Source organism: Larkinella ripae (genome assembly GCF_054780775.1).
Genome location: NZ_BAAGVR010000008.1, coordinates 346,029 through 397,538, shown reverse-complemented (window position 1 = coordinate 397,538; position 51,510 = coordinate 346,029). Strand labels below are relative to the sequence as shown.

The following is a 51,510-nucleotide window of genomic DNA, read 5'->3' as shown; positions in this document are numbered from 1 at the left end:
ATGAATAAATGAACGTCCGGTCCTCAAATTAACCACTGTCCGGAATTTGGGCCAAGATCATGAACGTCCGGTCCTCAAATTAACCACTGTCCGGAATTTGGGCCAAGATCAATATAAGCCCGATTCTCCAACTTTGACTGTCCAAGATTTGGGCTAAGGTCAAAGGCCACTAAGGCACTAAATAGTGCTCCTGCTGACAAAGCCCAGCCGCTCTTGTATTTGCTTCGATATAACTGCATAGGACTGTTTCCCAATAGGTTCAGGTTTTGGTTCATATACATTTATTGTATTGAGTAGATCAGACAATTCATTATTTTCCAACTCCTCTGCCAAAACCTTACGCCATTGATCGTTTTCATCTTCAGATTCGTCTAAACAATACACAAATAGCTTATTCTTAATTTTATAAGCAGTATGAAAAGACGTATATAAAGTAAAATCAAATTCAAGATCTAAATCATCTCCTTCTTGATAATAAGCCGCCGTCGCTCCTTCAAAATCGAGCATCTCACCATCTTTTATCTTTGTACTCAGCTTATAGAGTAGCTCTCTTCTCTCAGACTCTGGAGAAGGTGATTGTGTAGGCCCTACCAGTCTAGTGGTTTCCGCGTTTATGTATATGAACTCTTCTTCCTTCCATTTGAGATATGCGGCAAAAAGAGCATCCGCTAAGGAAGACACATATTCAGGGCTTAATCCCTTATAGAGTTGATTTTCAATGAAGTTTGTAAGATATAGTTCTGCAGAATTGATTGACCGCGATCGCTCATTAAGTTTCTGCAAGGCCTCGAGAGTTAGATTCATGAAAGTTTACGTTTGCGCTAAAATCTCAAAACAAATAATAGAGCACAAGTTGAAGCTTTATAAAGTATTAAGCGGCATTCCGATAAAATTTTAATGTAACCTGCATGGCAAATAACTATTTGCCGGTGGAGGTCACAAATCCATCATGGTTCAATTGATCGGTTGTCTCGGTATAGGTCTTGCCCTGGCTCTAAAGCTGGGCTATTACAGCGGAGGTGAGTTGAAATCTATTTCAGTAGACGGATGGTTTTACTCCCCATTTCTGATATTATTTGATAGAAATATATTCCTTGACTCCAGGAGTCTGCCTCAACTCGAATTTTATGGGCTCCTGTTATCTCCGGTTTCTCGCTCACCCATGATTTAAATACTTTACCGCTTATGTCAGTAATTATATGTCTGGTAGTGATGGCAGCAGGAAGATAATACTCTATAGTAATGGCATCAGAAAACGGAAGCGGAAAAGCTTCTACAGTTAATGAATTTACCTTTTCAAATCCCAATAATAGGCTCGGAGCGGCAATTGTAGCTCGAAGATTTGCCCCTTTTCGAGCAGCAAATCCAGGCTTCAATGTGATAGCTTGGCCAGCCTTATAATACGCACTTCCACCTATATAGATCGTATTGGTTGCTATTAAGAAATCATTTACTTGCTTCACACTAGTTTTTCCTTCCAGTATATTTTGTGTGATTTCATGGTATTTGTCATTTTGTTGGGCATGTACTAGATCAGCAAGAAACAAAAGAGTGCCAAAAAGTAGATAACTTTTCATATGAATCTGGCTAGTTACCGTTATGCATTATAGTAGAGGACAACTTTTGAGAAGCGTGTGGTTTTTTATGCCGAACCACTTTCTGATTGATGCCTATCGATTTTGACGGGCGCTGCTGGATGTGGTTAAGAACAACCTGGAGCTTTTTCTCCAGATTTTGTATTTTGAGGTTCTGCTGCTCAATACGCTTTTCCTGCTCTATTGAGTATAATGTTTGAACTTCTATGGTTTCAACTAACTGAGCAGTGATTTGGGCAACATCAAGGCCATGTCTTACCATTTCCTCAGCGGAAGGTAAATTGGGAAGATGTTTATACCTTTGGATGAACTGCTCTACTTCAGACAGCTTTTTAATTGGATAGCCAGAGGCAAAAACATTGTCTCGCCATTCATTGGTGTTTTTAAGGGCAACTACCACCTTCTCGGTCAAAATGCCATCTGAAACGTATAGTTTATATCCTTCAGGTGTTTGGGTGTCTGATCCAATTATTACCCCTCCTTTATTACCATTTATAATATGACTCTCCTTCTGCCTCCAGAAAAAATTATTGCTAGTATCTGCAGCCACTCTGGAGCTGTTATTGATACTAGCCATTACGACATTTCCATTATTATCCACTGCCAAAAATTTCGTTTGACTTTTCAGAGCGGCAGGAGACATGCTAGTGAGATTGCTAAGTCGTAACCCTGATTGGTTAGCAACGCCACTCACTACATGGAGCCTAGCCGCTGGTGCATCCGTCCCAATACCAATATTTGCATTGTTACCTAAAACAACCGCATTACTTACAGAAACGAAGGTATTGGCCCCAATGGCAGTTGCATTTGTTAGATTCGCCTTGTTTACACCTGTTGCATCAGCTTTGTAACCTAGGAAGGTGTTGGAACTTCCAGATACGTTTGCCGCACCCGCTAAACGTCCAACAACAGTATTAAAATTTCCAATAGTGTTTACATTGCCTGCTTGAGTTCCAACATACGTATTTTCAGAACCAGTTGTGTTTGCATAGCCTGCTGCCCGGCCTAAAAAGACATTAGATCCTCCATCTGTATTATAATATCCAGCCATTTCACCTAAATAACTATTGTATTGTCCTGCAGCATTAGTAAATCCGGCCGCATAACCAACAAAAGTGTTAAAACCGGATGCTTTGTTGTTAAATCCGGCAGCTTTACCTAGAAAGACATTAGATCTTCCGCTGGTATTAAGGCCACCTGCTTGAGTGCCAATAAAGGTATTATCAGCGCCTGTATTATTGGCGTATCCAGCAGCATGGCCAATGAAGACATTCGCCATAGCGGTGGTATTACTAACTCCAGCAACATCGCCGACAAACGTATTATGGCTCCCGGTTTGGTTTATTGAGCCAGCCAGCTGTCCAACAAAAGTATTCGCAGTACCAGGTGACCTAAGAAAATTAATATTATTAAGCTTTATAGACCTCCCTGGTGATAGATTCAAATCCCCTTCTACTGTTAAAGGAATACCTGCCGGAAGCTGTATATTTTGCGCGTGGCTATAATAAACTATACATAAGCATATAAAAAACACTAAGATTTTTCTCATTGTAGATAGTTTTATATAATGGGCTTGAGGTTGGGTATCTATAATTTAGTATTCCATTTTGCTAAAAAATCCTACTTAACGAATGCAATAGCATTGCATCAATGGCGCTCCATCACACAGATATGTTCCAGTACCAGTAATAGAGTTATACTCACCAGTAATTGATCGACCAGGAATGTTATTAGATCGCTTACATGTATATCCATCAGGGGTTGCGGCGGGAACCCACCCTTTGTCAGCATCGCAAGAGTAAGAGCATGGGTTACTAAGAAATTGATAGCCTTTGAGATACTGAATTGCAGGTACCCATATTGAGTTCACTTGAACCACAGTTGCCGGCACTAAGATTATATTTCCATTCGCATCAACTGATAAAACTTTGCCATTTGCAGCAGTGGCAGGAGAAGAACTTTTTAATTGTTGAAACTGAAGGCCACTGAAATTAGCGGTCCCACTATTAATACTTACAGGTGTTAATGTCATGACCTGAAAGGTGGCTAGTCTAGCACCACTTCTTAACTCATATACGTTTGATTTTTGAGCCTGATTCTGTATCTGACTGACTATTACACTATCAATTGATGATGGAAGAGGGCTTTCTATCTGACCAAAAGCGAAATTGCCTACCAAATAGAGGATGCAGAATAAATGTGCTTTCATAATATATGAACATGATTGAAAGCACAAAAGGTAGTTTATCTTGTATAAAATAAACAATGGGAAAAACACCCTTTTTTAGATTTTTCTAATCTTAATCTAACTAGATTCATAATTCAAAAGCTGTGGAGCTTATTCCTACAAAAATATTTCTTAAAAAAATGAAGAAGGCTAATTAGTACCTTATTTGTACCTCAACCAAAACAAATCTTCATAAAATATTAAATTTCAGTTACTTATATTTCTTTATTACTTTCTGTATCGGGAAGTAAGCATACTCGATATACTTTTTGCATTTCTTTACTTTCTCGCTGTAAATCTCTATATGAGGGGCTTTTTCATAGAGCCTGTTTCTTAGGCGAAAGTATGGCATATACCGATTTGCTGGCACACTCAGGTAATTGCTGACCCATGAGTTCTAATTGACGGATTAACCAAATTTTGGAGCAGTGTAGCAAGCGTTTAAAGCCTAAAAACCGGGTCCAGAACATGCAGTGACAATTGCGCCAAGCGTTCCCATAAAGCCCGTAAGCGGTCCGAGAAGGTGGAAAGCAGCAATAAGCGGTTGGAGCAAATTAAATCCCAAACCCATTGAAGACCTGAAGGCGCAGGAATATCTGACCATCGACGAAACAGCCCACCAGATTCGCATCAGTCGCCAGACCTAGCACCGGGCGAACGAGCGGGATGAATTGCGCTTTGTCAAACCAGGTCGCCGTACTGTTATTCGTCAGAACGCTTAGCCATTGTATTCATTGGTGTCCGATTCTGAACCGAATCTGTCCATTTCTGGACAATTTCACAATTTTCAGTTTGCAAAAAATGCTCTGCTGAAGCCTCCAGGCTGATTCGAGAATTTTGGCCGGCTATTTGTACGACAAAAGCTATACTAATTGCGGCCTTCTTAGGACCGCTCCATGAATCCTCGCCATGAAACGAGCTTTTTTAGGTGAACTCGAAGAAGTCGTCCTGCTCACAGTTGCCGCGCTGCAGGAGCAGGCTTATTGTGCCTCGATTACCCAAACTATTGACCAGCAAATGGCCCGCAACATCAGCTTTCCCACCGTCCACACCACCCTGCAACGACTCCAGGAGAAGGGTTTTGTTTCTTCCCAGATGGGTGGCGCCACCACCGAGCGGGGAGGACGTCAGAAGCGCCTGTTCACCGTCACAGCAGCGGGTCAGCGGGCGCTAATTGAGTGCCGGCAGGTGCGCAGTCAATTGTGGGAGCAGATTCCAACCCCGGTGCTACAGCTATGGGGCGCTTAGTCAACGATGAGGGCAGACTACCGGGCCCTCCGGATCAGCGGCCGCCCCGGTGGTGGTGCGGCATCCCGAACGACTGGTTACTCAGCCGGTTTAGCCCGCCCGGTCTGGAAGACGAGCTCCAGGGTGATCTGCTGGAGATGTATGCCTACTGGGTGAAAACCGTCGGTGTCAGAAGAGCTCGCTGGCACTATACCCTTTCGGTCCTGCGGTTGATCAGGCCCTTTAGCTGGTCCAGACACCAACAAAAAGAGCAGTATTCTCAACCAGAACGCCGGGTTGAGGCCCGAACCCTTTTTATGTTACATCCGACTATGATTCGCAACTATATTAAAATCGCCTTTCGCAATCTGACTCGAAACAAGGTTTTTTCAGGTATCAACCTGCTGGGATTGTCTACGGGGATCACCGTGTGTCTGATGATCTTTCTGTTCATCATGAATGAGTTTAGCGTCGACAGTTTCCACAAAAAGGGAGAATCCATTTTTCGCGTCATGCGGGGGGTCGGCAATGAGGGCCAGGTCAGAGCCGTCTCGTACCTGTCGGGTCCCTATGCACCGGCATTACTGACCGATTTTAAAGGGCAAATTACCCAGGCGATCCGGGTGAACCCGACCGATGCATTACTCACGGCGGGGGATAAATCGTTTCATGAGCGCAAAATTATCGATGTTGACCCTACTTTTTTCACCTTCTTCTCCTTTCCTCTGCTCAAAGGCGATCCGGCCTCGGTATTGCTTGAACCGGCGAGTATCGTACTCACCGAGTCAACCGCCCGAAAATACTTTGGAAGTAGCGACAGAGCCATGGGAAAAATTGTTGAAGTTGACAAAAACCTGCCGCTAAAAGTTACGGGAATTGCCCAGGACGTACCCGCCAATTCTCATTTGGATTTTGACGTGGTGATCCCGCTGGAAAACTACAAAGACCGGGGATACATGACCGGCTGGATCAACAACGGCATTTACACCTATGTGCAGCTGGCTCCAGGGGTGAGCGAAGAACAGATCGAGCGCAATTTTCCGCGCTTTATGGCGAAGCATATGGGACAAATCATGATAGAATCTGGCTTCGACTTTACCCTATCGCTCACCCCGTTACGGGAGATTTACTTTGAACAGGCCGCCTTTGATAGTGTCAAACATGGCGACAAACAGGTGGTCTACATCTTTCTGTCGATTGCCATTCTGATTCTCCTGGTGGCCTGCATCAATTTCATGAACCTGTCGACGGTTCGGGCCGTCGAGCGATCGAAAGAAATTGGCGTCCGGAAAGTGCTCGGGGCCATCAAAGGGCACCTGGTGTGGCAGTTCATTGGCGAATCTCTGCTGCTGACGGCTTTCTCGTGCCTGCTCTCGGTCGGCTTGCTGGCGCTGGTTTTACCTTTTTACAAACAGCTGCTGGGCTATTCGGTGAATCTGACCGGGTATGCCGGGCCGATCGGTCTGTTTCTGGCCGGCATTGTCCTGATCGCCGGTTTTCTATCGGGGAGCTATCCCGCGTTTGTTCTGGTGGCCTTTTCACCCATTCAGGCCCTGAAAGGCAAATTACGGCTGGGCAAAGGCGGTATTTCCCTGAGGCAGGTCCTGGTGGTGGTGCAGTTCAGCATTTCGATCCTCCTCATGCTGGGCACCGCCATCGGTACCCGGCAAATGAGCTACCTCAAAAACAAACAGCTGGGGTATAATAAAGCACAAACGCTGGTCATTCCCATTGATAATGACGACATCTATACGTTCATCCGACATCACAAAGGGGAACTGCTGGCTCAAAGCGGGGTGGAAGCGGTTTCGATGATGTCGGGCGAGCCGGGCGGTTTTTTCGATGGGCTGATGTTTGACGTCGAAGCGCATCCTCATCGATGGCGAGCCCGAACGGAATTTGCCGATTTCGATTACGTGAAAACGCTGGGTTTGAAACTGGTTGCGGGCCGGAACTTTTCACCCCAGTTTCCCACCGATACTGCCTATGCGGCTCTGATTAACCGAACGGCCGCGGCCCGGCTGGGCTGGACGCCGGACCAGGCTATTGGCAAGTGGCTAAAGAATACCTTACGGGACAGCACCCGGCGGAGCATCATTGGAGTGGTCGAAGATTTTAATTTTCTGTCTCTGAAAGAAGCCATTGAGCCGTTGGTGATTGCGCCCAATGACGACCGGCGGGCCGCTTTGATCAGGCTGAAACCCGGCAATCTGGAGAAAAGCGTTGAAACCATCCGGCAGTTGTACGCCAAAACGCAGCCCGCTTATCCATTTGAGTACCATTTTTTAGATCAGAAGTTCGATCAGATGTACCAGACAGACCTGCGTCAGCAAACGCTGTTGAGTATTTTCGCGGGCTTAGCGATTTTTATCGCTTGCCTGGGTTTGTTTGGCCTGGCCTCTTTTTCGGCCCAGCAGCGCACGAAAGAAATCGGAGTCCGAAAAGTCCTGGGCGCATCCGTCGGTAGTATCGTGGGCCTTCTGTCGGGTGATTTTCTCAAACCGGTCGGCCTTGCCATTCTCATCGCCAGTCCCATTGCCTGGTATGCGATGACGCAATGGTTACAGAATTTCGCCTACCACATTGCCATCGAATGGTGGGTTTTTGCCCTGGCCGGCCTGCTGGCCCTGGGTATTGCCCTGCTCACGGTCAGTTTTCAAAGCATCAAAGCCGCGTTGGTGAATCCCGTCAAAAGCCTGCGCAGCGAATAACCTTATTCCCTTTTCTGAAAAGTTATGAAACTACTACTCGCGTTCTTTGTTCTTACCCGCGCTTTCGCCCAATCCTCTCCTGAGAACGAGGTCGCCCGGGTCCGGCAGGCCTGTTTCAATTACATCGACACCTTTTATCAGGCCGATACATCGCTGGCTTACCAAAGTGTGCACCCAACCCTCCAGAAACGGGGGTTTCTGTTCGATCAAAAAGCGGACGGTTATTCAAAGCAGCTGGAAATGCCGTTTCCGGCTCTGGTGCGCCTGGCAAAAGTATGGAATAAAGAGGGCAAACGCGCCGATGCCAACTCACCCCGGAAGGTGGAGGTGTTTGAAGTGGCCGACAAAACAGCAACGGCCAAGGTAACAGCGGTATGGGGTATCGATTATCTGCATCTAATCAAAGAAAAAGACCGCTGGCTCATCGTCAACGTGCTGTGGCAGTCCCCACCAAAATCGGGGCAGGCCAGAAAATAGCGATCTCTAAAACGGAGTATTTACCACTGGCTGCATCACAGTTGTCCGGGTGTTTACCAGCTCTTTTTTAAGACTAATAAAACTGCCGATCGCGTTGGTGTATACTTCACCTTTATCCAGCGCCACATTGACATTCAACAACGCTTTAAAACGGAATATAGGCACCTGGACCGATGCCAGCATTGAAAACTGGCTCAGCGGGTTGATCGCGGAAAAGCTAACTTTTTAACCCCAAAATTGAACTGCCATGGCAGCCGCTCGAAGATGGCTTACTGATCTGGTTTTAATACGGTAGAATGAAGTAAAGCCAGTTTCCAGTCCCCCTTGTTGTTTTCCAGAACAGCACTTTCGAGCCATCTAACCTGCCGTTGTTTGCCGTTCATGGCGATCGCTGCGGAGTTGTAATAGCTTACCCAGGCAATTGGCCCTTTTATAGTGACCCGAATAAAATGAATCGTATTTATTCGTTTAAGGTCAGTTCCAATTCGTGGTTTCAGGCGTGTCTCTAATGAATCGATATTCCAAACGGCTCCATCTTCCAGTAAACTAAAATCCGCCTGACAATAGCTCCTCAGTTTTGGCAGATTTAAATCAGCAATTGCTTGAAACGTATCAACAATCACCTTTTTAACCTTATCATCTTCCGTTAATGATTGACCCTGTGATGGTACAGCGGCTGCAAAACAAAGTGCCATAACAATGAGCCAAGAGTAAAATTTGGACAAACGGCTATGCAGTAAAAGTCTACTTTTCATTAGAATCCTAGTTGAAACGAGAAACAACTTCCAAAACGATAGCTCAATCCCGCTGCGACACCCCGGGCCGATAATCGCCACCCTACTGAACCTGAACCAACTGGACGCCCAGCACCGGACGACCGTCAGCCGTAACGCCTTGTATTACCACGCGCATGGTCCGGACCATGTCCGATAGCGGAAAACGGAGCTGGCTGTGTCCCTGACCATCGGTTTGCATCAATGGTTTCCAGTATAACACGTCCCGGTAATCGACGGAGCCCGAAACGGTGCCGGGGGCTGCTTCCGCATCATAACGCGGTACGTAGAACTCGCGTTGCACCGACGGGTAACCGATGAATTGAATCGGTGTCATGACCGCTTTGGGTTTCGTACCGCCCTGCATCGAACGGGTGCTTTTGGAATAAAAAGCAATAACGCCGTTCCCGCCCCGGACTCCGTACATACCGGCTTTCCCCGCATTTTTCAGCAATTCGATGCGTTCGATATCCGCCGAATTGAATTGCATCAAAGCGGTTCCGTCAGGGTCCTGAATGGGCACGCCATCCATCAGATACAAGGGCTGCAAACCACTTTTGAAGCTACCCACCCCCCGCACAAATACCTTGTAGCTACGCGCCTGCGCGGCTCCTTCCCGCGTAACTGTCACACCCGCCAGCCGTCCCTGGAGCATTTCGTACAGATTCGCGTAAACGGGCGATTTCGCATCAAACACCAGCACGGCATCAGCCTCATTGTGCAAACTACGCCGTTGAATATCCTCGGGTCTTTCCTCTTTTTTACGCGCTCGAACCGTTACTTCTTCCAATTCCTTCACCGTTTTATCGCGGTAAAAATCCGTGTTTGCTGCCTGTCGAATTCGGGCCGCTTCCAATTGGGCCCGCAGGGCCGGTCCGCTTGGCGCAACGGGTAGTTTACTGGATTCCCATTGCTGGCCGGGCCCTTCCTGAATCAGAAAGGCTTCCTTCGTAGAAAAAATACGTTTCTGCCGATCAGCGAGTTGCGTCATCAACTGAACCGTATCGGCCAGGGCCAGCCCCATCAGCCGAAAGCGCCCCTGTCCGTCAGCCCCCGCCGTTTTTACGAACGACTGCCTGGCGGCTGTTGACGCCACGGTAAGCTGCGCGCCGGGTATGGGTTGATTTTTCGCATTCAAAATACGGCCCCTGAACGACACGCCACCGAGCGAATCCGCAGCGGGCGTGCCCGTGACCCGTCGCCAGCCCTGGGTCAGCAGCAGGTCGTCCAGCGCCTGACGGGTTTCGGCCGAGTGATTCAGGACATAGTGGTTGGGGTTTTCGATCCGTCCCCGAAGCTCTCCCGTGAGCAGCAAATGAGCCGCCAACGTAGCATTGGCGGAATCGTCGGGCACTTTTCCGGCATCGGTGATCGAGGCCGATAAAGCGGCTATCGCCGGTGATCCGTTATCGGTCAGATTGACGCTCAGAACAACCTGCTCGCGGGGCTGGTAGCGGTTTTTGTTGAAACTCATCCGCACGCGGACTGGTGCTTTGGATTCGGGCACAAAAACCAATCGCTCGGCCTGCGGTTTGCCCGTGGCATCGTAAAGGGTGATTTGCGCCAGGCCCGGCAACCAGCTCATCAGGGGCAGGCTTACCTTTGCCACTCCATTTTGCAGGATAATTTTCCGCCCATCCACCACCCGACCGTGTTGTTGAATCAGAACATACGCGGAGTCAATACCGGCCCGGTTGGAACTCAGGAGGGTCAACGCCAGGCGGATGGTGTCGCTGATCGCATCGGCCGAAAGCAACAGCCCTTCCGTTTCGGGTTTGGGCAACGGAACGCGGTGCGGCTGGTTGTTATACGTTACCTCGGCGTAGTAGGTCCGCTGCGTCTTTGGCTCCATCGACACGCGGGTCATTCCCTGCTGATTGGTTTTGAAACGAACGACTTCAGTGCCCAGGTCGTCGATAATGCGTCCCGCGATGGGCAAACCCTGGCCGTTTGGCTGGACAACTTTTACGCCCAGACGCGCTGGCAATCCCGAAATCCAGCGACCTCCTTCCGGAAAAAGCTGAACGTCTGCCTGTTGAAAAACCGAGTCAGTAGGTTGTGATCCCTCGTTCCGAACCAGATTATAAATCGCCACCGAGCGTTCGAAAGCCGGGCGTCGCTGGATATCATCTTCATCGGTATAGGCGCGCAGGCGGTAGGTTCCCGTCGTGAGGGTATCCGACAGGCGGAAATGGCCCTGACCCCGTCCGTCAACGATCCGTACCCACTGGTGTTGCACAAGCTTGCCCGCCGAAGAAAGCAGGTCGACCTGCAGGGCGGTTTCGCCACCGGCTCGCTGGTGACTAGCCGCGTCGAGCAAGTACGTACTCATCCAGAGCCGGTCTCCGGTGGCGTACACGGGTTTATCGATGTGCACAAACACGTTGGGAGCCAGCACCTTGAATCGCTCGTTGAAGGCTGTCGTGATCTGCTCCAGGCCGGCATCGGGTGGCGCAAATTTTCCCGGTGTCGCCAATGCGCTGTTTGCCAGTGCTTCCTTCTCATTACCGTCGGGTTTCCAGTCGGCGGGCAACATCGTCGATAAGCGGTCGTCCGCCATCGAGCCCTTTGCCTCCATCCCTTCCGGCATCGTAATAACCCCATTGACGGTCATTTGCAGCTGACCAGCCGGCAGTCGTATTTCCGTGTAAGCGTAACGGGCATCGGGATAGGGCGAGAAACCCGAAACCGCGTTCGTATAGAATACGATCAGTTTCCGGGGCGAAACCAATCGGCGTTCGGTCGCTAACCGGCCGGGTTGAATCAGGGCAGAAGCCTGAATGGGAAGCAGGCGCTTGTAGTCATTAACCGCAGCCGCAAGGGTAATGGACCGCCGTTCGGTGGAGATCGGCTTCGTGGCGTCTTCCTGATAAACCAGAAAACCCGCCTGCCCGAACGTATTATCAATCAGGCTGGCCAGCAAGTGCCGGATTGAACCCTGGTAAGCCACCAGCCGGTTGCGCCGAAACCGGTTGGCCACCCGTTCGTTCTCGGGTTTTAATTCTTCGAAACGGGCCGTACCCGCCGAAAAAACATTTCCGGACGCAGCCGCATCGAAATGTTGCAACGCATACATCAGCCGGTAGCCCAGCGCCTGATTATCAATAATTAACGGTTCATTCGCCGTTGCATACAGATGACCGTTATCTTCTTTAAAATCGAGAACCTCGCTGTTTACCAGCACACACTGCCCACCAAACGGTTCGCCAAATAGCTGCTTTTTAAACTGACGCAGGTGCCGCTCCCAACTCTTCGGATTGCCCCGTACGGTTACCGCATCCAGCATTTGTTCGCTTTCTTTCAGCCGGAAATCAGCTTTTTGCGGGGCCGGAGTATCAAATCGGATTTTTTGCGAAGCCGGCTGATAACCAACAAATGAAACGGCAATTTCGACCGTACCCAGTGGCACACCGGCCAGGGTATAAAAGCCCTTTTCGTCGGTGATTGCCCCCCGCGTTGATCCATTGATGTAAACGTTGGCCAGGGGCATGGGTTTTCCCGTCGTGGCATCGGTTACGTAGCCGGTCAGTACGGCCGTCGTTTGTCCGTGAGCCAACCGGGCCAATCCCACAAGTAGAACGGCCGTTAACCAGCCAAAGAAAAATGAGCAACGCATAGCAGGTAAGGTATCCGCTTAAAAAGAATCCTGCAACTTAATTATACCGATCGCGGTATCAGGAAAGAGTTCAGGAGAAAGGAATCTCCCTTTCTGACCGAATTTGGAACGAGCGTAGTCGTATTTGGAACAGGCGTTATCGCCCGTTTGGGTTGCTTCACGTAGGTTTGTGACTGATCGTTTACCCTAACTTTTCACTGTCATGAACCTGCATTTTCCGCTCAAAACGTCCGTCGACCCGGTTTTTGCCGGGCTGGCTTTCCAGCCACCGCTTCCGTTCTCCGGCCCGCTTACCGGACGGATGGTATGGGCGTCCGCACGGGCTTAGCAGAATAGTCGCTCAACCCTTTAGCCGAAAGCCTGCCTACGCTGGCAAAGGGCGATCCGCCCCTGCCTGCGTCTGAAAACCGAATTATCCCGTCTCCAATTTTCTCATTTCCTTCTCCGAATAAATCTCTCAACTTCAATGATTTTAGCACTAGAAACCGCCCTCTCACCCGTTGTTCAGAAAAAATTTGAACGGCTCTGGAATTTGGTTGGCAATACGCCCATGCTGGAATTGTTCTATACGCATCACGGGCTGCCCCGTTCGCTGTACGTAAAATGCGAGCAGTATAACCTGACTGGCAGCATGAAAGACCGCATGGCGCTTCATATCCTGCATCAGGCCTATCGACAGGGAACAATCCGACCGGGCGACCGCATCGTTGAAGCCAGCAGCGGCTGTTCGGGCATTGCCTTTGCGGCCATAGGTCGGGCGCTGGGCCATCCCGTTACGATTCTTATGCCCGTCGGTATTAGCCTGGAACGGATCGCGATCATTCGGAGTCTGGGTGCCGATATTGAGCTGTTCACCCCGGAAGAAGGCGGTTTTATGGGGGCCATTCAACGCACGGAAGAATGGGCCGCCTGCGACCCGCGCGTGTTTTTGCCCCGTCAGTTCGCCAACAAACACAACGCTGAAGCCCACCGTCTGACCACGGGCAAGGAAATCTGGCTGCAACTTCAGAGCGTTGATGAAACACCCGATGCCTTTGTGACCGGCGTCGGTACGGGGGGTACGGTGATGGGCGTGGGGCGGTATCTCAAATCCCGTAAACCGGATATTCGGATTCATCCCCTCGAAGCGGCCGAATCCCCAACGCTATCGGTGGGGTATAAAACGGGGACGCACCGGATTCAGGGTTATTTTGATGGGTTTGTCCCCGATATTCTGCATCTGGACGAGTTGGATCAGGTGGTGCCGGTCAGCGACGGGGATTCGATGGTTATCGCCCAGAAACTGGCCCTGCAACTGGGCATCGCGGTGGGCATTTCGTCGGGCGCAAACCTGCTGGGAGCCATCAAAGTCCAACGGGAAATGGGTCCCCACGCCCGCGTGGTAACGGTTTTGTGTGACAGCTATAAAAAATACCTGAGTACGGACCTGGTTCGGAACGAACCGATCAAACCGGGTTACGTGGCCCCCGGTATCGAGTTTACGGATTTTCGCCCGATCAGCCGGTTATCAGCCGGCCTGCCAGGGGTGTTTTGAAGGGATTCCCTAACCTCACTCCTTTCCCTTACTTCCGGTAAAAAACCGGTGCGTTTTTTACCGGAAGAAAGGGTTCCCCATTAAAAACCGCACCGGCAAACTGAAGCCTCAACTGAATGGGCGGGCGCCCGGTTCCGCTTTCTGAACGGTATAACGGGTGATTCACCCGTTCGTTGCTAGGGTTTGAGATCCGTCCGGGCTTCACCACTTTCCAGGTCATACGGATACGATACATGCTGGTGGATCATCTGCCACTGCCCCGCTAGTTTCTGAAAAATCCGGGTCCCGCGTGAATAACCGTCTATTTTCGTACCGTCGGGCTGCTGCACCTGCATGTGATTGAGACCCCAGCTGATGGCGATATCGTCCCGCACAACGATCTGGAGGTCCGGAATATCCCACTGGATGTCACCATCCGACAAATCAAACCCGTGTTGGCAAACCGCCCGAACCGCATCAATGCCTACATACTGCAAGGGGGTGTCGTGTTCGTACGAAACGACATTTTCGGCGATATGGGCCATGACCGCGTCAATGTCTTTGGCGGCCGTGCCTTTGAACCAGCCTGCGTAAATCGCTCGAATTTCCTGTTCTGCGTTCATAATAATTCTGGTTTGGTATTGCGTAGGAAGAAAACGAAGGGCCGCCGATTTAGAACGTTGGCGGTGCGGCTTTGAGGTCTGAATCCAGAAAATCAGTGATCATGGGAATCAGCCAGTCCGTCCGCTGCAGCATGCCGATGTGCGTGGTGCCCGGCAGGATGGCCAGCCGGGATTCGGGCAACCCGTGCAGATCCCCCATTTTCCCACCGCCCAGGGCCCGGAACAAGGCCTGAGCATGTTCGTAGCGCACGCCGTCGGCATCGCCAATCGCCATGAAGAGTGGCGTTTTGATGTTTTTCACCTCCTCCGACCAATCATAAGGCTTCAGGTCTATGCTGATTACCTTCTCGACAAAGGCCGGAAAATGGGCTGGGTCGTTCCCAAGGCTCTCGTATTGCGCCCGGATGGGCGTACCGTTGAACATATCCGGGGTAAACGTCGCATAACTGGCCTCCACGTCGAGCCACCAGCCGTCATGCGTGTAGGGCGCCGACAAGACCACCAGCCGGCGTACCTGCTCCGGATGGCGTACGGCCATCTGAAAGGCGATGCCGCCCCCCATGCTATACCCCAGAACGTCGGCCTGATCAATGTCCAGGTGCCGGAGCAGTCCGGATACATCGTCGGCCATCCCCTCGTAGCTGATTTCGCGGGCAGTGTCTCTGGTGCGGCCGTGGCCCTGCATCTCCGCTACGATCACTTTCCGATCCCGACTCAATAAAGGAATTAGGTGCGACCAGTTCAGGGGTATATTCAGGTAAGAGCCATGCAGCAGGACCAGGGGTTTGCCGCTGCCGTAGACCTCGTAGTAGATATTTAAGCCGTTTACAGCCGCATAGCCGCTTGCGTCCGGTTTTTGATTCTGAGTTTCCATGGGTGCATCGAAAGCGTTCACAACAAATTTCGGCAACAATTCCGGGCCACGGGCAGGGGATATGCGACAATCATCGGGCTAAATGCGACAAGAGGTGACGAACACCTTTGGGGCGAAAACGTTGCCAGGCAATCTAAAGCTTGTCAACCTGCCCGGCCCGAAAAAACCGTCGCATGTATTCAGTGCGGTTTTTTAAGTGCATAGGCCTCGGCAAAAAGAAACCGCTTTTCGACCGGATCATAGACGTAATCACCGGCGGGCTCCGATAGCCCCTGCTGGTCAAGATAGTCGATGATGGCAAAGTGGTTGTCGAAGGTCAAGGGCGGTTTTTCATCCGTATGCAGGTAAAAAACCGACTGCTCTATATCGAAGGTGACTGAATATTTCATGGCGTCTAAAATTGATTGGTGTAGTCCGGCCATCCTGCGTGAGACGACCACTACTTAAACCCACGCGGCCGGTGATGGTTTTTGAAAGGGTTCGATAAACCTGATTTCAATTCAGTCACGACGACTTCCACCGCGTCTTTATCCAATTTTTGGCCCGGTTATTTTTTTATAACCGCTCGCTATGAAGCTATAAAAGCCGGTTATCAGCCCGTGTCCCAAAATCCCCCACCTTTGTATCAGTCAAACGGCACTCCTGTGCTTGACCAGCGGAAGCCGAAAAGCTATAATCGAGTAGGCGTTTATTCACATCTAATTAACAACGTTATGAAAACGATGAATCTGACAGACCTCCACGTTGAGGAACTGACCCAAACAGAAATGACTCAGCATGTAGGCGGTGGGTATGGCAATGGCTTTAGCTACGAAAGCAACGACAGTAAAACCTCATTCGGCACCGGCCTGAGTCTGGATTTCGGATTATTTTATGAAAAAGAATCCAGCTCGAAAAGCTTCGATTCCGGCCGCAGCAACCGCGGTGGTCTGCTGGGTATTTTGTAAGCAACGCTGCTGAAGCACGCTTCAGATCCATACGCAGGGAGCAAACCGGCTCAGGGGACATAGTCTCACTGATCGGTTTGCTCCCTTTTTTTAGGCCATAGCCCTAAAAACCGCCTTTTACAATCCGGTTTTTCTTTTCATGTAAAGCGTCTGGGTGAATTTTAGCTTCTGAAAAAACCAGGCTGCCCGGCAGCCTGGGATTACCTACCGATTCGTTACAATCCTGGTCGTTTGCTGGTGGCTGGGGGTGCTGACCTGTAAAAGCAGCAAACCGGGGTGCCGACTGCCCAAATCAAACCGGTGCAGTTCGACGGCTTCGGCTTTTTCCAGCGACCGCAGACTCACGGTTCGACCCTGCACATCCGTCAGTTGCAGCCGCAACGGCTGGCCTTCCGCGCCCCGGATTTCCACGGCCAGTTCGGGCCCCGAAACCGGGTTGCCCAACACCATCACCTGCAAGCCCGGGGCGGTTTCGGCCGACAGCCGGGCGCTGGCGCACTGATAGGTTTTTGGTGAGCCTTTCAGCTCAAAATTGCTGCCCAGCACCCGCGCCCGGATTTTGGTGCCGCTTACCAGTCCCGACGGTGAAAAATTATAGGCGTGGGCGCCGTTGCCTTTGTTGGCGTCTTTCAAATCCTGCCGGTAAATATTGGCCAGCGTGCTGCCTAAAACCGTGTAGTTGCCCGGACTGGTTTCGGCGGAAAACTCCACGGTCAGGGGGGTGTTGGGTTTCTTCCGGTCCCAGACCCAGCCCCGGATTCCGCCACAGTCCAGCTTGTCGAGGTATCCGTCAAAATCGCCCGTCACGCCCGAGGTGGCCGCCGGATTCACCGTCAGGTTGAAACTTACGCTGTTCGTCGAACCGGGCACGTCGGTGGCGGAGTAGGTCAGTAAAAACGGCCCCACTTCGGTCGGCGTGCCACTGATGACCCGCGTCGAGGCATCCAGACTCAAGCCCGCCGGAAGTCCGGTCAGGGCGTACGTCAGCGGGGTGCCTTCCGGATCGGTGAAAGCCACCAGCGTACCGGAAAACGGCACATTCTCCTGCGCCACCAGCGGAGCAATCAAAACCGTCGGACTGGGCGCCACCGGCGCTTTATTCCCCACCGGAGGTTCAGGGCTGTTCTGGCAAACGAGCGCCTTAGGTGAATTTTTCAGGGTAAAACCGCTATCCTTTACCCGGGCCGAAAGGCTGTGGGGGGCGCCGTCCTTCAGGGAAGCGGGAAGCGGGTAGTGAAAGGCGTGGTGTCCGTTGCCCTTGCCGTTGTCGAGCAGATCCTGCCGGAAATCGCCCGCCGGAAGCGTGGTGAGAACGGTCGATCCGTCGAGAATTTCGACCGAAACAACCGCATTGGGTTTGTTGCGATTCCAGGCCCAGCCCCGAAAAGATCCGCAATCGGCGCCGTACACAAACCCGTCGAAGCTGCCCGAAACCGGCGCTCCTACCACCGTCACCGTCGCCGAACCCGGTGCACTGGCGCAACCGCCCACCGTACAGGTTGCCGAATAAACCACCGTCCCTACGGCGGAAGTCTGCGCATGGATGGTCGGTTCGTCCCCGCTGGTCGAGTTGGTCCCCTGCCAGCTGATCGTGCCCCCCGAACAGCCCGTGATGGTCAGCGTAAGCGCCGACCCCTGCGCGACGGTCAGGCTGGTTTCTCCGCCGGACGATATGACCGGAGGAGTTGGCGTTTCGCCCTGAAACTCAAAAGCGCCCATATCGATCCGGCCGCCATTATAAAACCGGGGGTTGCCCGCCAGGTCGGTGGAGCCGCTGATGACCACCGTACTGGCCGGATCGCCCGCATTGATGGCCGGTGAACAGGGCGTGAGTTGCAGATCGGTATCGCTCACAAAAGGCAGCGTGGATGTCGTCAGGTTCCCGTTTCCGGAATAATTGGCAACCGACGCTTCAAACAAACTGTAGTTGGCGGTAGTGGTTGCGGTGCCCGCATTGAAGAGGGTCTGATTGCCGCCATTGTTCCAGAAAATACAGTTTCTAAATGTGGTGGAGCCTGAAATCTGTGACGATACGCCCCCGCTTTCGCTGGCCGTGTTTCCCAGAAAACTACAGTTCGTAAACGTCTGAACGGTGTAATTAAACGCCACGCCCCCTTTGGTCGCCGAATTGCCCACAAAACTGCAATTGGTAACTTTCGGGCTCCCGCCTTCGTTGGCGATCACGCCACTGTTGGCGGTTGCCGAATTGGCGGTGAACTCACAGCGGTTGACCACCGGACTACAGACCCCTCCGGCCTGGATGATGTTGTACAACACGCCCCCGGTTTCGGCGGTATTCTGGCTGAAGCTACAGTGGGTCAGGATCGGGCTACAGGTACTGCCAAAGTCAGCGAAATTGTAAACGGCTCCCCCTAAATGGCCCGCATTGCCGATAAAGCTGCAATCGAGCAAAACCGGGTTGCTGCTTCCTCCGGCGGCTCCCACGTTGTGCATCGCTCCCCCCCGGTTTCCCTGATTGGCCGAAAACCGGATGTTACGCAGCGTCGGGCTGCTATTCTGGTTCAACATTCCTCCGCCCAGAATATCGGTTTCTCCGGCGCCATCGGCGTTTCCGGCGGTAATCACAAATCCGTCGAGAACGGCACTGGTGGTCTGCCCATCGGTATTTTTAACGACATGGTACGAATTGTCAGCGGTTCCGGCGGCTCCGATTTCGCCACTGAGCGTGCTGCTGGCGGGAGCGCTCAGGCTGAGGGCCGGGCGATCGCTCAACAGGCTTTCGGACCCCGCAAAACCGCCGTAAATCACGACGTTATTTTTCAGCGAAAAACTAAGGCTGCGGTTGCTGCTGGTCGTCGGTTTATACGAGCCGGTGCCGACCCAGACCTGCACTTCCGCATTTCCGTTTCCCAGCGAATACGCGCTGGCGGCATCAATGGCCGTCTGGAGTTGGTTCTTGTCGTAGGCCGTGGCCCAGGAAGATCCGTTCTGGATCACCGCGCCCCCGTCCTGGGTCACGTAATAAATGGTCTGCCCATAACCAGCCAGGCTGCTTAGCAACAGAAAGCCGAGGAGTCCCCAGCTGGTTTTGCAAAAAAGTAGAGAAGTTTTCATCAAAAAGGAATGCGGTTTGGTGCGTGAAGAATCGGTTTTAACAAAAGTAGCAACCAGCCGGGCCGCCGGCCAGTCGGGATCGATAACGGGTAGTCGGGAGTAAACAACGGACGGAAAACGACGGATAGCAGGCAACGGGCCGTCGATCCGCAGCGGAGCGCTCACCAGCAATTTTTCTTCGGGTGGAGTCGAGCAGGAATTAGCTCTAAATTCCATCTTTTTTCCGGAAAACCGCAGCCTGCCGGTCGCCATTTACTAAGCGGTCAGTCGCCAGAAACCGGCCCCGGGCCGGAAGCCCCCAAACCGGGTGAATGGAGAATTAAAGAAAAAAACTACTTTTACGGCTTTCAGTATTTATCAACTACTAAACCACGTATGAAACCCGTACACTCCCTCCTGCTGGCGGTCGGCGGCATGCTGCTGTTTACTGCCTGCAAAACGGAAAAAGAAGAAACCGCCCGGACCGTCTTTTTCGACAAATCGGGCATGGACACCACGGTGGCGCCCGGCAACGACTTCTTTTCCTACGCCAACGGCAACTGGATCAAATCCACCAAAATCCCTGACGATCAGACCGGCTGGGGTTCGTTTTACACCCTGTATCAGGAAAACCAAAACAAAACCCGGACTATTCTGGAGGAAGCCGCGGCTGCCGGAGCCGCAAAAGGCAGTACGGAGCAGAAAGTGGGCGATTTCTACGCCAGTGGCCTGGACACCGTGACCATCGAGCAGAAAGGCTATGAACCCCTGAAACCGGAACTGGCCAAGATTGCCGCCCTGCAGGATTACAAGCAGGTTTTGAATTACCTGGCCGCCGATGAAACCAACCGCGGAGGTGCCCTGATCGGGTTTTACGTCGGACCGGACGACCGGAAAAGCGACCTCAACCGAATCAATTTCGGGCAGAGTGGGCTGAGCCTGCCCGAAAAAGAATATTATTTTAAAACCGACGACGAAACGAAAAAAGTCCGGGCGGCTTTTGTGGCTTACATCACCAGACTCTTCACGCTGACCGGCGTCGACTCGACCGCAGCCCGCAAAAAAGCCGACGGCATTCTCGCTTTCGAAACGGCGCTGGCGAAATCGCACAAAGCGGCTGCCGACCTGCGGGATCCCATCAAAAACTACCACAAATATCCGGTAACCGATCTGAACAAACAGACGCCCAACATCGACTGGACCGCTTTGTTGAAGACCATGACGGCCAAAACCGACACGGTTCTGGTGAGTCAGCCCGAATATTACCAGGCGCTTGGCACGTTGCTGGCATCCACTCCCATCGACGTTATCAAAGACCTGCTGGCGTTTGATTTTATTGACAACAATGCCGCGCTGCTGAGTAAGCCGTTCGTAAACGCCAGATTTGATTTTCAAGGCCGGATTCTGTCCGGCCAGAAAGCGCTGTCGGACCGCTGGAAACGCGTCGCTGACAACACGGATGCGTATTTGGGCGAACTGCTGGGCCAGTTGTGGGTGAAAAAACACTTCACTCCCGAAGCCAAAGAACGCATGCTGACGTTGGTTACCAATTTGCAGAAAGCGTACCGTGACCGGATTGAGAAACTGGACTGGATGTCGCCGGAAACAAAGAAAATCGCGCTGGAAAAACTGGACGGAATCACCAACAAAATCGGCTATCCCGACAAGTGGAAAGATTATTCGGACGTTGAAATAAAACGGGATGATTATTTTGGCAACATCCAGCGCGCCCGCAGCCACGACAACCAGGAAAGCATGGGCAAAATTGAAAAACCGGTGGATCGGAGCGAATGGGGCATGACGCCCCCGACGGTCAACGCCTATGCCAATCCTTCCTTCAACGAGATCGTTTTCCCGGCCGGTATTCTGCAATTTCCGTTCTTCGACAAAGACGCCGACGACGCCATCAACTACGGCAGCATCGGCATGGTGATTGGCCACGAATTAACGCACCTTTTCGACGACCAGGGCCGCCAGTACGACGTCAAAGGCAACCTCCGCGACTGGTGGCAGAAATCGGACGCCGACAAGTTTACGGCCAAAACCAATCAGGTGGTCAATCAGTATAACAGCTACACGGTTTTGAACAACCTGAACCTGAACGGTCGCCTGACGCTGGGCGAAAACCTGGCCGACCTCGGCGGGTTGGCCATTGCCTTCGATGCCTTCAAGCTGACGGATCAGGGAAAAAGTGGGGAGAAAATTGACGGTTTTACGCCCGACCAGCGGTTTTTTCTGGGCTTTGCCCAGGTCTGGCGAACCGTCATTCGGGACGAAGCCCTGCGGGTACGCGTCCAGATGGATCCGCACTCCCCGGCTAAATTCCGGGTGAACGGACCGCTGACCAACTTCGCGCCGTTCTACCGGGCTTTCAATGTTAAACCGGGTGAGAAGTTGTATAAACCGGAAGTCGATCAGACGCGGGTCTGGTAAGCCCGTATGGCCGGTCGGGGGGGCAGGTGCCGTCCGACCGGCCATGCGTTAGCGTCGGGAGCTGATGTGAAAGTTGGCGGCCAGTTTGAGTTGCGGCCCCCGGTTGTTGCCGGCATAGACCGGGGCTTTATCGTAATAATTATTTTCAAACTGCAGTTCCAGACTGAGTTGTTCCTGCACTTTCACGCCCAGACCCAGGCCAATGTTCAAACTGCTGAATCCGCGCCGGTCGCCGATCTGGACATCGCTGGAATTGAATTTTCCCAGGTTAAAGCCCCCTTCCCCAAAAACAAAGAAGTTACCCCGCACCGGATAATACCTGACGAAAGCTCCGCCCGAATTGGCCCGGTAGCTGGTTTTGGCCCGGCGTTCAAAAGATCCTCGTAAACCGACCGCCAGTCCGCGCTGAACGAAAAAGGCCAGCCGGGGCGTAAAAGCCGTATACAATCCCTGGCCTTTGCCCGTTGCAAAACCCAGTCCTGCGCCAATAAAGGCCGCATTTCGGCGGAACCAGGGCAAACCGGGTCGCTGAAAATACGGTACGTCATCGTCCAGGTCCATTTTCGAGCGTTGCAGCAGGGTGTCAGGTGTCGTCATGACGGGGGACTCCCGTCGCAGCGTATCGGTTTCCTGGGCGTATGCAGTGGCGGTTGTTATCAGACAAAATGTCAACAGAATAAGCAGTTGATGAAAATACGTTTTCATGGGACGGTGTTGAGTTACGTAGTACTAAACCTGACAACCCCCAAATTGTTATTCTACGGGCATACCCGCAAAAACCGGGGCGGTTTACGCCGGACAACGTCCGCGTAAACCACCCCGGTTTTTCATTCAACGGTTTTATAGTTTACTCAACACGTCGATCAGCTGGCTGATCTGGTCGGCGCTCGTGGCCGGAAAGTTGGCAATCCGAACCTGCGTTTCCTTGAATTGTCCGTATCCGCTGCCGATCACCAGACCGGCTTCTTTGGCCTTGCTGATGACTTCGGCCGACGGTTTTTGGGTGTTGGCCACCACCACCGTCCGCGAGCGGTGCCGGTCTTCTTTCACAAAGGGCGCAAACTGCGGGTGGCTTTCCACGAATTTGTACAGCATCTTGGCCTTTTCCTCGGTTTCTTTCCGGATGGTTTCAATCCCGATCCGGTTGAAATCCTGCGCAATTTTGCCCAGCAGGTAAATGAACAGCACGTTGGGCGTTGCGGGCGTTTCGTACGTCCGGAAGTTTTTCCAGAGCGTCGGCAGGTTGTGGTGCGCGCCAATGTGCTGGTCGCCGTGCTTCAGCAGTTCGGCTTTTTCGAGGCATTTGTCCCCGGCAATCCAGACGCCCAGACCGGCGGGCATTCCGAACGCTTTCTGCACCGAAAAAAACGCCGTATCGATCAGCGAAAAGTCCAGATCCGGGAACGGGGCCGACGATACCATATCGACCGCAATCAATTTTTTCGCGTTGCTGCGTTTCAGTTTGTGAATATCAACCGTCCGCATCTGCACGCCCGAACTGGTTTCGTTGTGCGTCACCGCAATCAGTTCGGCGTATTCCGGAACCTGGATTTCGCCGTAATCAAACCCTTCACCGAACGGTTTTTCCTGCTTGTGGGTGTACTTGTGCAGAGCCGTCGCGTATTCGCAGAATTTCTTTGAAAACGAGCCATTCAGCAGGTGGAAGCTTTCGTGTTCGACGCAGTTGAGCAGAATCCGTTCCCACACTTCGGAAGCCGAACCGGTGAAATAAATCCCGTGCGACTCCGGAATCGTGAGCAGTTCGCGCAGTTGTTCGACGCAAAACTGGTACAGGCTCCGAAACCGGGCACTCCGGTGCGAAATCGATCCAATCTGCTCATCCATCGCCGTTTGCAAGTGCTGGTAAAGTGTCGGATATAACTCCGCGGGTCCGGCGGTGAAGTAGGTTTGTTTCATAGTTGATCAATAAAAATACGACTTTGTCCAGCGCAGGCTGTCCGGAAAATGAAACTCAAAGTGCCCAAACTGTTCTTCGGTTGAGAGCACGACACTGTTCGACGGCTCGCTTTTTTCGTAAAGAATCGGCAGCTTCTGGCCCAGTAAATCGTGCAATTGCTGGTCCGTCAGCGTATGAAACGAGCGGGTTTTTCCCACATACGATTGGCCGTCGACCCAAAACCGCACCTCCGCGCGGTAAAAATGGCGATACCGGGTTCTGACGCTTTCAAAATGCGACAGGGTGCCAACGGTCATTACCGGATCTTTCCGGATCTGCTTTCGCTGAAAAACCGAGTACAGTTTGGGAACCGTGGCCAGCAAAAGCAGAAGCGGAGTAAAAGCAATCAGCAGCGCCTTTGAAGGGGGCCACGCCAGCGGTTTTGCTTTCACGCCCTCTCCCATCGCCTTTTAGTATAACAATCTGAATTTGATCGTATTGTCGATCTGCCGCAGCTCGTTCACCACTTCCTCCGAATAATCCTTGGCAATATCCGAGATCACGTACCCGACCTGTTCGGTCGTTTTCAGATACTGGCCGTGAATATTGATGTGGTATTTGGCGAAGATTGCGTTGATTTTCGCCAGAATTCCGGGTACGTTGGCGTGAATGTGCAGCAAGCGGTGCGATTCTTTCAGGAGCGGCAACTGGAGCTCCGGGAAGTTGACACTGCCGTAGGTGCTGCCGTTGTTGATGTATTCCAGCAATTTGCCGGGCACAAAATTGCCGATATTTTCCTGGGCTTCTTCCGTGCTTCCGCCAATGTGGGGCGTCAGAATCACGTTGGGCAGCCCGCGTAACTCGTTGATAAACTCTTCGTTGTTGGTTTTCGGTTCATACGGAAACACGTCGATGCCGGCACCGGCCACTTTTCCGCTTTTGACGGCTTCGACCAGCGCGGACAGATCGACGATATGACCGCGCGACAGGTTCAGGAAAATAACGCCTTCTTTCATCAGGCTAAATTCCCGCGCGCCAATCAGATTTTTGTTGCTGGCCCGGCCGTCGGTGTGCAGGGTAACAAAGTCCGCAATGGTGAGCAGCTCGTCCAGCGTTTTGCATTTGCGGGCGTTTCCGAGCGCCAGCTTATCGACAATGTCGTAGAAATACACTTCCATGCCCAGCGCTTCGGCCACGACCGAAAGCTGCGTTCCGATGTTACCGTAGCCGACCAGACCGAGTTTTTTACCCCGCACCTCGAAGCTGTTTTTGGCCGATTTGTCCCAGACCCCCTCGTGCATTTTGTTGCTCTTTGGCACAACGTTCCGCACCAGCATGATGATCTCGCCGATGGCCAGTTCGACCACCGAGCGGGTGTTGCTGTAGGGGGCGTTGAAAACCGCAATTCCTTTGTCGGTACAGGTTTTCAGGTCGATCTGGTTGGTTCCGATGCAGAACGCCCCGATGCACATCAGTTTGTTGGCGTGTTCGAGCACGCGGCTGGTCACCTGCGTTTTCGAGCGAATGCCCAGAATGGACACATCCCGGATTTTTTCGATCAGTTCGTCTTCGTCCAGCGCCCCTTTCAGGATTTCGACGTTGAAGCCTTCGCTTTCAAACAAGTGCAGGGCCACCGGATGGACGTTTTCCAGCAACAGAACTTTGATGCGGCTTTTGGGATACGACTGACTGCGGCTCAGTTTGTTATGGTACAAAAACTCATCGAGTGAAGGGGCAACATAGTCGGCTTTTTCAATCACTTTCGGACGCATCACATTTTCGGTAAAAGCGTAAAACCGGTTGGCCAGTCCCGACTCCCGAATTTCGTAATCGGTGTAGCCATCGCCGATCACATAAATATCGCCGTCCAGCTTCATGTCCCGGATCAGCTTCACCTTTCCTCTGTCGGTTGCCAGCGGATTTTCGCAGTCGCAGCCCACAATATTGCCGGTTTCGTCGTATACGAAGGTGTTCGCAAAGACATTTTCCTCCTTGATTCCCAGCGTCGTCACAATGGGAATGATAAATTCTTTAAAACCGCTCGAGACGATAAAGATCTGGTCGGCGTGTTCGACCAGAAAATCCCGGTTCCGCTGAAAGGAATCCGAAATTTCGTTTTTCAGCGTTTCGATCAGGGCGGGCAGGTGATCGCGGTGAGCGTTCAGCAGTTGCAGCCGCATTTCGATGGATTGCGCCAGTGAAATTTCCCCCGACATCCCGCGGTCGGTGATAATCTTGATTTTTTCGAGGATGGCTTCCCGGTCGCGGTGCGCAGCCAGTGAGATTTCACCCAGCACGTCCAGGGCTTCAACTTTGGTGAAGGTGCTGTCGAAATCGATGACGAAATACGTCTGTTCGAGTGTTTTGGTTAACATAACTGAAGGTTACTCCTTGTCAATCGACAATTGTTGTAAAACGCTTTCCACTTTAAATATTAGCACCGGTATTTTATCACTAATCGCCGGCCAAGTTCGATCCTAATTGATTCCGAAATTTTTCTGAACCAGGCTATTCAGCGCAACGTATCGGGTATTCCATTTCACTTCAGTGAATTCATTCCGGGTTTCTTTGGCTATAAAATGGACCGCTTCCCCAATGATTTCCAGCATTTTAACCAGTGCCAATTTCAGTTTCATAGCCTTCACCTACGGTTCGCAGGTCGTGCCGGCAATAAATTCATATGAAGAAGACGGGCTTTCTCGCTACTCTTTTTTCCATAAGCTCTAGTAGTCAATGCATACCTTTCAAAAACCGCAACGCCCGCTCCTCCGACCAGTAAACGTCCCGGCTGCGCCCGGCCGGTGGAAAACCGCAATGACCGCCCTGCGCCGGAAATTCCATCCAGACGTTCGGCAGATGCCGACCCAACTCTTCCGGGAAACACTCGCGCGACAAAAAAGGATCATTTTTGGCGTTCACAATCAGCGTCGGAACCGCGATTTTATCCAGGTACTGCAAGGCACTGCTCCGTTCGTAATAATCTTCGGCATCCCGAAAACCGTGCAGCCGGGCGGTGAACAGGTTATCGAACTCCCGCAAAGTTCGTACTTTTTGCAATCCCTCCGTATGAATCACCCCCGGCATTGTGGCCGCTTTCTGAAAAACTTTTCGTTTCAGCGTCCGGTTGAATCGTTTGTTGTAAATCTGACTGTCCCAGGCTTCCAGCCGACGCGAGGCCGTGGTCAGGTGCAAAGGCACCGAAAACACCACGGTTTTTTCAACCGCCGGATGAATCGACCGACCCTGTTCGCCCAGGTACTTTAAGGTAATGTTCCCTCCGGCGCTGAAGCCCATCAGGTTGATCTGCCGGTAGCCTTTCTGCAGGGCATAGTCAATGACCAACTGCAAATCCGTCGTTTCGCCCAAATGATAAAACCGCACCTGCCGGTTCATTTCGCCACTGCAACTGCGGTAATGCCACGCCAGGCAATCGAAGCCGTTTGCCGTCAGGTGCCGCACCATGCCCGCCAGATACTGCCGCCGGGAATCGCCCTCCAAACCGTGGGAAAGAATGACCAAAGGTGGCAGGGAGGAAGGCGAATCGGGCTTATTGGCCCCGCCCGCCTTTTTTCCGTTTTCCGCTCCGGCTGTTCTGCTCCAGTCCAGATCCAGAAAATCATCATCCGGGGTTTCGATGCGCTCCCGCAGGTAAGGCACCTCAACTTTCCGGAACAGGGCCGGAACGATGGTTTGCAGGTGGCCGTTCCACAAATGGGCGGGTGCGCGGTAATCCGACGGGGTAATCAGCGGCATAGAAATTCTCTGGAGACGCACAAAGGTAAGCGGTTCGGCCTCAACGGGAAAATCAAACCACAGGAAAGAAAAAAATGCCGTCGCCAGGGGCGGTTTTTTGCAGTATATCCAAAGGCAATTGAACTATTTCGGCAGGCCGTTCAATGTATTTTATCGACCGATTAAACCCGGCCGCTGTATTTTGGTCTAAGTTTTGTTTTATTTGCGATGAATCATTCACCAAAAAACCTTCTGGTACCTATGAAAAAGGCATTGTTATTCGTGGTTGCGCTGCTGATCACGGCCACCTCTTCCCTCGTTTTTGCTCAACAGGCCAAAAGCCCGCACCTAAAAGTGGAAAGCCCCGGTAAAAATGTAAAAGTTGTATACGGCCAGCCTTCCAAACGCGGACGGGTGGTCTTTGGACCCGACGGTATGGAAAAATACGGAAAAGTCTGGCGGACGGGTGCCGACGAAGCTACCGAAATTACGTTTACCAAAGATGTAGTTTTTGGTGACAAACCGGTGAAAGCAGGCACGTATACGCTTTATACCATTCCGGACGCCAAAGAATGGACGGTTATTCTGAACAGCAAGCTGGGTCAATGGGGCGCTTACGACTACATCGATCCGGTAAAAGGTGCGGAACTGAAGAAGATGGACGTGGCGCAGGTCAAAGTTCCGGCGAAAACGAGTTCAACGTCGGTTGAAAAATTAACGATCACGCCAACGGATTCGGATCTGTCGATTGCCTGGGACATGGCTTCCATCAGCGTTCCCATCAAACCGGCCGCCAATTGAAGGAAATCCGCCGGAGCGGTTCGCCGACGGACGCCGTAGCCGAACCAATACCCCGGAAAAACACAACAGCCCGGCCATCTGGCCGGGCTGTTGTGTTTTTTAGAATGATGAGGTATGGATGATGAGTTATGAGTGCGTTAGCCCATTCATCGTTCATCATTCCTACCGCATCATTTCAACGATCAGGGTTCATCCGCATTTTTGGCCGCTGCGGCTTTGCCGGCGGTTCCCAGCGAATTGATCCAGGCGGCAATTTTCAGCGCGTCGGCTTTCGGAACCTGGGGCATCGGCGGCATTTCGGTCGCGTAGTCCGGCCAGTTCTGCGGTTTCGGATTGTAGATCAGCTCCACAATTTTCTCGTTCGAATAGCCTCTTTTCGCCACATCGGCAAACGCCGGGCCCACCTGCCGTTTTTCGGCGTTGTGGCAGGCCGAGCACGTGTGCCGGTTCAGCAGCGGTTTTACTTCTTCAAACGTCGGGGCTTTGGCAATCAGAACCCCGGTTTTGGCACCCGCCGTTGCTGCGGTTTTGGCGCCGGTTTTGGCACCCGCCTTCGTCGGAACGCCTTTCTTGGCGGGCGTTGCCGGAGCCGGAGCGGTTTTGGCAGCCGCCGAATTGGTCGTGCTTACCTCGCTCATCGCCAGTTTCGTCCCTTCCGGAATATTGTTCAGCGTGTAATAGGCCGTCGGGTGAACCAGCGAATACGATCCTTCGGCCGACCGCACGCCGTCGAGCGTCAGGTTGTGGATGTAATACTGGCGCAGCTTATCGACTATGACGCGGGCTTTCAACCCATCGGCGGATACTTTCACCCCTTTTACGCCATGCGATTCCTTGCTCACCGTGGGGCTCCCGTACACCGGGTGGTATTTATAAATGAAACTTTCCACGGAGTACGAAGCCAGATCTTCCGCCGACTTTTTGTCAACGGGCGTCGTGAACTCCACTTCAAAACCGTCCGGCATGGCGCGAACCGCCCGCATCTCGAACGGCATCTGGTTGTTCCAGGTCAGGCGTTGCAGGCCTTCGTCGGCTTCACCCGCCGATCCCCAGCCCCGGTTGGTTTCGCCCACAAACAGCGAACCGTCCTTGGCCCAGGCCATCCGCAGAACGCCCGACCGAAAACCGCTCCGGAAATCGAACGAAGCACCCTGAAATTCGCCGTTCACTTTTTCCATGAACACGCGCGTGATCTTGCTCTGGCCCTGATCGCCCACTAGTAGCTGACCCTTGAACGGTCCGAACGAACCCTCCGGAATCTGCACAATTTCGGAGTTTGAGATGCCCTGAATACCGTGGGGCAACCAAACCACCGGCAACTGAATTTCCGGAAATTCCTTTTTCATTTCGAACAGGGTCACGTACTTTTCGTCGACCACGTTCTCCGGTTTGATGGCCCGGCCCCGTTCGTCGCGGTTGTCACGCGGGTTAATTTTGGCGTACAGTTGCTCCTGCGTCAGTTTCACCGGCGACTTCGGGTCGGCGCTCCAGCGCAAACCGGCCGGGTGGCCCATGAACGCGCCTTTCTTGACGTGCCAAACCCCACCGGAACCGATCCAGTCGCCCTGGTTATCGGTGTAAAACAATTCTCCGTCGATCATCCCCAAACCGCAGGGCGAGCGAACCCCCGTTGCCCAGGGTTCAATCTGACCGTCTTTGGTAATGTGCATGATCCAGCCCCGCCAGGGAACCCGGCTTTCTCCGGCCCACCATTTTTCGTCACCGAAGGCTACGTTTCCCGATACGAAATACGAACCGTCGGGCGCAATTTTTGGTCCGTAGCTATATTCGTGGTAGTGGCCCGAAACCGGCAGATTAGCAACGGTTTCCAGAATGTCGGCTTTCCCGTCCTTGTTCGAATCGACCAGTTTGGTCAATTCACCGCGCTGGGTGCAATACAGGGCTCCTTCTTTGTAGGCCAAGCCCAGGATTTCGTGCAAACCCGACGCAAATTTGCGGAAGAAAGGCCGCCGGCTGGTGGGGTTTTCAACAATCCAGACGTCGCCCCGGCGGGTCGCTACGCCCAGATCACCGTTTGGCAGCACGGCCAGCCCCCCGACTTCCAGCAGGGTTCCTTCCGGTGCCGACACTTTCAGGATTTTATAAAAATCTTCTTCCTTGGGCGACTCCTGCGCCCACCCCACCGAACAGATGGCCGCCGATAGCAGCGCACCAAAAGTCGCCCGGCGTATCGTCGCCCGACGAAGAAGGGATGTATGTAGTTGTTTCATAGAATTAAAACAAGATCGAATAACTCAGTTTGTCCTTCACCGGCACAATCAACTCCTGCCGGTCGCCCATTTTCCGCACGGTTGGCGTGGCGCCCCCGGCATTGTCGATCCGGACGTAATACGCTTTTCCGTCGACGATGTACATGCCGTTTTCCAGCGCCGAAATGGTGCTTCCCTCGGCCAGTCGGGCATACAGATTTCCGGACGGATTCTGAACCGTCAGCTCCCGCCGAACGCCCTGGCTGTTGTCCAGCACGCGAATGGCGTCGCTCACCGTGGCGCCATAAATCTGGTATTTGAAGGTCGGACGGTCACTTTCGTCCAGCACATAACCCCGGGTCCGAAAACCGCTGCCGGTGGTATCGGTGGCCCAGGCGGCCTGGGGAGAGGCTAATTGAGCGACCCCAAAAACCGGCGTTCCCATCCGTTGTACCATGCCCATCGGCCGCGACGAGCCATCGCCCCGGCTGTTCCACATCGGCGTCGAATCCAGAAACTGGCCCCGCCAGATCTGCACCAGTGCGCCGTTGTCCATATCATACGTATAATGGACCTGCTCGGGGCTGCCCACCGAAACCGCATGCACCACGCGCAGCGTCCGGCCCTGGGCGTTTTTGAAACCCGGCATATCCATAAAACTCCGCAGAATGGTGTTGGCCGGGGCCTCGACCAAAATCGGATCCGTCGGGTCGCCATTCGTGGCCCCACTGGCGTCGCTGATGAGGTATTCCCGAATACCGGGGCCCGTGATGGCCAGGCCAATCGACGGTTTTGCCCAGTCTTCCATCTTGGCATACAGCAGTTCGAACGGCACATCCCCGGCAGGCAGGTCGATGGTACCGCGCTGCCGGCGGTCGCCCGGCGCGATGACCACTTTATTGTTGATTTTCATCAGGCCACCACCGCCCGCAGCCCCGAGGTTGAAGGCATAATCACCCGCTTCTTTTACCCGGAGCGTGCCGGTATACCGAATCACAAAATCGTTCGGAATGCGCGTTACATTCGCCGTCAGAAGCACCGATGAGCCTTCTGCCTCGGGCGGTAATTTGCTGAAATCCGGTTCTTTATCAAACCGCCCTTTGTAAACCGCATACTTCAGGTTCATCAGTTCGGGACGCGGTTTGTCGTAGTTTTTCACCACAAGGTTCCGGATGGCCACCGGCCCGTGGTCGCCCTGAATCCGCAGCGGTCCCATTGCCACTTCGTTGTTTCCGAGGGCTCCGCGCGTGGGACCTGAAAGTTCGACGTTTTCGTGAATGGCGACCCCGTTCAGTTCGATCAGCAGCATCCGGGCGTTCTCGATTTTCTTGCCGCTGGCATCGAAGCGCGGAGCCTGAAACGAGACTTTCAGGTGTTGCCACAAACCCGGCGCCCGGCTGGCGTTCTGGCGGGGCGGATGCCCTTCGTACCCCTTCTGTCCGTCGGGGCGGTTGTCGTCCCAGCGTTCGTAAATACCGCCGTTATCGCCCGCTTTCGGGGTTTTCGTTCCCCAGCTATCCAGCAATTGTACTTCGTAACGCCCTTGCAGATAGACCCCGGAATTAGACCCTTTCGCGATTAAAAAATCCAGATCCAGATCGACATCACCATGCTGGAAATTCGAAACCAGATCAATGTTCCCATCTTTGCCGGGCAGGTTAGCCAGCACCCCGGTTCCTTTCGTGGAAGTCAGGCTGTTATTCTGGTTCAGATTGGCCGAAACATCACCGACAATCTGCCAGTTTTTTCCCGGTTTTTGAAAAGCACTTAAATCGTTGAGCGGAAGAGCCGTCGGCTGGTCAGTTTTGGACTGAGCCATCGCCAGTCCGGCACTGCACACCCATCCGACGCCCAGCACCAAACGGGCGAACGTTGTGTTCATGAGGATAAAAAATAGATAGGTTTGATTTTCGGGCTGAAAGTTACCTCTTTTTTAAATTTTTTTATAAAATAGATTCAATTCCCCCGCAAAGGTACTATTTCAGCACCGAATTTCAGAATTCCAAGACGGGATGACCACGCCACGCTCCGGGCCGGATCGCTCCCGGTTTTGGCCCGTTCATCCGGCCTTAAAAAAAGCACGCAGGCCCCACACGCACCGCGTTGACATTTCGCCTATCTTTGAAGGCGGTTTTTCGTCCAACTCATTGTTCACACAATTCTATTTTTTCGAATGAAGAAATCTATCTTAGCCTTAATCATGGTAGCGGGCGCAGCTCAATTGGCTGTTGCTCAGGAGAAAAAACAACAAAATCCGGAATCGTCCGAAATCTGGGAGCCCGTTCCGCGCGTCGTCACACCGGGCGTTTTGTCACCCAGCACGGCATCCGGCACCACGGCTCCTTCCGACGCCATCGTGTTGTTCGACGGAAAGGACGGCAGCAAGTGGGTCTCGGTGAAAGATTACAACCCGAACAACTGGAATGGCGTCACCGAAGGGTCAAACACCTGGCCGGTCAGAGATGGCGCGATGTTTTCGGCCAAAGGAGCATCGCTCCGGACGAAGCAGGAATTTCAGGATTTTCAGCTTCACATTGAATTCCGGGCCCCCGACAAAGTGGAAGGAAACGGCCAGGGACGCGGCAACAGCGGAATTTTCTTGCAGGGACGTTACGAATTGCAGGTGCTGGATGGCTACAACAACCCGACGTATTCGAACGGGATGGTGGGTTCGATCTACAAGCAGGCCATTCCGCTGGTCAACCCGAGCCGCAAACCGGGCGAATGGCAGACCTACGACATTATCTACTACGCGCCGAAATTCAACAAAGACGGCATGATGGCCGAACAGGGCAAAGTGACGGTTTTGCTGAACGGCGTCCTGGTGCTGTATAATTTCAACATCAAAGGAACGACGGAATACATCGGTTATCCGAAAGTACAGCCGCACGGGAAGGGCCCGCTGCTGTTGCAGGATCACGGCAATCCGGTCGGCTTCCGGAACATCTGGATTCGGGAGTTATAAGTCGAATTACGGTTTTTAAAAGGGTTGTTTCGCGGAGTTAAGCGGAGAAAGAAGAGTTTAGCGGAGATAAATACGTACTCTGCGTAATTCCCTTTTCTCCGCCCGGCGCTGCGAAATAACCCTTTTTTTATGCCGCACTCGAAAACCTTGTTTATATTGCGTCTAAATAACCGGATCCGATGAAATACTTCCTCTTGCTCGTTATCGGTTGCGTGGCTTTCACCAGCGATAAACCGGCGTATCAGTTTTACAGTCAGAAACTAAAAACCGTTGATTACCAAAAGGTCCTGAAAGAAGCCAAAGAAGCCGATGTCGTGTTTTTTGGCGAACTGCATAACAATCCGATCTGTCACTGGCTGGAGCTGCAACTAACCAAGGATTTATACGCCGAACGCAAAGAGCGGTTGATTCTGGGCGCCGAAATGTTTGAAGCCGACAACCAGACGGCCCTGTCCGACTACGTTTCGGGCAAAACCACCGACAAGGAATTTCCCAAGCAGGCCCGGCTCTGGAACAACTACAAAACCGACTACCGCCCGCTGGTCGATTTTGCCCGCGAACAGAAGCTGCCGTTTGTGGCTACGAACGTGCCGCGCCGGTACGCCAGCGCCGTGGCCCGGACGGGTCTAGCGTCGCTCGACACGGTTCCGGCGGCTCAGAAAGCCTGGATGGCTCCGCTCCCGCTGACCGTTGACCTGACCTTGCCGGGGTACAAAGCGATGCTGGACATGATGCACGGCGGCAACTCAAAACCGGATCCCGAACAAGCCGCCAATTTTGCCCGGGCGCAGGCCATCAAGGATGCGACGATGGCGTATTTTATCCTGCAAAACCGCAAACCGGGTACGACCTTTCTGCACTACAACGGCTCGTATCACTCCAATAATTTTGAGGGAATTATCTGGTATCTGCGCCAGAAGCAACCGGATCTGAAGATTGTGACCATTGCGTCGGTTGAGGTGGATGATATCGAAAAACCGGACAAAACCAACCAGAACCTCGCCAGCTTCATTCTGCACATTCCGGCGGATATGACCAAAACGTACTGAGCTTTTCACCCCTGCGCCCGCCAGGGCAGCCACACCACGAAACTGTAGTCGCGCAACTGCGAACAAAGCAATTCGGGCACTTTCGACTACTACCTTCCCGAAAGCGTTTCAGTCCCGCTGGATTCGGTTCAAAACGGATAAAGATTGCGGGGTTGTTCGCTTTTTTTCAGTACAATTAAAATTATTTTACCAAGCCAACCTACAGACAATCAGAATCTTAATAATTTTTTTAGCACACAGGGTAATTTTTTTTAACTTTTTTTGAAAACCCCGCAATCTAAAGAATCAGGTCCTTCGTAGGTATTGGTACACGCGGTGAACTGTGCTATGGAGGTAGCGCTTTTCATCAGCCATACACGTTTCCGACAGAAAGTCCAGAGGCTAAGCTACTGGACTTTTTCGTTTCTGGTCGGTCCGGTTTCCCGACGGGTGGTCCGGGATAGTTTTGTTATCTTTGTCATAGCCGGTTCAGGAAATAACAACCGGATTGCTATGCACGAAATCGAGCCTTTTTATAATTGGGAAAAATGGTATAGCGCGACGGATGATCCGCAATCGCCGTTTCACGGCCGCGTTTATAACATGAACCAGTACACCAATACCATCTACGGCTATTACATTCACCCGCTCTGGGACGAAATCGGTTCGGAGACGCTGTACTGCAAAATTCTCTTCGCGGATTACGACCGCCGGTTTGTGGTCATCGAGCTTTTTGGTGAGTGGAACGACACGCTGCACAACGACATCATGTATCTGAAACGGCAGGTGATCGACCCGCTGGTGAATGAAGGCATTAACCAGTTTATCCTGCTGGGCGAAAACATCCTGAATTTTCACGGTTCGGACGACAGTTACTACGAAGAATGGTTTGAAGATGTGGAGGATGGCTGGATTGCCGCCGTCAATTTCCGGGACTTTGTCGAGACCGAACTCAAACGGTATCGCCTGGATTATTACATGAATTTTGGGGGTACGCTGGACGAAATCGACAACTGGCGAACGCTTAAACCGGTAGCTTTTTTTGAGCTCGTCAACAGTTTAATAATTAGAAGATTAGGCTAACATCCTTCCGGGAAATGACTCCAGCGCAGCCGGTTTTGACTAACTTTTTCTCCGTAAAGTAGTTTTAGTTTTGAAAACTGGTATTTGTTAATAGTCATTTTTGAGAACGATGAACGGTCCCTTATCGATATTGATCGTTGGCAGCAACAACGCCGAACAACAGGCTCTGGGGCAGGCGTTTCGCAGGCACGGCGTCGAACACCGGCAGTTGTCGGTCGAAAATAAGGCGGTTTTTCAGGCTTATTTTCAGAAACGCCTGGCTGACGCCCTGTTTGTGCCGACCCTCATCATGGTGGATATGGACGACTGCCAGCCGGAACCGATTCTAACCTTGCTGAAAGGGCACCCGGTGCTCCGGCGGATTCCCGTGATCATCTACGGCACCGGTTCTGAGCCGGAACGGGTAAAGCAAACCTACCAATGGGGCGCGACCTGTTACATGCCCAAACCGGAAAGCTGGGATGCCGCCCTGGAGCCATTCTGTTCCTACTGGCGAAAACACGTTGCCCTGCCAGCCATTAAAGCGGAAGATATTTTATCAACAAACCCATTTCAGAACCGTCGCAACCGTCTGGCCTGACGTGGGCAGCGGAGCGGTTTCTGCACCATCACCGTATGACAAACCGGCAGGTTATAGCAGTCGTCGATGACGATGAAGATGACTTATTTTTGATACAGGAAGCATTTAAAGCGTGTTTGAAAGGGGAGAAAGTCTTAATTGCATCCAGTGGTATGGATTTATTGGCGCGTCTGGAAACCGTGCAGGTTTTGCCAACCTTTTTACTGCTCGACCTCAACATGCCGTTGATGAGCGGTTTTGAGGTTCTGGAAAAACTACGGGCTGATCCCCGGTATAATCTGATGCCGGTTTTGATCTTCAGTACGTCGAACGCCCAACCTGACATTGACCGGGCCTACGAGCTGGGCGCCAATTCGTACGTCAAAAAACCGGCTTCCTTCACCGAGTATAAGGCGGTGGTTGAAGACCTGTGCAACTTCTGGCTGCGCATTGCCTCCACCCCCTCCAGCCGGACGTAATGCCAAAACCGGCCACCCCGCCCGGTGGTCGCCGGATTCCAAAACCTTTTGCCGGACCGTCAGTTATTAGTGGTATCTATTCATTAACTCGTAACGAACGATATGGAATCGAATGTGTTTCACGATGCGCAACAGGCGGACTTAGTGTCCAACGAAAACGCAGATACCAAATATGGCCAGGACCAGGCCGAGACTCATATGGTCAAACTGGTGGACGGAAAACTGGTGTCCACCGCCCACACCGAAACCGAAATAACGGACGATCTAAGCAACCGGTATGCCAACGATGAGGAACGCGGGCTGAACTCGCCGAACCAGCGGACGTATGATGTAGTCGATATTCAGTCGGCGCATCCGCAGGCCGATATGGTGCCCGAATTGCCATCGACACCCGACCCGAACAACCCCATTCCGCCCGCGCCGGATTCACCCAATCCGCCGACGCCCGGTACGCCCGGTCCCGAAATCCCGGATTTGCCTTCGACCCCCAAACCGCACCAGCCCGAAATTACGGAGCCCAGCGAACCGGGTCGCTCGCATGAGGTGAACAATTCGTCGGAAATTGATAACCAGGTAAGCAACCGAAACGAGCCCCAGGACACCCCGACCAGCGGCATCGCCGATTCGATGCCCGGTGCCGACGTGCCGACGCAAAGTCAGGATCCGGCTCATAACGAGGAGCTCCCGGAATTTCTGGGCACCTACGGCCGGCAGAATCCAGTCGATATGGGTCCGAAGAAAGACGGACCGGGACCGGATAACTATACCCAACCCAAAGCGGACGAGGGCATGACCGAAAAACCGGATACCGGTACATCGGAATACCCCTACGACGTTGACGAAAAAGACCAGGAACCGTATCAGGGGGGAGAACGTCCGCAGGAAACTGCCCAGATGCTCGACCAACCCAAAGAAACGCTGGACGAAAGTGCGATCAAAAAGGAGCCCATGCAGGAATCAACGGCGCAGGCGGCTTCGGATATGAAGTCCACGGATCAACTGGATCGGAACTACAACGATCCGGAAGCCGCCCGGCAGGACGTGATTTAACCGATTCTGCTCAAGGAACAAAACGGCCCCGCCAGCTTGGCGGGGCCGTTTTGCGTTATCAGGACTTCCAATAGACCCGCTTACGCTAACCATTAAATAAAGAAGCTGGATTTTCAGGATGCTTTCGAAGCGGGAAGGGTAAACGGTTTGTTACACCCGGACACAATCACTTTAAAAAACGTTATGGACAGTATCAATCAGGAGCAACCCGAAGATAATTACCAGGACCTGGTCAGTGCCGAAGCCGGTAAAAAAATCAAAGAACTGGTCGAAAAAACCAATACGTGCTATTTCTGCACGAAGATCACGAGCGGAGAGCCTTTGAAAACCCGGCCTATGTCGGTGCAGAAGGTCGATGAAGCCGGTAATCTCTGGTTTCTAAGTGCCGACGACAGTCATAAAAATGCGGACATCCAGGCCGATAAGCAGGTTCATCTTTTGTTTCAGGGTTCGGAACATTCCGATTTTCTGAGCATCTACGGCGTGGCAACCATTTCCAAAGACAAGCAACTGATCAAGGAGCTTTGGGAGCCGATTCTAAAAACGTGGTTTACGGAAGGTGTCGATGATCCGCGGATTACCGCCATCCAGGTAAAAACGCAGGATGGCTACTATTGGGATAATAAACACGGTAATGCCGTCGCCTTTATCAAGATGGCAGCCGGGGCCGTTCTGGGAAAAACCCTGGATGACTCGATTGAAGGAAAATTAAAACTATAATTTTCTAGTTCGGAACACGGCACAAAACCGTGTTCCGAACTAGAGATTCCGGTTTTGGGATCATTTTATTTCTTTAAATCGTTAATCCGGATATTCCGGAAGCGCAGCACCGAGCCGTGGCCCAGAAAACCGATGTGGCCGGTTTTTCGCTGCAAACCGGGGTGGTCTTTGTGGTCCAGCGTCCCGTTTTTGCTGGCTTCGGCCAGATCGCCATCCAGAATCTGCACTCCGTTCAGGACCACAGTCACCCGGTTTCCTTTCACCGTCACTTCCTGGTAATTCCACTCGCCGAGGGGTTTAAGCGCCCCGCGCCTGGCCGGAATCACGCCGTACACCGAACCGTGGTACTGGTACGGTTCCAGGGTTTTGTAGACGTCGGCGTCGTTATCCAGAATTTGCAGTTCCATGCCCACATACGCGGCATCGCCCGTGAGCGGAGCGCGGATTCCCAGGCCGTTGTTGGCTCCGGGCGTTAGCTGAAACTCAAACCGGAACACAAAATCGCTGTATTCTTTCTGGGTGTACAGATTGCCTTTGCCGCCGTTGTTGTACCAGACAATGTCGCCGTCTTCGACCACGTAATCCTTCGTGTTGCCGGTCCATTTGCTTAAATCGCTGCCGTTGAACAGCAATTCGTAGCCTTCCCGTTTTTCGTCGGCACTCAGTTCATACGGCTTGGGTTGGGGCAGTTCGCGGACAAAAATATTCCGGTAGGCGACGTACGTGCCGTGGGCCTGCAATTCAATCTGTTCCTGCGGAAAAATGGGCTGGTTGCGGTCCCAGTAGTTTTCCAGTACGGTATTATCCGTCACCAGTTCGCCGTTCAGGTACACCGTCACCCGTTCCCCTTTCATGATGATGCGGAAGGTGTTCCACTCGCCGACCGGATTATCGGCTTTTTTCAGGGGTTTGCTGGCAAATTTCTGGTTGTTGTACAGGCCGCCCGACCCCACCTGCGCGCCCACATCGACCCGCGCCGGGTCCCAGATCTGCACCTGTGGGGTGCCGCGCAGGTAAATCCCGGCATCGCCTTTTTCGGTGATTTTCCAGTCAACCAGCATTTCAAAATCCTTGTACGGTTTTTCCGTGCAGATGTTATCGCCGTGCCCGTTGAACACCAGTAAACCGTCTTTTGCCGACCAGCCGCTGCGCATCAGCTCATCGGCTTTCTGCTGTTTCAGCGCCAGCGAATCCGCGCTGAGTTTGCTCCGTTTGATGGGGTTATCCACCAGCCCTTTCCAACCCGAAAGATCGTTTCCGTTGAACAGGGCCACAAAACCGTCGCCGGGTGCCATCGTTTGCAGCCGTCGCTGAATGGCCTGCTGCTGGGCTTCGTTTTCGGGACCGGTCAAAATCGCACCGGCTTTTTCCAGCAATGTCCGGACGGTATGGCCCGAAAAATCGCGGCTGGCATTGGACACCGTCACCACCGTGCTGGCCGCTTGTTTCTGCAAAACCGGGTCGTCGAGGAAACGGCCCGCAAAAACCAGCGCCAGGAATGTCCGGCAACGGCTCACAGCTTTCAGAATTTCGATTTTTTGCTGCGGAGTCCGGGCCACGTCCATCGCGTCGCGGAGCAGCAGCAACCGCTGATCGGCAGCATACGCCGACCGATTGACCAGGGCCAGATACCCGTTTAAAGCCGATTCGGACGAGACCGTATTTTGCCGCACAATGGCCAGCAGGGCCGGGGCCGCTTCCGCCGTTGGCCAGTCGGCTAAGGCCGAAACCGCAGCCGGTTGCATCATGCCGTCGCCTTTTTCAAACGATTGCTGCACCAGCTCGAGCGCCTTCAGACTGCCGATGCCCGCCAGCGCGCCCAAAAACCGCCCCTGCGTTGCGGTCGGAGCCTGCTGCATGGCTTCCGTTACCCAATCCGTCCGCTGCACGGAATCCCCGACCGAAACCGATGCGGCCACCAGGGCCTGCTGCAACGAGCGTACGGTTTTGGGGTTCTTAACGCTGGTCAGTAGTTTCACCAGTTGCGGCAGTTGCTCCTGCCCGACCAGCAACGGCAGGGCCGCGGCAGCCGCCTGGCTGATGGTCGTATCGCCCTCCTGCACCTGAGCCAGCACCTGTTGCACACTCGATTCGGCGGCCCGCGCCCCCAGCACCGCCAACAAGGCCGACCGGGCTTCGGCGGGCATACTCGTCAGGCTGTGGGTTATCTGGGTGTACATCTGGGAGCCTTTCAGCGTTAAAAGTGCGTCTCTTACCGCCGAAATTTCCTGCGGGGTGCCGCGTTTCATCAGCTCCAGCAGGGCCGTCAGCGAGCGCTGCTGACCGGTATGGGCCACCGCCGGAATGGCCGCCAGCCGCACCGTCGGATCGGGACTTTTCAGGGCGGGCATCATCAGCGGAGCCAGCGCCGGGTCGCCGGTTTCGCCCAGTTGGGTCAGCAAATCCGCCTGTACGCTGCCGGTGGCCTTTGTGATCTGGCGGGCCAGTTGTGCGGTCACGAGTTTATTTTTCAAACCGGTGGCCATTTTCAGAGCCGCGACCCGGTATTCGTGCGATGAGTCCAAAACCGCCTTCGTCAGCAGGGGCAGGCTTTTTTCCCGATTGCCATCCACCAGAATTTTCAGGGCGGCCGTTCGGGTGTGGACCTGCTTTTCGTCTGTGCATTCCTGCAACAGCTTCCGAGCGATGGCATCGGCCTGCGGTTTTTTACCAACGGCCACCAACCGGTTGAGGTAATCGAGGTAGCTGGCGGTGGCCTCCGTCACGTCGTACCCATACCCGGCTTCCTGGGCGGCTTTCGCCAGAACCGGCCCGGCGGCCGGGGCCGCCATTCGGGCCAGGGCATACAGGGCAACTTTGCTCAGCTTTTTATCCTCCGGCTGCACCAGCGGAACCAGGGCCGAAGCGGCTGGCAGATAGCGGCTGTCGCCCAGGGCTTTCACCAGCGACAGGCGACTGGCCCCCTGCGACTCGCCCAGCGCCTGCGCCAGGGCTTTCTGGGCGGCTGGCGTGTTGATTTTCACCAACGCCCGCACCGCCGGTGCAGCCAGCCGCTCGTCGGTCAGATACGGTTTTAGGAAGGCAACCGCATCGTCGCGTCCGACAATCTGTAACTGACTGATGATAAACGCCTTGCTTTCCGGGTCGTTCAGCTTTTCCAGTGCCTGCCCGTAGGCCCGGGTCGCCAGGGTCCGTTGCAGTTCCTTGCCGGGTTTGGTCACGTAATAGGAAAGACCGCCGAGGGCGTATTGCACGTTGGTGTTGTCGCTTTTGGTGGGTGCGGCCAGCATCAGCGCCATCTCTTCCAGGCCCTTGGCACCCAGCGCGGCAATGGCATCCATGTTGGTGTTGAACTGCTTACCATCCAGGGCGGGCATTTGAGCCACATCGTTAGCCACCCGGTTTTCCAGCGGTTGGGTTTGCGCCCAGGCCGCGGTCGTGATCAGCAACGAACCGGCACAGGCGAGTAAGGGTAATTTCATAGCGGAAATCATGAGGTTAGAAAAAGCCAGCATCAAATAATCCAGGGAGCGCGCTGGGGCTGGTCGATGAGCCGGTTGGCGCCTTCGTCGTTCAGAAAAACCTGACGGACGGGGTCAAATTTCAGCGAGCGACCCAGTTGCAGCGCCACCTTGCCCAGGTTCACCAGCGTGCAGGAACGAAAACCGTTGGCTTCGTTGAGGGCAAACCGCCTGCGGCTGCGCACGGCCTCGGCAAAATCGGTCACCTGCGGCAGTGGCTCCGGAAAAGCCGCCAGCTTTTTCATCAAATCCGGAATATCCGACTTAAAACCGGGGTACAATTTCCCTTTCGGCCCTTCGATGTAAGGACTGTTCACCTCTTTGCCTTCGCCATCCAGAATGATTTTGCAGCCGTCGGCGTAGGTGTATTCCATCCGGCGCCAGGTACCGACGGCGTCCGGGTGCTGCTGGGGCGCGTCGATTTCCACTGAAACCGGACTGGTGTCGTCTTTCCCCAGAAAGTATTGAACGGGGTCCAGGTAATGCTGGCCCATGTCGCCCAATCCACCGCCGTCGTAATCCCAATACCCCCGGAAGGTGCCGTGAACCCGGTGCGGATTATACGGTTTGTACGGTGCGGGGCCGAGCCACATTTCGTAATCGAGTTCGGCCGGAACCGGCATCGGGTCCAGATTGGTTTTGCCGACCCAGTAAAATTTCCAGTCAAAACCGGTGTGTTTGCTCACCGTCACTTTCAGCGGCCAGCCCAATAAACCGCTCTCCACCAGCTTTTTGATGGGTTTCACGGGGGTGCCCATGCCGTAGAAATTATCTTCAAACCGGAACCAGGTGTTGAGTCGGAAAATCCGGCCGTGTTGCTGCACGGCTTCCAGCACCCGCCTGCCTTCGCCGATGGTGGTCGTCATCGGTTTTTCGCACCAGATGTCTTTTCCGGCGCGGGCGGCTTCGGCGGCCATGATGCCGTGCCAGTGCGGTGGGGTGGCAATGTGAACGATGTCGACTTCGGGCAGTTGAATCAGGTCGCGGTAGTCGGAGAAGGTCTTTAGCCCGGCGTCTTTGATCATGCCCTTGGCGATTTCCAGATGATTCCGATCGACATCACAAATGGCGGCCACGCGCGTTCCGGCGTAGGGAATATGCCCCCGGCCCATGCCGCCGACGCCGATGATGCCCTTGGCAAGCTGGTCGCTCGGGGCCAGAAAGCCTTTTCCCAGCACATGCCGGGGCACAATGGTAAAAGCCGCCAGCGTCCCCAGCGACTGTTTCAAAAAAGTACGTCTAGAAGGTATCGGTTTTTCTTGCATCTCGCCAATTTTCAGATTGTACACCCTGATTAATACTACTGTCTGTTCACCGAATTGGGCCATTTCCAGCAACCGGGCGGGCCAGATACACCCCTAGTTTTACGTTGACAATTGATGGGGTGGATAACGTATAGTCGCGTTTGTTATGAATCAGGCCCGGAATGGGCACCAGTACATTGACATCCAGATAGCCCCTTTTCTTGAGCACCTGATGCTGGCTGCCCAGTTGCAAAAAGGCATACTGTAGCAGGTCGAAACGGTCTCCGGCCCGGTTCCATCTGGTATCCAGCCGCACAGGGTGAGGAGTTCTGTACGGCAACACATTGCCTTGGTGATAGCGCTCCAGATCGGAGAGACCCAATCCCGCAAAGGCAACCTGGGAAAAAAGCACGTTATGCGTTTGAATTGCTACGTAAGGACTGAAAAAACTATGGCGGTCGGCCCGCTGCTTTTGCTGGCGGGTAAGCGAAAAATAATACCGCAGTGCCACGGGCATTTCCAGACTATAGAATTTAGTATTCCGCCCGTCCAGCGCCAGCCCGAAGGTGTTATCCAACCCGGCTAAAACCGTTAAACCTTTGTAGATTTTTTGTTCGGCCGTAGCTTCCAGCGCAATCGCTGCATAATAGCCGGTGAAACTGCTTTGCCGGAGGATCGGCAGGGAAGCCCCGGCTTTGAAAAGCGTTCGGTTTTTTTGAAAAGCCGGATCAGAGGCTTCATTTCGATAGGGTTCGGTTTCCGGCTTTCCGGTATCAGGATTGGTCTGGCCATATGCCGTGGCAATAGCCAGCAGAAAGATAATAACGGTTCGAATCATGATGGAGGAAGTTTAGGATCGCTCCAAATTACAATTTTATGCCGTCAGAATCAAACCCGTCCTAAACACACACTACTTGCATTGAAACCCATTTTTTTCGGTTTAATCACCCGGTTTCGGCCTGTCTTTTTCCGGACTTATTATAAAAAGTCGTAAATTACGTGCTCCCGTTAACTCATTTCTTAGCAGTATGGAAAACCCTGAACAGGCTCCTTCGCGCCGTTCGTTTCTGAAAACCCTGGGACTGGCCGGCACCGCAGCCGCAGCCGTTCCTACCACCCTCGCCACGGCCGGAACCGCCCCCGCGTATTTGAATTTGATAAAAAATCACCGCAGCACGGCCGCCAATGATAAAATCCGCATCGCCCTCGTCGGAACCGGTGGCATGGGCATCGGCGACACCCAAACGGCTCTGATGGTTGAAAACGTCGAAATGGTAGCAGCCTGTGACCTGTACGATGGCCGGTTACGCCGGGCCAAAGAACTCTGGGGCGACGCCTTGTTTACGACCAAAGATTACCGCCAGATTCTGGAACGGACGGACGTGGACGCAATCATCAACGGCACCACCGACCACTGGCACGAAAAGATTTCGACCGACGCCATGCGCAAAGGCAAGCACGTCTATTGCGAAAAACCGATGGTGCAGAAAGTCGAAGACGGCCACACGCTGATCAAGGTGCAGAAAGAAACCGGTAAGGTGTTTCAGGTGGGCAGCCAGTTTGCCAGCTCGATCATTATTTCGAAAGCCAAGGATTTGCTGAAAGCCGGGGATATCGGCGAGCTGGTGTTTGCCGAAGCGCAGTACGACCGGCACAGCGCGATGGGCGCCTGGCAATACTCAATACCGCCGGATGCCTCGCCCCAAACCGTTGACTGGGACACCTACCTCGGCACCGCCAAGAAACGCGAGTGGGACCCCAAGCGGTTTTTTCGCTGGAGAAACTACCAGGATTACGGAACCGGCGTCGCGGGCGACCTCTACGTGCACCTGCTGACGACGCTGCACACGATTACGGGTTCGAAGGGCCCCAACCGGGTGTATGCCAGCGGGGGACTGCGGTACTGGAAAGACGGTCGGGATGTGCCCGACATTCACCTCGCCATTTTCGATTATCCGAAAACCGCCGAGCATCCGGAGTTCAACCTCACCACGCGGAGTAATTTTGTCGATGGCGGTGGAGGGGGGTACCTTGTTCGGCTGGTCGGCACAGAAGGCGATCTGTCCATTGGTTGGGACAGCCTGACGGTTCGGCACCACAAACTGCCGAAAGCGCCCGGTTTATCGATCGACAACTTCCCGAAAGATCAGCAGGAAGCCTATCTGAAGGAATACAATAAGTTGTATCCGAACCGGCCCGAAATGGAAGGGCCGCGCGAGATGGTGTACAAAACACCGAAGGATTACAAGGGCGACCGTTACGAACACTTTGTCAATTTCTTCGATTCGATCCGGAACCAAAAACCGGTGGTCGAAGATGCCACGTTCGGTTTACGCGCCTGCGGACCCACGCAGTGCGGCAACATGAGCCTGTTCAAGAAGCAGATCGTGAGCTGGGACCCGAACGCGATGAAAATTATGAATGCAGTATAGGTGGCCGGTATACGGTTTTCGGTATACGGTGGCTGGCGCATGCAATTAAGTACGCGTCAGCCACCGTATACCGAAAACCGTAAACTGAAACCCGTATCCGAAAACTGTGAACCATTAACCATTCAAAACCATGAAAAAAGCAACCCTTATCATCGGCCTGGTGGCCGGTTTAATCAGCTTAATGAGTCTCTCGAATGGGGGCTCGAAACCCGGCAAATGGGTTCCGCTGTTCGACGGCAAGACCACGAAAGGCTGGCACAGTTACCTGAAAGACAAGGCCATCGGCTGGAACATCGAAAACGGCATGCTGTCGCCCGACGGCACCGGCGGAGATTTGGTGACGGACAAAGAATACGAAAACTTTGATCTGGAGTTTGAATTTAAACTGCCCGCCAAAAGCAACAGCGGGGTGGTCTACAAAGTAATCGAAGATCCGGCCAACAAGTCGACCTACTGGTCTGGTCCCGAATACCAGGTGATCGACGACACAGGCTACCAGCTGGGCGACGGCAATAAGCTGAAAGGCAATCAGTTGACGGGTGCCAACTACGACATGATTGCGCCCAACGATCTGACGATCAACAAACCCGCCGGGGAGTGGAACAAAGGCCGGATTGTGGTGAAAGACAACCACGTTGAGCACTACCTGAACGGCAAAAAAGTGGTAGATTATCACTACGGCGGGGATGACTGGAAGAAGATGGTGGCCGTCAGCAAGTTCAAAGACTGGCCCTACGCCCAACCGCACGCCAAAGGCAAAATTGCCCTGCAAAACCACAGTCCGAAGGAAGGAGTCTGGTACCGGAACATCCGAATTCAGGAGTTGTAAGCTGGTCAATCCGGTTTTTAGTGACGTGGCGTCGCAGCGATGGTTTTGATCCCGCTGCAACGCCACGTTTTTTGATGCGGAAGAATTCGGGTTAGAACCCACAAATTCCGTATCTTCCCTCCCAAATTCCTAAAACCTCATGAAAAAATACCTGGTTCTGCTGACCGGCCTGCTGCTGGCCTTTGCGCCCCCCGCCCGCGAACCCATCAACAAGGAAATGGCCGCTGCGGTAACGGCCTTTATCAAAACCCTCGACGCCGAACAGCGGAAACTGGCGCTGTATTCCTTCAACGACGACGAGCGGTTTGTCTGGTATTATACGCCGGTTCCGCGCAAGGGCCTGTCCATGAAAAACATGAAACCCGAGCAGCAGAAAGCCGCCATGGCGCTGGTGAAACTCGCCATGAGCGAGCAGGGCTTCGAGAAAACAACGGCCATCATGGACATGGAGAATGTGCTGCGCGTGCAGGAAAACCGCCCCCCAAACGACACCCACCGCGACCCGATCAACTACTTTTTCACGTTTTTTGGCGAACCGGACAGCAAAGAACCCTGGGGCTGGCGGCTCAACGGCCACCATTTGCTGTGGCAATTTTCGTCCCTGACGGGCAAAATCTCGGGCATGACGCCCACCTTCCTCGGCAGTAATCCGGACGTGGTCCGGGTCGATGTGCCGCAGAAAGGCAAGCAAATTCTGAAGCAGGAAGCCGAGCTGGGACTGGCGCTGATTAACTCGCTGAACAGCGACCAATTGAAGCTGGCCCTCATCAGCGAAACGTCTCCGCAGGAGATTATATCGACCAACGTCCGGAAAGCGTCGATTGAAAAAATGGAAGGCATTCCCTTTCCGAAACTGACGGAAAGCCAGCAGAAAACGTTTCTGGCGCTGCTCGACACGTACCTCAACAACTACCATGTGACGCTGAAAAATCAGCAGATGGACAAACTGAAAAAGATTGGTTTGGACAAGATGGTGTTTGCCTGGGCCGGCGACCGGCAACCCGGTTTTGGGCCCGGCAAAGGGCAATATTACCGCATCCACGGTCCCACGATCCTAATTGAGTACGACAACGCGCAGAACCAGGCCAACCATACGCATACCGTCGTGCGCGATTTAACCAGTGATTTTGGCGAGGATGTGCTGGCCGAACACTACAAAGCCCAGCATAAATAAGACCTCTGTTTGATGGCCCTCGCTCCGCCAAAAGCATTTACTTTGGCGGAGCGTTCAATAATCCACTTTTCGCCGACCGGCCTTCACCTCGCCCCGGCGTTGTTTTTCGACTTTTTTTTCCTCGCGCGACGCCTTGGTCGGTTTGGTGGCTTTCCGGGGTTTGGGCTTCTCGAAAGCTTTGCGGATGAGCTGGTAAAATTTTTCGGTGACTTTATCCCGGTTGGCCAGTTGCGACCGCTCGGTTTGGTGATAGAGCACCAACACCCCTTCTGACGTGAGTTTGTTTTCCAGCTTTTCGAGCAAAACCGCCTTTTCTTCCGCCGTCAACACCGCCGAATTCGGAATGTCAAAATACAGCTCGGCCTTCGACGCCACTTTGTTGACGTTCTGACCGCCCTTGCCACCACTGCGGGCAAACTGGAACTGCAATTCGGGATAAAGCTGCGCTGGGTCCATATCTTGGCTAAAAACTTCACAAAGGTACGAACAATCCGGCGGACGGACTGTTCCAGCTTGTACGCAAAAAACCGGATGTCTGAACGCTTTCAGGAGGACATTCCTCACTAATCTCAAAAACCGCAACTCGTAAAATCTATGGCAAATCAACAGGCAACCAACCTGATCAGCTCGACGGTGGATACATTCAACGGAGAAACCACGTCGATTTCGACCACCGATGGCATCTCTTTAATTGATCACTGGCTAACGGCCCTCCGCAGTGGCGACATCAGCGACCAAACCAGTCCGATTGCCAACACGCTCAGCGAATTAAAATCACAACTTCAGGAAGGTGATCCCGATTCCGGCCAAATTAAAGGGATTCTGAACGAACTGGCGGAGCAAACCGAACAGGCCGCCCAGTCGGCGGAGGACGATAAAGTAAAGCTGCAACTGGATCAGCTAGTGCAAACCCTGCGGGATTTTGGCAAGGTGATCAGTGGCGAAGCGGGCAACATCGCCGAAAAACACGGCCGCGCCCAGATATTCACCCAAACCGGAACGGGCAGCGCAGCCGGAAACCCCGGCGTCAATCCGGCCGTTCCCGGAACGAGCGATTCGGGCGATGAAGGCAGGGTGCAGGGCGGTGGAGCGTTTGGCGCGGGTTCCGGAACCGGCTCGTCCAGCGCATCCGGTGGCTCCAGCGCCGATTCGCACAACACGCGCGGCTCAACCGGCGAAGGCGGTGGCAGTACGCACCAGATCTAAAATCGCTCCTTCCGAAGCGATTTTTAACAACCGCCGGGCCGAATTGGTCGCACCCGTCAACAATCAGCTGGCGCAACCAATTCGGACCGGCGAACAACCGGAAATCAATTTGGCTAAACTTTGGCCGCCCGATCGGGTTATAGATAGATCGGACAGTCACCAAAACCGCATAACACGATGCCATCTAACGCACTTACCCAAAAAGCCATAGACGCAACGCTCACGACGCTGCAAACCGGCACCGATCCGGCCGCAACTCCCAACGACGGCGCTTCGATCATTGATAACTGGATCAAGGTTTTGCAGGAAAGTAAACCGGGCACCAACGTCCTGGATCAGCTCATGCAACTCCGCTCGTTGCTCCAGATGCCCAATCCGGACACCGATCAGGTGAAGCAGTTGCTGAACGATCTGGCCGACAACACGACCCAACTGGCGCAGTCGAGCGAAGGGCCGTGGATCAACGACCTGGAACAGGTGGTCGTTGCCCTGCGTAGTTTCAGCAGTCAGCTGTAAGTTCTAAAACCGTCAAAAACCGTATTACGATAGCATTTATGGCTACCCAACAACCAACCGAACTCATTCACACCACCATTTCGGCCCTGAACGATGGCGGTATTACGAGCATCATTCCGGTCGATGGTCTTTCGCTAATTGACAACTGGCTCGGGCAACTGGACGGTTCGCCCGCCAATCAGCAGGTTGTCACTTCCCTCTCCGACCTGAAAAGTCAGTTGGAAAGCGACAACCCGGATACGATCACCGTCAAAACGATTTTGCTGGATATGTCGGAGCAGTTAAACGTGCAGGCTTCCAGCACCGAGCCGGATTTTCGCGAACCGCTTCGTAATTTGTCCAACGCCATCCAAACGTTAGCCAGTTCTTTATAATATGGAAACTTTTGAAAACGCAACCGACCTGCTGGACACCACCATTGAAACGCTCGGTCAGGAAGAAAATCCCCAGGCCGATTCGGAAAGTTCGAACCTGTTGAGCCAGTGGATCGAGGTGCTGAAGCAGTCGGAAAACACCCGGCCGCTGAGCAACAAACTGGCGCAACTCAGCAGCGCGCTGACGACCGATTCGCCCAATATGACCACCATTGAGGGGCTTTTAAACGACATTGCGGATGCTACGCAGGAATTCGCCGTCGAAGTCGGTCCGGAAGGGGAATTGCCGTCGCAACTGGAAGGACTCGCTGCGGCCCTGCGGAACCTGACCATTCAGCATCCGTAAACCGGCCTACAAATCAATCTGCATTCGAATGTTCGAGCGCTGATACGGCGAGGGGGTGGATTCGACTTTGTAAAAACCGACTTTTTTGTACAACTCCAGGGCGGGTGTCAGGCGGGTATTCGACTCCAGATAAACCTGTTTGGCGCCCAGCTGCCGGGCGGTTTCTACGGCGTGAACGCAGAGTTTTTTGCCGATCTGCTTGCCCTGGACTTCCGGTGCCACGGCCATTTTGACCAGTTCAAAAACGTCGTCATTTTCCTTTAACAGGGCGCAGGTACCGACAATTTCGAAACCGTAGCGAGCAAAAAACACCCGGCCGCCCCGGGCGATGATGTAGCTTTCCGGATTGCTCAGGGCTCGGATGTCCGGTTCTTCCACCGTGAAATATTTTTCGATCCAGGCCAGGTTCAACTGTTTGAACTGCTCCCGGTAGGCCGGAGCAAAATCCAGAATTTCAATTTCGTCGAGCTGTTTCATCTTGAAATAGGTTTTGAAGCGGCTGAGGTAATGCTCTTCCGCCAGCGTTTCTTCCATTTCTTCCATCGCGAAAATCAGGTTATGGCGCTGCTGGCTGATGAGTTTCGTGTTTAACTCATTGATGGCCTGCCAGATTTTCTCCAGTTCCGGCAGCAGACTCCGCCCCTTCCCGCTGAGTGATAACAGCCGCTTCCGACTGTCTTTGCCCGATTTAGCCGACTCAATCAAACCGGCCTGTTCCAGTTCGCGCGCCAGTTGAATGATAGCCGGATGCGAAAAACCGAGTTCTTCCGCGATTTCGGTCACGCTCAGGGGCGATTTTCGGGACAGTAAGTAGAAAAGCGTGAACCATTTGGGGTCAAAGTCAATGCCCGATGCCTGATAAACCGCCGACGCCTGTTTGGAAATCAGATCACTGAGTCGCCGGAGCCGACTTCCAAACGCCAGTGGCCCCAGTTGTGCCATTAAGTCCATATCCGTATTGGTTTATGTTTTTAATTACGTAATTGATTACGCAAATATGAATCATAAATTTCAAACCGTCAACTGGCAGCAAATTTTAATTTAGAGTCTAGCCTTTTGGGTAGATCGAAACACGGATTGAGCACAAGAGTCAGACGAATTAAACGGACCGTTTCCGTGCGGGCTTTACTTTGACTGGTTCCAGTAGATGAGCACGTTCAGGGTCGCCCGGCCGGAAGCAATCACATCCAGGTCGCCATCGCCGTCCAGATCAGCGGCCTGCAGGTCTTCGGCGGCCATCATTACGCTATCGTCCAGCACGTGTTCCTGCCAGGTATGCAGCGTTTTGTCCGGTACAAACAAGCGGACGCCCA

General features: G+C 53.2%; 46 protein-coding genes (1 of these 46 cut by a window edge). 22 read left to right on the top strand and 24 right to left on the bottom strand.

Going from position 1 to position 51,510, the window contains the following annotated elements; translation table 11 throughout:
* Positions 1–177 precede the first annotated feature (177 nt).
* The 4 genes from ACYVHX_RS06515 to ACYVHX_RS06500 all read right to left on the bottom strand — a co-directional run bounded on the left by ACYVHX_RS06515 (position 178) and on the right by ACYVHX_RS06500 (position 3,804).
* Complete coding sequence (locus ACYVHX_RS06515; protein ID WP_460670821.1) at positions 178–804, bottom strand: hypothetical protein; 627 nt, start codon at positions 802–804, stop codon at positions 178–180.
* 227 nt (positions 805–1,031) lie between these two features.
* The gene (locus ACYVHX_RS06510; protein ID WP_460670820.1) at positions 1,032–1,577 is read right to left on the bottom strand and encodes a 3-coathanger stack domain-containing protein; all 546 of its coding nucleotides are present in this window, start codon (positions 1,575–1,577) and stop codon (positions 1,032–1,034) included.
* 10 nt (positions 1,578–1,587) lie between these two features.
* Entirely contained in the window at positions 1,588–3,144 is a 1,557-nt protein-coding gene (locus tag ACYVHX_RS06505; RefSeq protein WP_460670819.1) for a hypothetical protein, read from the bottom strand.
* A gap of 75 nt (positions 3,145–3,219) precedes the next feature.
* Positions 3,220–3,804 (bottom strand): hypothetical protein, encoded by a 585-nt coding sequence (locus ACYVHX_RS06500; protein WP_460670818.1) that lies wholly within the window; start codon positions 3,802–3,804, stop codon positions 3,220–3,222.
* A gap of 927 nt (positions 3,805–4,731) precedes the next feature.
* On the opposite strand from ACYVHX_RS06500, the gene ACYVHX_RS06495 reads away from it, so the two are divergent.
* The 3 genes from ACYVHX_RS06495 to ACYVHX_RS06485 are packed head-to-tail and all read left to right on the top strand — an operon-like array spanning position 4,732 to position 8,237.
* Positions 4,732–5,070: a PadR family transcriptional regulator gene (locus ACYVHX_RS06495; RefSeq protein WP_460670817.1), complete on the top strand. Its 339-nt coding sequence runs from the start codon at positions 4,732–4,734 to the stop codon at positions 5,068–5,070.
* Positions 5,058–7,760 carry an ABC transporter permease gene (locus ACYVHX_RS06490; RefSeq protein ID WP_460670816.1) on the top strand — a complete coding sequence of 901 codons (2,703 nt, stop codon included), beginning with the start codon at positions 5,058–5,060 and terminating at the stop codon, positions 7,758–7,760. Before ACYVHX_RS06495 ends, ACYVHX_RS06490 begins: the two co-directional genes overlap by 13 nt.
* Before the next feature lie 24 nt (positions 7,761–7,784).
* The gene (locus ACYVHX_RS06485; RefSeq protein WP_460670815.1) at positions 7,785–8,237 is read left to right on the top strand and encodes a nuclear transport factor 2 family protein; all 453 of its coding nucleotides are present in this window, start codon (positions 7,785–7,787) and stop codon (positions 8,235–8,237) included.
* A 269-nt stretch (positions 8,238–8,506) separates the two neighbouring features.
* Here the strand turns inward: ACYVHX_RS06485 and ACYVHX_RS06480 are convergent, their stop codons facing one another.
* Both ACYVHX_RS06480 and ACYVHX_RS06475 read right to left on the bottom strand, forming a co-directional pair.
* Entirely contained in the window at positions 8,507–8,932 is a 426-nt protein-coding gene (locus ACYVHX_RS06480; protein WP_460670814.1) for a nuclear transport factor 2 family protein, read from the bottom strand.
* Between the two features lie 142 nt (positions 8,933–9,074).
* Positions 9,075–12,626: a carboxypeptidase-like regulatory domain-containing protein gene (locus tag ACYVHX_RS06475; RefSeq protein WP_460670813.1), complete on the bottom strand. Its 3,552-nt coding sequence runs from the start codon at positions 12,624–12,626 to the stop codon at positions 9,075–9,077.
* 202 nt (positions 12,627–12,828) lie between these two features.
* Between ACYVHX_RS06475 and ACYVHX_RS06470 the strand changes: the two genes are divergently transcribed.
* Both ACYVHX_RS06470 and ACYVHX_RS06465 read left to right on the top strand, forming a co-directional pair.
* Positions 12,829–12,954 (top strand): hypothetical protein, encoded by a 126-nt coding sequence (locus ACYVHX_RS06470; RefSeq protein WP_460670812.1) that lies wholly within the window; start codon positions 12,829–12,831, stop codon positions 12,952–12,954.
* A gap of 138 nt (positions 12,955–13,092) precedes the next feature.
* The gene (locus tag ACYVHX_RS06465; protein WP_460670811.1) at positions 13,093–14,160 is read left to right on the top strand and encodes a PLP-dependent cysteine synthase family protein; all 1,068 of its coding nucleotides are present in this window, start codon (positions 13,093–13,095) and stop codon (positions 14,158–14,160) included.
* 176 nt (positions 14,161–14,336) lie between these two features.
* On the opposite strand, the gene ACYVHX_RS06460 is transcribed toward ACYVHX_RS06465, so the two are convergent.
* From ACYVHX_RS06460 to ACYVHX_RS06450, 3 genes are all read right to left on the bottom strand, one after another.
* Positions 14,337–14,762, bottom strand: a complete 426-nt coding sequence (locus tag ACYVHX_RS06460) for a YybH family protein (protein WP_460670810.1) — start codon at positions 14,760–14,762, stop codon at positions 14,337–14,339.
* Positions 14,763–14,811: 49 nt separating this feature from the next.
* Entirely contained in the window at positions 14,812–15,636 is an 825-nt protein-coding gene (locus ACYVHX_RS06455; protein ID WP_460670809.1) for an alpha/beta fold hydrolase, read from the bottom strand.
* 179 nt (positions 15,637–15,815) lie between these two features.
* Positions 15,816–16,025: a hypothetical protein gene (locus tag ACYVHX_RS06450; protein WP_460670808.1), complete on the bottom strand. Its 210-nt coding sequence runs from the start codon at positions 16,023–16,025 to the stop codon at positions 15,816–15,818.
* 324 nt (positions 16,026–16,349) lie between these two features.
* On the opposite strand from ACYVHX_RS06450, the gene ACYVHX_RS06445 reads away from it, so the two are divergent.
* Complete coding sequence (locus ACYVHX_RS06445; protein ID WP_460670807.1) at positions 16,350–16,583, top strand: hypothetical protein; 234 nt, start codon at positions 16,350–16,352, stop codon at positions 16,581–16,583.
* 204 nt (positions 16,584–16,787) lie between these two features.
* Here ACYVHX_RS06445 and ACYVHX_RS06440 read toward each other — a convergent pair whose 3' ends face one another.
* Positions 16,788–19,874 (bottom strand): putative Ig domain-containing protein, encoded by a 3,087-nt coding sequence (locus ACYVHX_RS06440; protein ID WP_460670806.1) that lies wholly within the window; start codon positions 19,872–19,874, stop codon positions 16,788–16,790.
* A gap of 159 nt (positions 19,875–20,033) precedes the next feature.
* Between ACYVHX_RS06440 and ACYVHX_RS06435 the strand changes: the two genes are divergently transcribed.
* On the top strand, positions 20,034–22,070 hold the full coding sequence (locus ACYVHX_RS06435) for a M13 family metallopeptidase (RefSeq protein ID WP_460670805.1): 2,037 nt from the start codon (positions 20,034–20,036) through the stop codon (positions 22,068–22,070).
* A 48-nt stretch (positions 22,071–22,118) separates the two neighbouring features.
* Here the strand turns inward: ACYVHX_RS06435 and ACYVHX_RS06430 are convergent, their stop codons facing one another.
* The 6 genes from ACYVHX_RS06430 to ACYVHX_RS06405 form a co-directional block, all read right to left on the bottom strand.
* A complete protein-coding gene (locus ACYVHX_RS06430; RefSeq protein WP_460670804.1) occupies positions 22,119–22,775 on the bottom strand; it encodes a hypothetical protein in 657 nt (218 codons plus the stop codon).
* A gap of 135 nt (positions 22,776–22,910) precedes the next feature.
* Positions 22,911–23,987 (bottom strand): aminotransferase class V-fold PLP-dependent enzyme, encoded by a 1,077-nt coding sequence (locus ACYVHX_RS06425; protein ID WP_460670803.1) that lies wholly within the window; start codon positions 23,985–23,987, stop codon positions 22,911–22,913.
* Between the two features lie 6 nt (positions 23,988–23,993).
* Positions 23,994–24,431 carry a hypothetical protein gene (locus tag ACYVHX_RS06420; protein WP_460670802.1) on the bottom strand — a complete coding sequence of 146 codons (438 nt, stop codon included), beginning with the start codon at positions 24,429–24,431 and terminating at the stop codon, positions 23,994–23,996.
* Positions 24,432–24,437: 6 nt separating this feature from the next.
* Complete coding sequence (gene serA, locus ACYVHX_RS06415) at positions 24,438–26,342, bottom strand: phosphoglycerate dehydrogenase (protein ID WP_460670801.1); 1,905 nt, start codon at positions 26,340–26,342, stop codon at positions 24,438–24,440.
* Positions 26,343–26,444: 102 nt separating this feature from the next.
* Positions 26,445–26,603 carry a hypothetical protein gene (locus tag ACYVHX_RS06410; RefSeq protein WP_460670800.1) on the bottom strand — a complete coding sequence of 53 codons (159 nt, stop codon included), beginning with the start codon at positions 26,601–26,603 and terminating at the stop codon, positions 26,445–26,447.
* A gap of 94 nt (positions 26,604–26,697) precedes the next feature.
* Positions 26,698–27,720, bottom strand: coding sequence for a YheT family hydrolase (locus ACYVHX_RS06405; protein ID WP_460670799.1), 1,023 nt, complete (start codon positions 27,718–27,720; stop codon positions 26,698–26,700).
* 240 nt (positions 27,721–27,960) lie between these two features.
* On the opposite strand from ACYVHX_RS06405, the gene ACYVHX_RS06400 reads away from it, so the two are divergent.
* Entirely contained in the window at positions 27,961–28,500 is a 540-nt protein-coding gene (locus ACYVHX_RS06400) for a DUF2911 domain-containing protein (RefSeq protein WP_460670798.1), read from the top strand.
* Between the two features lie 182 nt (positions 28,501–28,682).
* On the opposite strand, the gene ACYVHX_RS06395 is transcribed toward ACYVHX_RS06400, so the two are convergent.
* Positions 28,683–30,731, bottom strand: coding sequence for a c-type cytochrome (locus ACYVHX_RS06395; protein ID WP_460670797.1), 2,049 nt, complete (start codon positions 30,729–30,731; stop codon positions 28,683–28,685).
* Between the two features lie 4 nt (positions 30,732–30,735).
* Positions 30,736–32,592, bottom strand: a complete 1,857-nt coding sequence (locus ACYVHX_RS06390) for a family 16 glycoside hydrolase (protein WP_460670796.1) — start codon at positions 32,590–32,592, stop codon at positions 30,736–30,738.
* Between the two features lie 291 nt (positions 32,593–32,883).
* On the opposite strand from ACYVHX_RS06390, the gene ACYVHX_RS06385 reads away from it, so the two are divergent.
* The 7 genes from ACYVHX_RS06385 to ACYVHX_RS06355 all read left to right on the top strand — a co-directional run bounded on the left by ACYVHX_RS06385 (position 32,884) and on the right by ACYVHX_RS06355 (position 38,594).
* Positions 32,884–33,675, top strand: a complete 792-nt coding sequence (locus ACYVHX_RS06385) for a 3-keto-disaccharide hydrolase (protein ID WP_460670795.1) — start codon at positions 32,884–32,886, stop codon at positions 33,673–33,675.
* 179 nt (positions 33,676–33,854) lie between these two features.
* Positions 33,855–34,724: a ChaN family lipoprotein gene (locus ACYVHX_RS06380; protein WP_460670794.1), complete on the top strand. Its 870-nt coding sequence runs from the start codon at positions 33,855–33,857 to the stop codon at positions 34,722–34,724.
* Positions 34,725–35,216: 492 nt separating this feature from the next.
* Positions 35,217–35,786 (top strand): hypothetical protein, encoded by a 570-nt coding sequence (locus tag ACYVHX_RS06375; RefSeq protein ID WP_460670793.1) that lies wholly within the window; start codon positions 35,217–35,219, stop codon positions 35,784–35,786.
* A gap of 109 nt (positions 35,787–35,895) precedes the next feature.
* Positions 35,896–36,366, top strand: coding sequence for a response regulator (locus tag ACYVHX_RS06370; RefSeq protein ID WP_460670792.1), 471 nt, complete (start codon positions 35,896–35,898; stop codon positions 36,364–36,366).
* A 35-nt stretch (positions 36,367–36,401) separates the two neighbouring features.
* A complete protein-coding gene (locus tag ACYVHX_RS06365; RefSeq protein WP_460670791.1) occupies positions 36,402–36,824 on the top strand; it encodes a response regulator in 423 nt (140 codons plus the stop codon).
* 102 nt (positions 36,825–36,926) lie between these two features.
* Positions 36,927–37,874: a hypothetical protein gene (locus ACYVHX_RS06360; protein ID WP_460670790.1), complete on the top strand. Its 948-nt coding sequence runs from the start codon at positions 36,927–36,929 to the stop codon at positions 37,872–37,874.
* A gap of 183 nt (positions 37,875–38,057) precedes the next feature.
* Positions 38,058–38,594, top strand: a complete 537-nt coding sequence (locus ACYVHX_RS06355) for a pyridoxamine 5'-phosphate oxidase family protein (protein WP_460670789.1) — start codon at positions 38,058–38,060, stop codon at positions 38,592–38,594.
* 65 nt (positions 38,595–38,659) lie between these two features.
* Here the strand turns inward: ACYVHX_RS06355 and ACYVHX_RS06350 are convergent, their stop codons facing one another.
* The 3 genes from ACYVHX_RS06350 to ACYVHX_RS06340 all read right to left on the bottom strand — a co-directional run bounded on the left by ACYVHX_RS06350 (position 38,660) and on the right by ACYVHX_RS06340 (position 44,158).
* The gene (locus tag ACYVHX_RS06350; protein WP_460670788.1) at positions 38,660–42,037 is read right to left on the bottom strand and encodes a family 16 glycoside hydrolase; all 3,378 of its coding nucleotides are present in this window, start codon (positions 42,035–42,037) and stop codon (positions 38,660–38,662) included.
* Between the two features lie 32 nt (positions 42,038–42,069).
* Positions 42,070–43,305, bottom strand: a complete 1,236-nt coding sequence (locus ACYVHX_RS06345) for a Gfo/Idh/MocA family oxidoreductase (RefSeq protein ID WP_460670787.1) — start codon at positions 43,303–43,305, stop codon at positions 42,070–42,072.
* A gap of 82 nt (positions 43,306–43,387) precedes the next feature.
* Positions 43,388–44,158 (bottom strand): hypothetical protein, encoded by a 771-nt coding sequence (locus ACYVHX_RS06340; protein ID WP_460670786.1) that lies wholly within the window; start codon positions 44,156–44,158, stop codon positions 43,388–43,390.
* Between the two features lie 190 nt (positions 44,159–44,348).
* On the opposite strand from ACYVHX_RS06340, the gene ACYVHX_RS06335 reads away from it, so the two are divergent.
* The 3 genes from ACYVHX_RS06335 to ACYVHX_RS06325 all read left to right on the top strand — a co-directional run bounded on the left by ACYVHX_RS06335 (position 44,349) and on the right by ACYVHX_RS06325 (position 47,755).
* Complete coding sequence (locus tag ACYVHX_RS06335; RefSeq protein ID WP_460670785.1) at positions 44,349–45,752, top strand: Gfo/Idh/MocA family protein; 1,404 nt, start codon at positions 44,349–44,351, stop codon at positions 45,750–45,752.
* A gap of 130 nt (positions 45,753–45,882) precedes the next feature.
* Positions 45,883–46,581, top strand: a complete 699-nt coding sequence (locus tag ACYVHX_RS06330) for a 3-keto-disaccharide hydrolase (RefSeq protein WP_460670784.1) — start codon at positions 45,883–45,885, stop codon at positions 46,579–46,581.
* A 139-nt stretch (positions 46,582–46,720) separates the two neighbouring features.
* The gene (locus tag ACYVHX_RS06325) at positions 46,721–47,755 is read left to right on the top strand and encodes a DUF3500 domain-containing protein (protein ID WP_460670783.1); all 1,035 of its coding nucleotides are present in this window, start codon (positions 46,721–46,723) and stop codon (positions 47,753–47,755) included.
* A gap of 54 nt (positions 47,756–47,809) precedes the next feature.
* Here the strand turns inward: ACYVHX_RS06325 and arfB are convergent, their stop codons facing one another.
* On the bottom strand, positions 47,810–48,211 hold the full coding sequence (gene arfB / locus ACYVHX_RS06320; protein WP_460670782.1) for an alternative ribosome rescue aminoacyl-tRNA hydrolase ArfB: 402 nt from the start codon (positions 48,209–48,211) through the stop codon (positions 47,810–47,812).
* 138 nt (positions 48,212–48,349) lie between these two features.
* Here arfB and ACYVHX_RS06315 point away from each other — a divergent pair, with 138 nt between their 5' ends.
* The 4 genes from ACYVHX_RS06315 to ACYVHX_RS06300 all read left to right on the top strand — a co-directional run bounded on the left by ACYVHX_RS06315 (position 48,350) and on the right by ACYVHX_RS06300 (position 50,197).
* The gene (locus ACYVHX_RS06315) at positions 48,350–48,961 is read left to right on the top strand and encodes a hypothetical protein (protein ID WP_460670781.1); all 612 of its coding nucleotides are present in this window, start codon (positions 48,350–48,352) and stop codon (positions 48,959–48,961) included.
* 177 nt (positions 48,962–49,138) lie between these two features.
* Complete coding sequence (locus ACYVHX_RS06310) at positions 49,139–49,477, top strand: hypothetical protein (protein WP_460670780.1); 339 nt, start codon at positions 49,139–49,141, stop codon at positions 49,475–49,477.
* Between the two features lie 38 nt (positions 49,478–49,515).
* Positions 49,516–49,851 carry a hypothetical protein gene (locus ACYVHX_RS06305; protein ID WP_460670779.1) on the top strand — a complete coding sequence of 112 codons (336 nt, stop codon included), beginning with the start codon at positions 49,516–49,518 and terminating at the stop codon, positions 49,849–49,851.
* Position 49,852: 1 nt separating this feature from the next.
* Entirely contained in the window at positions 49,853–50,197 is a 345-nt protein-coding gene (locus ACYVHX_RS06300) for a hypothetical protein (protein WP_460670778.1), read from the top strand.
* A gap of 6 nt (positions 50,198–50,203) precedes the next feature.
* Here the strand turns inward: ACYVHX_RS06300 and ACYVHX_RS06295 are convergent, their stop codons facing one another.
* Entirely contained in the window at positions 50,204–51,148 is a 945-nt protein-coding gene (locus tag ACYVHX_RS06295) for a bifunctional helix-turn-helix transcriptional regulator/GNAT family N-acetyltransferase (RefSeq protein ID WP_460670777.1), read from the bottom strand.
* 174 nt (positions 51,149–51,322) lie between these two features.
* On the bottom strand, positions 51,323–51,510 hold the 3' portion of the coding sequence (locus tag ACYVHX_RS06290) for an FG-GAP repeat domain-containing protein (protein WP_460670776.1). The gene runs 1,000 nt beyond the window's last position; the window shows 188 of its 1,188 coding nt (coding positions 1,001–1,188); its start codon lies off the right edge, out of view — the gene reads right to left on this strand; its stop codon occupies positions 51,323–51,325.

Coding starts and splice junctions, on each gene's coding strand:
- ACYVHX_RS06390 (WP_460670796.1), bottom strand. CDS start 32,592: ATGAACACAACGTTCGCCCGTTTGGTGCTGGGCGTCGGATGGGTGTGC.
- ACYVHX_RS06450 (WP_460670808.1), bottom strand. CDS start 16,025: ATGAAATATTCAGTCACCTTCGATATAGAGCAGTCGGTTTTTTACCTG.
- ACYVHX_RS06405 (WP_460670799.1), bottom strand. CDS start 27,720: ATGCCGCTGATTACCCCGTCGGATTACCGCGCACCCGCCCATTTGTGG.
- ACYVHX_RS06300 (WP_460670778.1), top strand. CDS start 49,853: ATGGAAACTTTTGAAAACGCAACCGACCTGCTGGACACCACCATTGAA.
- ACYVHX_RS06400 (WP_460670798.1), top strand. CDS start 27,961: ATGAAAAAGGCATTGTTATTCGTGGTTGCGCTGCTGATCACGGCCACC.
- ACYVHX_RS06430 (WP_460670804.1), bottom strand. CDS start 22,775: ATGAAAACGTATTTTCATCAACTGCTTATTCTGTTGACATTTTGTCTG.
- ACYVHX_RS06360 (WP_460670790.1), top strand. CDS start 36,927: ATGGAATCGAATGTGTTTCACGATGCGCAACAGGCGGACTTAGTGTCC.
- ACYVHX_RS06330 (WP_460670784.1), top strand. CDS start 45,883: ATGAAAAAAGCAACCCTTATCATCGGCCTGGTGGCCGGTTTAATCAGC.
- ACYVHX_RS06355 (WP_460670789.1), top strand. CDS start 38,058: ATGGACAGTATCAATCAGGAGCAACCCGAAGATAATTACCAGGACCTG.
- ACYVHX_RS06315 (WP_460670781.1), top strand. CDS start 48,350: ATGGCAAATCAACAGGCAACCAACCTGATCAGCTCGACGGTGGATACA.
- ACYVHX_RS06375 (WP_460670793.1), top strand. CDS start 35,217: ATGCACGAAATCGAGCCTTTTTATAATTGGGAAAAATGGTATAGCGCG.
- ACYVHX_RS06490 (WP_460670816.1), top strand. CDS start 5,058: ATGGGGCGCTTAGTCAACGATGAGGGCAGACTACCGGGCCCTCCGGAT.
- ACYVHX_RS06500 (WP_460670818.1), bottom strand. CDS start 3,804: ATGAAAGCACATTTATTCTGCATCCTCTATTTGGTAGGCAATTTCGCT.
- arfB (WP_460670782.1), bottom strand. CDS start 48,211: ATGGACCCAGCGCAGCTTTATCCCGAATTGCAGTTCCAGTTTGCCCGC.
- ACYVHX_RS06310 (WP_460670780.1), top strand. CDS start 49,139: ATGCCATCTAACGCACTTACCCAAAAAGCCATAGACGCAACGCTCACG.
- ACYVHX_RS06485 (WP_460670815.1), top strand. CDS start 7,785: ATGAAACTACTACTCGCGTTCTTTGTTCTTACCCGCGCTTTCGCCCAA.
- ACYVHX_RS06295 (WP_460670777.1), bottom strand. CDS start 51,148: ATGGACTTAATGGCACAACTGGGGCCACTGGCGTTTGGAAGTCGGCTC.
- ACYVHX_RS06455 (WP_460670809.1), bottom strand. CDS start 15,636: ATGGAAACTCAGAATCAAAAACCGGACGCAAGCGGCTATGCGGCTGTA.
- ACYVHX_RS06370 (WP_460670792.1), top strand. CDS start 35,896: ATGAACGGTCCCTTATCGATATTGATCGTTGGCAGCAACAACGCCGAA.
- serA (WP_460670801.1), bottom strand. CDS start 26,342: ATGTTAACCAAAACACTCGAACAGACGTATTTCGTCATCGATTTCGAC.
- ACYVHX_RS06515 (WP_460670821.1), bottom strand. CDS start 804: ATGAATCTAACTCTCGAGGCCTTGCAGAAACTTAATGAGCGATCGCGG.
- ACYVHX_RS06440 (WP_460670806.1), bottom strand. CDS start 19,874: ATGGAATTTAGAGCTAATTCCTGCTCGACTCCACCCGAAGAAAAATTG.
- ACYVHX_RS06435 (WP_460670805.1), top strand. CDS start 20,034: ATGAAACCCGTACACTCCCTCCTGCTGGCGGTCGGCGGCATGCTGCTG.
- ACYVHX_RS06335 (WP_460670785.1), top strand. CDS start 44,349: ATGGAAAACCCTGAACAGGCTCCTTCGCGCCGTTCGTTTCTGAAAACC.
- ACYVHX_RS06395 (WP_460670797.1), bottom strand. CDS start 30,731: ATGAAACAACTACATACATCCCTTCTTCGTCGGGCGACGATACGCCGG.
- ACYVHX_RS06305 (WP_460670779.1), top strand. CDS start 49,516: ATGGCTACCCAACAACCAACCGAACTCATTCACACCACCATTTCGGCC.
- ACYVHX_RS06480 (WP_460670814.1), bottom strand. CDS start 8,932: ATGGCACTTTGTTTTGCAGCCGCTGTACCATCACAGGGTCAATCATTA.
- ACYVHX_RS06460 (WP_460670810.1), bottom strand. CDS start 14,762: ATGAACGCAGAACAGGAAATTCGAGCGATTTACGCAGGCTGGTTCAAA.
- ACYVHX_RS06380 (WP_460670794.1), top strand. CDS start 33,855: ATGAAATACTTCCTCTTGCTCGTTATCGGTTGCGTGGCTTTCACCAGC.
- ACYVHX_RS06475 (WP_460670813.1), bottom strand. CDS start 12,626: ATGCGTTGCTCATTTTTCTTTGGCTGGTTAACGGCCGTTCTACTTGTG.
- ACYVHX_RS06445 (WP_460670807.1), top strand. CDS start 16,350: ATGAAAACGATGAATCTGACAGACCTCCACGTTGAGGAACTGACCCAA.
- ACYVHX_RS06350 (WP_460670788.1), bottom strand. CDS start 42,037: ATGAAATTACCCTTACTCGCCTGTGCCGGTTCGTTGCTGATCACGACC.
- ACYVHX_RS06495 (WP_460670817.1), top strand. CDS start 4,732: ATGAAACGAGCTTTTTTAGGTGAACTCGAAGAAGTCGTCCTGCTCACA.
- ACYVHX_RS06365 (WP_460670791.1), top strand. CDS start 36,402: ATGACAAACCGGCAGGTTATAGCAGTCGTCGATGACGATGAAGATGAC.
- ACYVHX_RS06420 (WP_460670802.1), bottom strand. CDS start 24,431: ATGGGAGAGGGCGTGAAAGCAAAACCGCTGGCGTGGCCCCCTTCAAAG.
- ACYVHX_RS06505 (WP_460670819.1), bottom strand. CDS start 3,144: ATGAGAAAAATCTTAGTGTTTTTTATATGCTTATGTATAGTTTATTAT.
- ACYVHX_RS06425 (WP_460670803.1), bottom strand. CDS start 23,987: ATGAAACAAACCTACTTCACCGCCGGACCCGCGGAGTTATATCCGACA.
- ACYVHX_RS06340 (WP_460670786.1), bottom strand. CDS start 44,158: ATGATTCGAACCGTTATTATCTTTCTGCTGGCTATTGCCACGGCATAT.
- ACYVHX_RS06510 (WP_460670820.1), bottom strand. CDS start 1,577: ATGAAAAGTTATCTACTTTTTGGCACTCTTTTGTTTCTTGCTGATCTA.
- ACYVHX_RS06325 (WP_460670783.1), top strand. CDS start 46,721: ATGAAAAAATACCTGGTTCTGCTGACCGGCCTGCTGCTGGCCTTTGCG.
- ACYVHX_RS06410 (WP_460670800.1), bottom strand. CDS start 26,603: ATGAAACTGAAATTGGCACTGGTTAAAATGCTGGAAATCATTGGGGAA.
- ACYVHX_RS06385 (WP_460670795.1), top strand. CDS start 32,884: ATGAAGAAATCTATCTTAGCCTTAATCATGGTAGCGGGCGCAGCTCAA.
- ACYVHX_RS06470 (WP_460670812.1), top strand. CDS start 12,829: ATGAACCTGCATTTTCCGCTCAAAACGTCCGTCGACCCGGTTTTTGCC.
- ACYVHX_RS06465 (WP_460670811.1), top strand. CDS start 13,093: ATGATTTTAGCACTAGAAACCGCCCTCTCACCCGTTGTTCAGAAAAAA.